Genomic DNA, 57,140 nt, shown 5'->3' with positions numbered 1-57,140 from the left:
AGAGCAAGGTGCTGCCGATGCTGCTCTTCGGGGTGATGTGCCTGCCCGCCGGCATCATGGTCGCGGTGGCGGTGTTCACCAAGGCCGGCAGCCTGCCGATCGGCTACACCCGCTACGCCATCTACCTCCAGGCCGTCATCGGCCTCTATCTCGCCTCCCAGGCGCCGCAGTCGGTCTCGCGTGATCTGCGCTTCAAGACCGTTCCGCTGTATTTCTCCCGGCCCATCGAGCGGGCCGACTACGTCATGGCGAAGTTCGCGGCGATGGCCGGCGCGCTGTTCATCCTCACCGCAGCGCCGCTGGTGATCCTCTACGTCGGGGCACTGCTGGCGAAGCTGGACTTCCTCGACCAGACCAAGGGGTTCGGCCAGGGGCTGGTCTCCAGCGCCCTGCTCTCGCTGTTGTTCGCCGGGATAGGACTGGTGGTCTCGGCGCTCACTCCGCGCCGCGGGTTCGGCGTCGCCGCCGTGATCGCCGTACTCACCATCCCGTACGGAGCCGTCAGCGCCGTCCAGGGGATCGCCTCCTTCCGGGGCAGTGAAGCCGCCGTCGGCTGGCTCGGGCTGTTCTCCCCCATCACGCTGATCGACGGTGTGCAGTCGACGTTCCTGGGTGGCAGCAGTTCGTTCCCCAACGGCCAGACGCCGTCGACCGGCGCCGGAGTCGTCTACGTCCTCGTCACGCTGCTCCTCACAGCCGGCTGCTACGCCCTGCTGATGCGGCGCTACCGGAAGGCCGGCCTGTGACCGCCCGCCTGACGCCCGACCACCACTCTTCAAGGAATGGGCTGCGCCCATGAGCACTCTTCGCATCGACCATGTCTCGCGCTGGTTCGGGAACGTCGTCGCCGTCAACGACATCACGATGACCATCGCCCCCGGCGTCACCGGCCTGCTCGGCCCCAACGGCGCCGGGAAGTCCACCCTCATCAACATGATGGGCGGCTTCCTCGCCCCCTCCAACGGCACCGTCACCCTCGACGGGGCGACGATCTGGCGCAATGCGGGCAGCTACCGCCACATCGGCATCGTGCCGGAGCGGGAGGCGATGTACGACTTCCTCACCGGCCGTGAATTCGTCGTCGCCAACGCCGAGTTGCACGGCCTCGGCCGGGCCGCGGCGGCCCGGGCGCTTGCCACCGTCGAGATGGAGTACGCCCAGGACCGCAAGATCTCGACCTACAGCAAGGGCATGCGGCAGCGCGTGAAGATGGCCTCCGCGCTGGTCCACGACCCGTCCGTGCTGCTGCTCGACGAGCCGTTCAACGGCATGGACCCTCGGCAGCGGATGCAGCTGATGGAGCTGCTGCGGCGGATGGGCGACGAGGGCCGTACGGTCCTGTTCTCCTCGCACATCCTGGAAGAGGTCGAGCAACTGGCCTCGCACATCGAGGTGGTGGTGGCAGGTAGGCATGCCGCCTCCGGCGACTTCCGCAGGATCCGCCGGCTGATGACGGACCGCCCGCACCGCTATCTCGTACGGTCCGACAACGACCGGGCGCTGGCCGGGGCGCTCATAGCCGACCCCTCGACCGCCGGCATCGAGGTGGACTTCGCCGAGGGTGCGCTGCGTATCCAGGCCGTCGACTTCGGCCGGTTCACCGAGCTCCTGCCGCGGGTCGCCCGCGACCACGGCATCCGCCTGCTGACCGTCTCGCCCTCCGACGAGTCGCTGGAATCCGTCTTCTCGTACCTCGTAGCGGCCTGAGGCCAGAAAGGAGCCCTGAGGCAGCATGTCCACGACCTCTCCGACGGCCCCGCCGGCGCCCGCCGCCGCACCCAAGGCCGCGTTCTTCAACCCGACCGTCGCCCGGCTCACCTACCGCGCCCTGCTCGGCCGGCGGCGCGCCCTGATCCTCTTCGCACTGCCCGCCATGCTGGTGGTCATCGCGGTCATCGTCCGCGCGCTGACCGGTGCCGACGACACCACCGCGAGCGGCATCCTCGGCGGCTTCGCGCTGGGCACGATGGTCCCGTTGATCGGGGTCATCGCGGGGACGGGCGCGATCGGGCCGGAGATCGACGACGGCTCGGTGGTCTATCTCCTGGCCAAGCCGGTGCCGCGCTCGACGATCATCTTCACCAAGCTGCTGGTCGCGATCGGTGTGACGGCCGCCTTCTCGGCGATACCGGTCCTGGTGGCCGGATTCGTCCTCAACGGCAACAGCCAGCAGATAGCCGTGGCGTATGCGGTGGCGGCGGCTGTCGCCTCGGTCGCCTACAGCGCCCTGTTCCTCCTCTTCGGCACGATCACCCGGCACGCCGTGGTCTTCGGCCTGGTCTACGCCCTGGTCTGGGAGGCGTTCGTGGGGACCCTCGTCCCCGGTGCGCGGACCCTCAGTGTCCAGCAGTGGGCCCTCGCCGTGGGCCAGAAGATCGGAGCCGAGGGCGCCCTGAGCTCGGACGTCCAACTGCCGCTCGCCGTATGCCTGCTGACCGGCGTCACGGTCGCGGCGACGTGGTACGCGGGACGGCGACTGAAGGCGCTCACGCTGGCGGGCGAGGAGTAGACGGGGAGCAGCGGAGATCGGGAGCGGCCGGGGCGGGGCGGTGCCGGCGGGTGCTGCGCAGCCACCACCGGTGCGGCCTCCGGCGCCGGTCCGTCCGCCGGCCCCGGTCCGTCCGCCGTCCCGGTCGGCCCAACGGTCCCGGTCGGCACACGGTCCGTCCGCCGGCCCCGGTCCGTCCGCCGGTGCCGGTCGGCCCGCTGTCGTACAGCAGCCCTGCAGCCCTGCAGCTCTATAGGTCTGTCGCTCTGCCGTCGGGCTCGGGCTTCGGTCGGGTTGTCCTGGTGTGGGGACCGACGTGAGCGGTGCCGTTTCGTTCGTCGGTGCCGTTTCGTTCAACGGTGCCGTTTCGTCCGGAGGCGGCCTAGCCGGCGTTCGCGGTGGTGTGCTTCTGCCGGTTGTTGAACTCGCGGACGTTCCGCAGGTGTTCCTGGTAGTTGGCGGTGAAGCGGGTGTCGCCCGGTTTGACGGTGACGAAGTAGAGCCAGTCGCCCGCCGGCGGGGCGCTTGCCGCCTTCAGCGCGTCGGCACCCGGATTGTCGATCGGGGTGGGCGGCAGGCCCTCGTTCCGGTAGGTGTTGTACGGGCTTTCGGTCCGGGTGTCGGAGTGGCTGGTGTGGAGGGTGCTGCGGCCCAGCGCGTAGTTGATCGTCGAGTCCATCTGCAGTGGCATGTGCTTCGCGAGCCGGTTCTCTATCACCCGGGCGACCTTGCCCATGTCGGCCGGGCTGTCGGCCTCGGCTTGCACGATGCTGGCGATCACGACGGTGCGGTAGGCGGTGATGCCGTCGTCGGCGAGCCGCTGGTCGGCGGTTTTGACCATGTACGTGAGCAGCGACGTCGGGGTGGTGTCCGAGCGGATCGGGTACGTCGCCGGGAAGAGATAGCCCTCCGCGTTGCCGTTCGCCGCGGCGGGCAGCGGGAGGTGCGATGTCTTGGCGGCCTTCGCGGTGGTGCCGTCCGGCAGGTGCAGGGCCCGGTCGGCGGCGGCGTAGACCTGCGAGGCCCGCTGCCCCTCCGGGACCGTCAGCTCCCCTTGCTGCCGTTCGCGCAGCAACCGCGGCACGATCAGTACGGCGAGGATGGCAACGACACACAGGACGGCGATGAGAAGGAGCCAGCCGGTGCGGGAGAGCCGTGGGCCGGGCCGGCGAACGGTGTGCTGAACATCGCTCATGGGGGCACGGTAGGGCAGGCGGCGGGGGTGTGGGTCGTTCCGGGCGTGCGGAGCGCGGGTGGGGGTTCCGCCATCCCGCCCGTCCCGTGATCGGCGCTCTTGACCGGGGTTCTTGACCAGGACTCGTGACCGGGGCCCTTGACCGGGGCTCTGCTCCGGCCCCCGGAGGCCCTCAAGTCCGGTGGGCTGTATGCCCACCGGAGTCGTGACCGGATGCGGTCGGCGCCACGGTTCAGCGCCGGTCTCCTGGCGCTGAACCGCGAACGCGGCGTCGTTTCGGCGGGGTTCGGGCAGGCGTCCTGTCAGGGGGCGCTAGGCGTCCTCTCCGATGCGGCGGTCGCGGCCCGCGCCCAGGCCCAGGAGGGACAGGCCCACGCACACGGCGAGAAGGAGGAGGAGCGGGACGGTCCAGCCGGAGGTGGCCTGGTGGACGGCGCCCAGGGCCAGGGGGCCGGCGGCGGCGAGGAGGTAACCGCCGGTCTGCGACATGCCGGAGAGGCGGGCGGCGGTGTGGGCGTCGCCGGAGCGGAGGACCATCATGGTCAGGGCCAGGCCGAGGGCACCGCCCTGGCCGATGCCGAGGACCGCCGCCCACAGCCAGGCGCCGGCCACCGGGGCGGCCAGCAGGCCCGTGACGCCGCAGGCCATCAGGGCGGAGACGGCCACGCCCAGCAGCCGCTGACGGCGCATCCGGCCCGCGAGCATCGGCACCACGAACGAACCGGCCATCTGCACCAGCGTGCTGAAGGCGAAGACCAGGCCCGCCTCGCTCTTGCCCATGCCGTGGTCGGTGAAGATCGTCGGCATCCAGGCGATGATCACGTAGGCGATCAGTGACTGCGAGCCCATGAAGAGCGTGACCTGCCAGGCGAGCGGCGAGCGGCTCAGCTTCGGGCCGGATGCGGTGCCGTGGGCGGGAGTTGCCGCCGCCGCGCCGTGGTGTGTACCGCGGCGCGCGATGACGGCCTGGGGGATCCAGACGAGTGCGGCGACGGCGGCGAGCAGCGCCCAGGAAACGAGGGAGCCCTGCCAGTCGCCGAGGGCGTTCTCCAGGGGGACGGCGGAGGCGGCGGAGAGGGTGGCACCCATGATCATCGCGGTGGAGTAGAGCGCCGTCATACCGGCCGCTCGGTCCGGGAAGTCCCGCTTGATCAGGCCCGGCATCAGGACGTTGAGCAGGGCTATGGACGCGCCCACCACCGCGCAGCCCGCGAAGAGCGCGGCCACCGGCGGGGCGATGCGCAGCACGATGCCGCCGCACAGGGCCAGCAGCGCGCTGCACAGCACCGCCTCGGTGCCCCAACGGCGGGCCAGTTTCGGGGCGATGATCGAGCCGAGGCCCATGAAGATCAGCGGGATGGTGGTCACCAGGCTGCTGGCGGTGGCGGCCAGGTGGAAATGGTGCGCTATTTCGCCGACCAGGGGGGAGACGCCGGCGAGGGCGGCCCGCATGTTCACCGCGGCGAGGACGATGCCGGTCAGGAGGAGGGCGGGGTGCGTCCGCAGCCGGTGGCGGGCGCCGGCGACCTGTGGCGTCGGGACCAGGTCCTCCTCGGCGTCGATCATGTCGATCGCGTTCGCCCCGTCGGCCGCCCCGGCCGCCCCGGCCGCCCTGGCCGTGCTGGTCGCGTCGATTGCCCGGATCCCCTCAGGCCGGTGGGGCGGGGTGGTGGAGGCCGTCGGGGGAGCGGTGGGGGGAGCGGCCGAGGAGGCGTTCACGGGGGCTTCGGACCTGGGTCCAGACATGCGTGTGTACCAGCCAATCGTGCGGGAGGTGGGGGTGAAGGCGTGCGGAGGGCGAACGTGGAGGGGAGCGGGTCGGCGAGGGAACGCGCCCTGGACGCCGGCCCGTGAGAGAGGGGTGGGACGGCGGCCTAGTGGGCGGTGGGCTCGGTGGTGGCCAAGAGGGCCTCCACGGCCCGTTTTGGCCTCTCCAGGAGGTTGCGGGTGGCGCGCTCCGCGGCCTCGGGGTCGCCTTGGGCGATCGCGTCCAGGACGGCGCGGTGGTCGCCGTGCAGGATCCTCGGCATCGCCTGGTCGTCGAGCGCGCTGACCAGGGCCTCCCGGACCGAGCTGCTGAACCACGTATAGGTAGCCGTCAGCGCGGAGTTGTGGGCGGCCTCGACGACGGCCCGGTGGAAGGCGACGTCGTGGTCGGCGTAGAGCTCCAGGCTGCCGGAGCGGGGGTGGCCGTCGGCGCCCTCCAGTTCGGCCTGGGCGTCCAGGGCGGCCCGCATGCGCTCCAGGTCGGCGGGCTCGTGCCGGAGTGCGGCCAGGCGGGCGGCCTCGGCCTCCAGGGCGATGCGCAGTTCGAGGACGTCGCGGATCCCGGCCCGCTGGACGCCGCGCATGATCTCGGCGGGATCCGCGGTGGAGACGACGAAGGTGCCCTCGCCCTGACGGGAGCGCAGCATTCCGGCGTGTACGAGGACCCGGATGGCTTCGCGGACGGTGTTGCGGCCGACCTGGAGCTGGTCGGCGAGGGCGTGTTCGGTGGGGATGCGGGTCCCCACCGTCCATTCCCCGGCGGCCAGTTGGGAGCGCAGGGCCTCGACGACGGTGTCGACCAGGGACTGCCGTCCGGCCGCCTGGAGTGCCATGCCGCTGTCCCGCTTCCTGCCGTGCCGTCGTGGTTCTCGGTTGCCGTGATCCGGTATCGCCGGTCCGGGATCACCAGGCCGTGTCGCCGGTCCGGCCGGTTGCTCGGTGGCCCCAGTTGCCCAGTCATCCTACAACTGATGGTTTCACTGTACATGGATGCCTGGGTGGTAGATGGCTGCCCGGGTGCGTACGGACGTCGGCGTGCGCATCGATGCCCGTACGGCGACGCCCCCACTGGAGGCAGCGGGGGCGGACGGAACGCGGAACGCGGAACTCGGAATGCGGAACGCGGGGAGAAGCCGGAGGAAGAGTGGGCGGGGCGAGGCGGGGGGATGGTGAGGGATCCCCCCCCCGCCTCGCCCTCGCCCGGTTCTACAGCCCGATGTCGCGCTCCTGGATGTCCGCCAGCGACTCGCGGCGGACGAGCAGCCGGGCGTGGCCTGCCGTGACGGCGACGACCGGGGGGCGGCCGACGAGGTTGTAGCCGGAGGCCATGGAGAGGTGATAGGCGCCGGCCACGGGGACGGCGATCAGGTCGCCGGGGCGGATGTCGCCGGGGAGGTGGACGTCGGAGGCGAGGACGTCGCCCGCCTCGCAGTGGCGTCCGACGACGGTGACCGGTTCGGTCGCGGCGCCCGAGCGGCGGCCGACCAGCCGGGGCGCGTAGCGCACCCCGTAGAGCGCGGGCCGCGGGTTGTCGCTCATTCCGCCGTCCACCGCCACGAAGGTGGTGGAGCCGGTGCGTTTGACGGAGAGCACGCGGTAGAGGACGATACCGGCCGGGCCGGCGATCGCCCGCCCGGGTTCGACGGCGAGCCGGGGCACCGGCAGGCCGGCCGCCGCGCAGCCGCCGGCCAGTTCGGCGCGGATCTTGGTGGCGAGTCCGGCGACGTCGAGGGCGGCCTCACCGGGGCGGTACGCGACGCCGTGGCCGCCGCCCAGGTCCAGTTCGGGGAGCGTGATGCCGTGCTGCTCCCGGATGCGGGCCAGCAGGCCGACCAGCCGCCGTACGGCCGAGAGGTAGGGCTTGGCGGTGGTGATCTGCGAGCCCAAGTGGCAGTGCAGGCCGACCAGTTCGAGGCGCGGCTGGTTCAGTACGCGGGTGATGGCGTGCTGTGCGGAGCCGTCGGCGATGGACAGTCCGAACTTCTGGTCCTCGGTTCCCGTGCGGATCTTGGCGTGGCCGCCCGCGGCGATCCCCGGGACGACCCGGATCAGCACCTTCTGCCGGGTCCCCGCCGGGACCGCGGCGGCCAGCCGGGCGATCTCCGAGGTGCTGTCGATCACTATCCGGCCGACGCCGAGCCGCAGCGCGGCCCGCAGGTCCGCGGGGCTCTTGGCGTTGCCGTGCAGCACGATCCGCTCGGGCGGGAAGCCGGTGGTGACGGCCAGCTCCAGTTCGCCCGCGGAGCAGACGTCCAGGCCCAGCCCCTCCTCCGCCACCCAGTGCGCCATCGCGCGGCACAGGAACGCCTTGGCCGCGTAGTAGACATCGGTGTCCGGGAAGGCCCGGAGGTAGGCGCGGCAGCGGTTGCGCACCTCGTCCTCGTCCAGGACGTAGGCGGGGGTGCCGAAGCGGTCGGCCAGTTCGGTCAGCGGGACGCCGCCCACCGCGAGGTCGTCCTGGGAGAGGGGGACGACGGACGCGGGCCAGATGGCGAGCGGGTCGGCAAAGGCATCGGTGTCGCGGGCGGCGGTCCGGGTGGCGGTGCGCGGCCCGGGGGCCTGGGGTGCCGCGCCGGACACCGGATCGGTCCGGGGCACCTCGGTCTGGGGCAGTGTGCTGTGGCTCATGGTGGGGGTGCCCCTTCCTCAGACGGCCCGTAGGTGGTGCCTGCGGGAAACTTCGGGGGCGAACCGCGGATCGACGGTCACGATCGTGGCCCCGACGGGCTCGGCCAGCGCGCGCAGCGCGGGCTCGGAGAGCCGTACCCAGGGCTGGCCGCCGCCGAGGGCCTCGGCCAGTCGCTGCGGTGAGGTGAAGCCGACGGCGGTCCGGCCGCCGAGCGGGGTGCGGAACAGGCGGGTCGTGCAGCCCGCGGGTCCCGGCCGGACGGGAACGAACAGAGGTCCGGCCGGGACATGATCAGAAGGCTCGGGATCTTCCGCGTAGAGATGGTGGGACACGGCGTTGCTCCTCGACGGGACGGCCCCGGACCGGTGGAGAACGCGTACGCCGGGGCTCGCCACAGACGCTATGCCCGGCCCTCCGGGCGGAGCGCCGCCTGCTGACGCATCATTGACGGCTTGTCTACGTCACTTGACGCGATGTTGCTGCCGGTGGTCGTTGCACGGATCTGAGGGGCGCGTTCCGGTCGCGGAGAGGTGAGCGGTGGTGGGCGGAACGTCATCGGAGAGGTGGTCCCGGGCCTGTCCCGCGGCCACGGCGGCCCGGCATCGGGCAGGCGGCGGTCGGGCACCGGTCGGGCACCGGCTCGGCCGGCGAGCGGGTCAGCCGATAGTGGTCCACCGCCGCTGGTCTTGACGCCGGTACGGGCCACGGCGACGGTGGCGCTGTTCCCGTGCCAGCGCTCGTCCTTCACGACCTTGGCGCCCCCGCCCTTGACCTTGACCTTGACGCCATGGGAGGCGACGACCGGCCGGCCGGCCCAGGCAGGCCATCAGGGACGGTTCAGGGGCCTGGTCGTACGCGCGAGCAGGATTGACGGGACGTCAGGTATGAACGGAGCCCTCCCCACCCCCCAGACAGCGGTTCACCGTCTCCGCGAACTCCACCGCCGCGGGGCTCAGCGCGGCCCACTGCCGGACCGCCCACCCGGTCGTCAGCGGCGGCAGTGCCGGGATCGGCACCAGCCGCAGGCCGGGGTGGGCGGCGGCGGCCCGGCGGCCGGGGAGTTCGGGGACGACGGCGGAGCCGACGCCGAGTTCGGCGAGCAGCAGCGCGGTGTCCCAGTCGGCGACGCTGGTGGTGCTCGGCGGCGGGACCGGGCCGGAGTCCTGGTGTCCGAGGTGGCCGTCCAGGCGCATCCGGGAGGTGGAGTTCTCCGGGAGCTGTATGAGGCGGAGGGCGGCCAGCTCGTCCGGCTCGATCCGCTGGCGGGTGGCGAGCGGGTCGCCGGCGGGTACCGCGAGCACCCAGGGCAGGCCGATCACCGGGTGCTGCTCGATGCCGCGGACGGGCCGGCCGATGGTGATCCAGGCCAGTTCGGATCCGCCGTCCGCGACCGCCTCGAAGCAGCGGCGGCTGGAACTCTCCGTGTGGAACTCCAGGTTGACGTGCGGGCGCCGGGCGCGGAAGGCGACCACCGCGTCGGACATGAAGTGCCGGACGGTCGTGGCGCCGGTGGTGACCCGGACCGTACCGCCGTCGCCCTCGCGCATGTCGGCCAGCCGGCGCAGCGCCAGGTCCAGTCCGCCGAGGCCGTCGGCGGCGGCGCGGTGCAGGATCCGGCCCGCCCCGGTGGGGGCCACCCCGCGCGGGCGGCGCTCCAACAGGCCGATGCCAGCCTCCCGTTCGAGGCGTTTGATGCGCTGGCTGACGGCGGACTGGGTGCAGCCGAGGTCGCGGGCGACGGCGCTGAGGCTGCCCGCCTCGCAGACGGCCACGAAGGCGCGCAGATCGTCGAGTGTCACAGGGCCACGCTAACCCCAACCCAAGCTGCTTCTAAGGAGTTTGGAAGGAAACCCGAGGATTGACTTGGGGGTGCCGCCCCGGGACGATCGTTGCGGGACCAGGGCGGCAACCCGGAACCGTGTACGGCCGTACGGTTCCGGGTGCCGACCCGCCCCCACCTCTCAGGGGCTCGTCCGGCGTTCACGCCTCCGTGCCGTCCACGTTCACGCCCTCGTCGGCGCCTTCACTGGAACGGGATGACGCGAACGCGCTTGCTCATGTTCGCTGGTTGGGGTGGCGGCTCTGTGGTTGGGCGCGAATGTATGGCGGTCGCACGTACGGTCATTGAATGGATCGGGGTGCTGCGGCAGCCTGGCTGGGAACCGTGAGGGGCGGTGAAGGCATGGCGTCGGTGAGGGCGAGCGGGGAGGCCGGGCATGCCCGCTATACCTACCGGCTGCGGGTGTCGTCCACCGCCCGTGCTGTGCTGGGGGCGGAGTGGGCTCGCTGCCGGTGGATCTGGAACGAGTGCGTCGCTCGCTCCAAGAAGGCTCACCGGGACGGCGAGACGTGCGGCCCGGCCCGCCTGGACAAGATGCTTACCGAGGCCAGGACGATGAACGCGTGGCTGCGGGAGGGACATCAAGGAGCAGCTGCCGACACGGCAGCGAGCCGGGATGCCCGCCTACAAGAAGAAGCACCAGAGCGAAGCGACGCTCAACTACACCCGACGCGGCTTCAGGCTGAAGGACGGCCGACTACACCTGGCAGGCGGCATCGTGCTGAGCGTGGTGTGGTCACGCACGCTGCCTGCCGCACCGTCATCGGCGCGGGTCTATCGCGACAGCCTTGGCCATTGGTATGCCTCCTTCGTCGTCCCCACCCAAGTGCAGCCGTCTCCCGCGACTGGCCGGTGCATCGGCGTCGACTGGGGCGTGCGGGAGATCGCGACGACCACCAGTGACGCCCACGACCTGCCCCACCCCGAGCACGGCAAGCGGGCCGCCGCAAGGCTCGCCCGCCATCAGCGGCAGATGGCCCGACGCAAGCCGCAGTGTGGGCAAGCAGCATCAACGGGCTACCGCAAGGCCAAGCGGCAGGCCGCGAGGCTGCACAAGAAGATCGCCCGGCAGCGGCGGGACACCGCCAGGAAATGGGCCAAGCACGTGGTGGTGGACCATGATGTACTGGCCGTGGAGGACTTCCGGCCCAAGTTCCTCGCACAGTCGAGCATGGCCCGCAAGGCCGCGGACGCGGCGATCTCTGCCACCAAGCGCGAGCTGATCAACATGGCGCGTAAGCATGGGCGCATCGCGCACCTGGTGCATCCCGCGCACACCACCATGGACTGCAGTAGGTGCGGAGCGAGAGCCAAGCACGCCCTGCCGCTGTCGGAACGTACCTACACCTGCACCGTGTGCGGAGCCGTCTCACCCCGGGACAAGAACTCCGCGCGCGTGATGCTCGTCCGGGCTGGCTTCCTCCCGGCTGGTGCCGATCGCAGAAGACTTGACCGTCCGCTGGATGGCTGAGCAGCGTGAGCCAGGAATCCCCTCCCTGTAGGGAGGGGAGGATTCAAGATGGTCACATCGACGAGCAGCAGGATTTGCCGAGGGTGATGGCGACCAGTGGCCACCACTTCCCGCCCCCGCCCGGCGCCCGGCCGCGCCCTACGGGCCCGCTCTCGGGTGGGTACCGCATGACCGTTCCTCCGTCGTTCTCGTTCGTGGTGTTCGTGGTGTTCGTGGTGTTCGTGGTGTTCGTGGTGTGCGGGCCGTTTGCCCGTCGCAAGGCCCCACCTTCCGGTCCGCGCCCCTCGTCCCCCCCAGCCGGCGGGTTCCCGGCGGCGCAATCCGACACGGGTTAGCCTCCAATGGTGAAAACCGACCGAACGGGTCCCGCAGCGGACCGGACAGCGGCCGGCCCCACCGCCGCCGCGGCCTTCGACGAGCTCGACCTGCGGCTGATCCACGCCCTCCAGGTCGACGGCCGGGCCCCCTTCAGCCGGATCGCCGAGGTGCTCGGCGTCTCGGACCAGACCGTCGCCCGGCGCTACGGCCGGCACCGCGGCTCCGGCGCGCTGCGGGTGCTGGGGCTGAGCGAGCCCCGGGCGCTGGGCGCGGTCGAGTGGCTGGTCCGGGTGCAGTGCGCGCCGGACGCCGCGCTGCCGGTGGCACAGGCGCTGGCCCGCCGACCGGACACCTCCTGGGTCAGCCTGATGTCCGGCGGCACCGAGATCTCCGCGATCTGCCGGACGGCGGGCAGCGAGGACGGCGATGCGCTGCTGCTCCAGAAGCTGCCGCGCACCCCGAGCGTCGTGGGCGTCACCGCGCACTGCCTGCTGCACGAGTTCTACGGCGGCCCGCAGAACGTGATCAGCAAGTCCGGGGCGCTGGCAGCCGAGCAGATCGCGGCGCTGAGCCCGCCCCCGGCCCAGGTGCGTGCCACCCCGTGGGTGCTCTCCGACGCCGACCGCCGGCTGTTCGACGTGCTCGCCAGGGACGGCCGTGCGCCACTCGCCGAACTGGCCACCGCGACCGGTTGGTCGCCCACCACCGTCCGCCGCCGCCTCGAAGCGCTGCGCGCGGACGGTGTGCTGTATTACGACGTCGACTACGACCTGCGGCAGTGCGGGTTCGGCGTGGTGGTCGCCCTCTGGCTGTCCGTCGCGCCCGCCGAACTCGCCGCCGCCGGCGAGGCGTTGGCGGCCCATCCCGAGGTCGCCTTCGCCGGCGCCATCACCGGGCCGCACAACCTCTTCGCGTCGCTGCTGTGCCGGGACACCGGCGAGCTCTACCGCTATCTGACGACCCGGGTCGCGGCGCTGCCCGGCGTACGGACGATGGAGAGCGCGCCGCGCATCCGGCACATCAAGGGGGCGGGCCCGTTCCTCGCCGCCGCGCCGACCGCCCTCGCCGCCCGGAGCCGCCGGTGACACCGCCGTCGTTCGGCGTCCTGCTCGGCCGGGCGCGGGACCGGGTGACCGACTGGGTGCGGTCGACGCCCGGCACCCACATCTGGCTGCTGATCATCGGCGTCACCAGCCTGGTCATCGCCTCCGCCTCCGCGGGCCTGGAGCAGTTCCTGCTGCACCGCAACAGCAGCAACATCCACGAGCTGAACGAGCATCCGATCCCCGCGCTCCTGATCAGCGGCTTCTGGATCGAGCGGCCCGGGTCGTTCCTGCTCTACGCGGTGATGTTCGAGCTGGTGCATGCCAACGTCGAGCGCTGGATGGGGAGTTGGCGCTGGCTGCTGACGGTCGGCGCGGCCCATGTCGCCGCCACCCTGGCCAGCCAGGAACTGGTGCTGCTCGCCATCGAGGGCCATAGGCTGCCGCGCTCGATGACCCATGTCGTGGACATCGGCGTCTCCTACGGGCTGGCCGCCGCCGCCGGAGTGCTGACGTACCGGCTGCCGTCACCGTGGCGCTACGGCTACCTCGTCGGCGTGCTGCTCTTCTTCGGCATTCCGCTGCTGACCGGTGCGACCTTCACCGACTTCGGCCACGCCATAGCGCTGACCATGGGGTTCGCCTGCTGGCCGCTGACCCCGGCGGCGCACGGCGAGGCGGCGGCCGAGGAACTGCCGCCGCCCGAAGCCGGTCAGCAGTAGAGCCGCTCCAGCACCACCGCGACCCCGTCGTCCTCGTTGGACGCGGTGATCTCGTCGGCGACGGCTTTCAGTTCGTCATGGGCGTTGGCCATCGCGACGCCGTGTGCGGACCAGGCGAACATCGAGATGTCGTTGGGCATGTCGCCGAAGGCCAGCGTCTCCTTGGCGGTGATGCCCAGCCGGCGGGCGGCCAGCGACAGCCCGGTGGCCTTCGACAGGCCCAGCGGCAGCAGCTCGACGATGCCGGGACCGGCCACCGTCACGCCGATCAGGTCCCCGGCCACCTGGCGCGCGGCCAGCGCCAGCGCGTCGTCGTCCAGCGTCGGGTGCTGGACGTAGAGCTTGTTGAGCGGGGCCGCCCACAGCTCGGCCGGGTCCTTCATCCGGACGCTGGGCAGCGGGCCCTCCTGGACGCGGTAGCCGGGGCCGACCAGCACATCGCCGGCCAGGCCGTCCCGGCTCGCGGCCACGAAGAGCGGGCCCACCTCGGCCTCGATCTTGGACAGCGCGAGACCGGCCAGCTGGCGGTCGAGGGTCACCGACGTCAGCAGCCGCTGCTCGCCGGCGTGGTAGACCTGCGCGCCCTGCCCGCACACCGCGAGGCCCTGGTAGTCGAGGGCGTCCAGGACGTGCCGGGTCCAGGGCACCGCCCGGCCGGTGACGACGATGTGCGCCGCGCCCGCCGCGGTGGCCGCGGCGAGCGCCCGGCGGGTGCGCTCGGAGACGGTCTCGTCGTGGCGCAGCAGCGTCCCGTCGAGGTCCGTCGCGATGAGCTTGTACGGCAGCGGCGAGCCCGCCGGGGCTGAGGAACTCACTTGGCGACGGGCTCCAGCACCTCACGGCCGCCCAGGTACGGGCGGAGCACCTCGGGGACGCGGACCGAACCGTCCGGCAGCTGGTGGTTCTCGAAGATCGCCACGATGGTGCGCGGTACGGCGCAGAGCGTGCCGTTCAGCGTCGCCAGCGGCTTGACCTTCTGCTTGCCGTCGATGGTCTCCCGCATCCGGACGGAGAGGCGGCGCGCCTGGAACTCGTCGCAGTTCGACGCCGAGGTCAGCTCGCGGTACTTGCCCTGGGTCGGGATCCACGCCTCGCAGTCGAACTTGCGGGAGGCCGAGGCGCCCAGGTCACCGGTGGCGACGTCGATCACCTGGAACGGCAGCTCCAGGCCCGTCAGCCACTGCTTCTCCCAGTCCAGCAGCCGCCGGTGCTCGGCCTCGGCGTCCTCCGGCGCGACGTACGAGAACATCTCGACCTTGTCGAACTGGTGGACCCGGAAGATGCCGCGGGTGTCCTTGCCGTACGTGCCGGCCTCGCGGCGGAAGCACGGCGAGAAACCGGCGTAACGCAGCGGCAGCTGCTCCGCGTCGACGATCTCGTCCATGTGGTACGCGGCGAGCGGGACTTCGGAGGTGCCGACCAGATAGAAGTCGTCGCGCTCCAGGTGGTAGACGTTCTCGGCGGCCTGGCCGAGGAAGCCGGTGCCCTCCATGGCGCGCGGGCGCACCAGGGCGGGGGTCAGCATCGGCGTGAAGCCGGCCTCGGTGGCCTGTGCGATGGCGGCGTTGACCAGCGCCAGCTCCAGCAGGGCGCCGACGCCGGTGAGGTAGTAGAAGCGCGAGCCGGAGACCTTGGCGCCGCGCTCGACGTCGATCGCGCCGAGCAGTTCGCCGATCTCCAGGTGGTCCTTGGGCGCGAAGCCCTCGGCGGCGAAGTCGCGGACGCTGCCGTGCGTCTCCAGGACCGTGAAGTCCTCCTCGCCGCCCACCGGGACGTCGGGGTGGACGATGTTGCCGAGCTTCAGCAGCAGCGTCTGCGTCTCTTCTTTGGCCTCGTCCTGCTCGGCGTCGGCGGCCTTCACGGCGGCGGACAGCTCGCCGGCCTTCTTCAGCAGCTCGGCCTTCTCGTCGCCGGCGGCCTTGGGGATGAGCTTGCCGAGCGCCTTCTGCTCGGCGCGCAGCTCGTCGAAGCGGACGCCGGACGACCTGCGCCGCTCGTCGGCGGAGAGGAGTGCGTCGACGAGTGCGACGTCCTCTCCACGGGCGCGCTGGGAGGCGCGCACACGGTCGGGGTCCTCACGAAGCAGGCGAAGGTCAATCACCCCACCAGGCTACCGGGGCCGGGAGCCGGCACTCGACGGGATATTCCCCGGCGTGGCGGTTTGTCCGTTTTGAGGTTATTTATTCCATGGGTGGGAATCGTGCTCCGGAGGCCGCGGCGCGGTGTGTGGGTAACGCATCGTAAGGGCCTGCGGAATTCCCGGGCATTCTCCGAAATGGGGCATTCGCGGCGGGGGTCCGGGTCGTCGTCCACGGCTTGCCCCCTGGGTTGTCCACAGGTTCGGGGGGTTGGGGATTCTTATCCACAGGCTGTGCGTGAGATCTGTGGAAGCCGGAATTGATCATTCTGCGCCCGAAATGCTCGACGGTGGATTCTCGGTCCAAACCTTGTTCACGCACTCTTTCGTGTGGGATTACCTCGCTCTAAAGGATTGATCACGGGAATTGTGCTGACGCGGGCCGGGGTGATCCACTGTGGGTGACTGTGGACGGGTGTGAGGTCACTAGGGAGATATGTCGACTCTGTCCGACTCTCATGTCGACTTACCCACAGGTCGAGAAGCGTGCCTGTGGATAACTTTGTGGACAACCGCGGAGGGCGGCCGGGCCGGAAAACGGAGGCACGCCGCGGCCCCGGGAAAGCCGCAGGTCGCAGCGCGTGACCTGCAGGGGAGGGGCGGCCGGTCAGGCGCGGCCGTCGAGGCAGCGCGCCAGCCAGTCCGACGCCTCGGTGAACGCCGGGTCGGTCATCTGCGGCCGGACGCGCGCGGCCACCTCGTCCGCGCGCGGGTACGAGCCCAGGAACCGTACGTCCCGGCACACCCGCTTGAGGCCCATGAGGACTTCGCTCACCCGGCGGTCGGTGATATGGCCCTCGCAGTCCACGGAGAAGCAGTAGCGGCCGATGCCCTCGCCGGTCGGCCGGGACTCGATCCGCATCATGTTGACCCCGCGGACCGCGTACTCCTGGAGCAGTTCCAGCAGCGCGCCGGGGTGGTCCTCGGCCAGCCACAGCACGACCGAGGTCTTGTCCGCGCCGGTGGGCGCCGCGGGGCGCGCCGGGCGGCCGACCAGCACGAAGCGGGTGGCGGCGTTCTCCGCGTCGTGGATGCCGGTGACCAGCGGCTCCAGCCCGTACGTCGCCGCCGCGAACTCACCGGCGAACGCGCCGTCGTAGCGGCCCTCCTGCACCAGCCGGGCGCCGTCGGCGTTGGAGGCGGCCGACTCCCAGACGGATTCCGGGAGTTGGGCGGCCAGCCACCTGCGGACCTGGGGCTGGGCGACCGGGTGCCCGGTCACCGTCTTCACGTCGGCCAGCGCCGTACCGGGGCGCACGAGGAGGGCGAAGGCGATCGGGAGCAGCACCTCGCGGTAGATCATCAGCGGTTCGCCGGCGGCGAGTTCGTCGAGGGTGGTGGTCACCCCGCCCTCGACGGAGTTCTCGATCGGCACCAGCGCCGCCGCGGCCTCGCCGGCGCGCACCGCGTCCAGGGCGGCCGGCACCGACACCATCGGCACCAGCTCCCGGGTCGCCGCCTCGGGGAGGGTGCGCAGCGCGGCCTCGGTGAAGGTGCCCGCGGGGCCGAGATAGGTGTAGCGACTGGCCGACATGGCTGGAGGACTCCCTCGCGTCACTGCGGGGGCAACCCGCCGATCTTCTCCCTGCCCTGTCACGATACCGACCGCCCCGGTGGCCGGCGTCCCCGTTCCGTCAGCTGGTCCGCTCAGCCCTCCAGCAGCGGCTGCGCCACGTAGGCGCCCGCCTCCGGCGCCGGCGGCACCGCGTACAGGCCGCTCGCCTCGTGCCGCAGGAACGGCGAGAGCGCGTCCCCGCGGTCCAGCTTCCGCTGGATCTGGGTGAAGGAGCGCAGCGGATCGGCCTGCCAGCAGACGAAGAGCAGCCCGGCGTCCGGGGCGCCGTCGTCGCGGAACCCGTCGTGGTACGAGAACGGGCGGCGCAGCATCGCCGCGCCCTGGTTGGAGGCCGGGGCGGCGATCCGGGCGTGGGCGTTGGCGGGGATGACCGGCAGCCCGTCGGCGCCGTTCGCGTCCAGCTTCATCGGGGTGGTCTCGGTGCCGCCGGTCAGCGGGGCGCCGGTGTCCTTGCGGCGCCCGATGACCCGCTCCTGTTCGCCGCGGGAGCGCTTCTCCCAGTCGTCGAGCAGCATCCGGATCCGGCGCACCACGGCGTACGAGCCGCCGCGCATCCACTCCTGCGCGGCGTCCCGCCCCACGAAGATCCGCTCGTCGAAGGTCGCGTCCGACGGCTTGGGGTTGTTGGTGCCGTCTATCTGGCCCATCAGGTTGCGGGCGGTCATGGGGTGCGCGGTGGCGCCCGGGGTGCGGTTGAAGCCGTTCATCTGCCAGCGCAGCCGCGCCGACCCCGCCGCGTCCTTCTGGAGCGCACGCAGCGCGTGGAAGGCGACCAGCGCGTCGTCGGCGCCGATCTGGATCCACAGGTCGCCGTCGCTGCGCTTCGGGTCCAGCGCGTCGGCGGAGAAGTCGGGCAGCGGATCGAGCTGTACGGGGCGCCGGCCGGCCAGGCCCGTACGGTCGAAGAAGCTGTGGCCGAGGCCGAAGGTGACGGTCAGCGAGGACGGGCCGGCGTCCAGCGCCACCCCGGTGTCGGCGTCCGGGGTGCGCCCGGCCATCAGCCCCTCGGCCGTCCGCGACCAGCGGCGCAGCAGCGCGGCGGCCTCCTTCCGGCCGGCCCCCGGTGCCAGGTCGAAGGCGAGCAGGTGCCCGCTGGCCTGGAGGGGGGTGGTGATCCCCGCCTGCTGCTTGGCGCCGTCCGTGCGGAACGCGACCTCGGTCGAGCCGATGGTGGTCAGCGCGGCCGGGGCGTCCCCGGTGGCCGCGGCGACCCCGATGGCGCCGCCGGCCCCGCCGACGACCAGTCCGGCCGCGCCCGCCGCGCCGACCGTCCCCAGGAGGCGGCGGCGCGAGAGCTCCAGGGAGGGCGCGGCGCCGTCCACGGGGGTGGCGGGCCCGGCGGGCCCGGTCTCGTGCCGGCCGTCCCGCTGCTTGCCCACGGCCTTGGTGTCCGCGGGCCGCCCGGCCTTGGTGCCGGCGGGCTGCTTGCCGGGCTTGCGCGGCCCGGCGGCCTTCTTGCCGTTCGTCTGCTTGCTCATCAGTCGATCTTCACGTTCCTGGTCTCGGTCACCTGGTCGATGTCGGAGGTCCGGACGAGCAGCGAGAGCTGCCACTGCCCCGGGACCGGCAACTGGACGCCGCTCGCGGTCCAGTGGCCCGTACTGACGTGGCGGAGGACGACCGGGAGCGGCCCCAGCTTCCTGGCGTCGAGGGTGAAGGAGACCTTCACCTGGGGGACGTCCCTGGCCTTGCCCGACGGGTCGGCGATCCGCAGCCGCAGTTCGTTGCCGCTGCCGCTGCGTCCGGGGTCGAGGTCGAGGCGGGCGCTGCCCTTGCCCTGCGGCCCGCCGGTGTCGAAGGGGACGGTCAGTACGCGCGGCTGGTTGGCGTCGGCGGACTGCCCGGCGGACGCGGCCTTCACCGCCTCCGCCGTACGGCCCGGTTCGGTGGTGGTCAGCACGGTGGTCACGCCGAGCAGGACGACCGCGATCGAGGCTTCGGCGAGCACGGAGCGGCGCAGCCCCAGCCGCACCGGGTCCGCGTCGCGGATGCGCTTCGTCCGGGCGGTGGCCAACGCGGCCTGCTGACGCGCCAGTTGGGCGGCGCGGGCGGGGTCGGCCGGCGTACCGGGCACGGGCGCCGCGGCCGGAGCGGCGACGGCGACGGGCACCGCCTCGGCCTCGGCACCGCTCGCGGCCTCCGCCTCCGCTTCGGTTTCCGCCTCGGCTTCGGGACCGGCGGGCCGTGCCGCCTCCCGGACCTCGCCCAGCCGCGCCGTCCACCGCCGCGACATCGCCGCGACGGCGACGAGCACCGCGACCAGGCCCACCTTGACCAGCAGCAGCTGCCCGTACGAGGTGTCGGTCAGCGCGCGCCAGGAGCCGACCTGGCGCCAGGACTGGTAGACGCCGGTGGCCACCAGCACCACCACGGAGCCGAAGGCGACCCGGGAGAAGCGGATCACCGCGTTCCGTTCTACGGCCGGGCCCCAGTAGAGGGACACGACCAGGGCGGCCAGCCCGCCGAGCCAGGCGGCGACCGCGAGCAGGTGCAGGACGTCGACCGGCATCGCGACGGCGGGCTGGAGACCGGTCGAGGCGTGCTCGGCCATCGCCCAGGTCGTGGCGAGGCCCGCGGCTACCAGCACCCCGCCGAGGGAGAGCCCCAGCGTCAGGTCCCTGCGCCGCTTGGCGAGCTCCTCGGTGCTGTCGGGGTCTTGGGGCGCCTCGGGATCCTCGGCGTCCCCGGAGGGCCCGGCCGCACCCGCACCCTCGCCGTCGCCGTCGTCGCGCTCGCCTCCGTCGTCCCCGCCGTCGCCGTCCGGCGTGTGGGCCCTGGCGTACGAGCCGAAGAGGACGGCCACGAACAGCGCGGCGGCGGCGAGCAGCAGCAGTCGGGAGACCAGCACGGCGCCCGGCTTGGTCAGCAGGACCTGCTGGAGGCCGGCGAAGTCGAAGACGTCGGCCAGCTTGCCGGACCCGGTGTACGGGGTGCGCAGCAGCAGCAGCGCGATCGTGGTGCCGGTCAGCAGCGCCCAGCCCTGGACGACCAGCCGCTGGACGGAGCGCACCCGGGCGGCGGCCGGCCGGCAGGCCACCACGAAGGCCGAGCCGCCGGCCAGCAGCACGAACCCGGCGTAGGCGAGGTAGCGGGCGATGCCGTACAGCGCGCCCACCAGGCCGCCGCCGACCTCCTGTTGGGGCACCGGGGCGCTGGTCTTGGAGGGTGCCCCGATGGAGAAGGTGAAGGCGCCGGAGACCGGGTGGCTGTCCGCCGAGACCGCCTGCCAGGCGACGGTGTACGTCCCGTTGGCGAGTCCCGGCGGCAGCCCCGCCCCGTACTTGACCGTGCTGCCGCTGCACAGGTTGCGCAGCTTGCCGCGGTCCACCCGCTTGCCCTGCGGATCCAGTACGCGGAGGGAGTCGTCGCCCATCGCGACGCCTTCGGAGAAGGTGACCGAGACCTGCTCGGGGGCGCGGTCCAGCACCGACCCCTGAGCGGGGTCGCTGCCGGTCAGCGCGGCATGCGCGGACGCCGGTTCGGCGCCCGCGAACAGCGCGCCGAACAGCGCCGCCACGACGACCAGCAGCCGCAGCGTCCCCGCGGACCGCGGACCGGACCGCGGCCGGTCGGCCGGCCGCGGTCGAGGCCGGAAGCCGGTGAGGGCCATAGCGCTCGTTCCCTTCTCCTGGGTGCTCCTGCGTATCAGTGCTTCGGCGTGTAACTGGTGGCCTTCACCGGGACCTGGACCGTGATCGGGGCGGCGGTGGCGAAGTGCAGCTCGACGGTGACCGTCTGGCCCTCGGCGGGCTTCTTCGTCAGGCCCATGAACATCAGGTGGTTGCCGCCGGGGCCGAGCGTGAGCTCTCCGTTGGCCGGCACCGGCAGGGAGTCGACCTGCTCCATCTTGTTGCCGACCGTCTTGTGGATCGTGATGTCCTTGGACAGGTCGCTGGTGACCGAGGTGAGCTTGTCGGCGGTGCCGCCGCTGTTCTTTATGACGAAGTACGCGCCGGCCATGCTCTGGGTGACCGGCTGCGGCATGTACGGGTCGCTGACCTTGAGCCGGGGTGCTGTGGTCCCGGTGTTCGCGGTGGTCCCGCCGCCGCACGCCGTCAGCGCCAGGCCGGCGGTGAGGGTGAGGGCGGCGGTCAGGGCTATGCGGCGGTTCACGGGGGTGGTGCGGCGGTTCACGGGTTCTGTCCCTTGATGATCTTCGGCAGTGCGGTGGTGTAGTTGTCGGAGGTGGCTTCCTGCATGCCCATCCAGTGGACCTTGTCGTCCTTCGGGGAACTCAGCAGGACCTGCGCGCCGTGTGTGGAGACGACATCGCCGTTCTTCTTCGTGACCGGCTTCTCGATCCCGATGTTCACGCTCCGGGCGGCCTTCTGGATGGTGTCGAACTTCCCGGTCAGGCCGACGAAGTCCTTGTCGATGCCGCCGAGCCACTTCTTGAGCTGGGCCGGGGTGTCGCGCTCCGGGTCGGAGGTCACGAAGACCACCCGCAGATCGCTCTGTTCGGCCTGCGGCAGCTGCTTCACCGCGACCGCGATGTTGGCCATCGTCGTCGGGCAGACGTCCGGGCAGTTGGTGTAGCCGAAGTAGATCAGCGTGGGATGACCCTTGGTCTTCTCCAGCAGGTCGTACGGCTTGCCGTCGGTGTCGGTCAGGGTGAGGTCCGGCTTCTCCATCGGGGAGTCGAGGGTGAGGATCGGCTTCGCCGTCGTGCCGCCGGAGACGACGGCGGCGGGCTTGTCCGCGTCGCCGCCGCCGCAGGCGGTCAGGGTGAGTGCGGCGGTCGCCCCGAGGGCGGACAGCAGCAGGGTCCTTCTGCGCGTCGCAGGTGAGGTACGCATTACAGATATATCCCGTTGGTTCCAGTTGTTCCGTTAAGTCCGTTACTTCTACTGCTTCTGCTACTTCTGTGTTCCCGGTGCTTCTGCCCCGGGTGGCTGTCGGCGGGTGCGCCGGACCGGCGTGGTTCCGCCGCGGGTCCGGCGCCCGGTGGGGCGCGGTGCCCGGGTCAGGCGTTGCGGCGCCGGCCGGCCAGCACGCCGAACGCGACCCCGACGATGCCGACGACGATCCCGGCGACGGCCAGCACCCGCGCCGTGGTGTCACTGGGGGACGCCTCCGCGGCGTTCTTGGCGGGGTCGGTCTTGGCGCCGTCCTTGCCGTCGTCCGCACCCTGTCCGGTGCCGTCGGCGCCGGCCGCGGTGAGCTTGAGCACCGGCGCCGGGTTCTCCGGCTCCGGGCCGCCCGGCTTCGCCGGCTCGATCCAGCGCACGACCTCCTTGTTGTCGTACGTCTGGAGGGCCTTGAAGACCAGCTGGTCGGCGTCGTTCGGCAGCTGTCCCACGGAGAGCGGGAACTGCTGGAACTGGCCGGGCTCGATGCCCTTGCCTTCCGCGGTCCAAGTGATCTTCGAGGGCGCCTCGTTGATCTTCTCGCCCTCCATCTCGATCGGCTTGGCGAGCTTGGACTTGGTGACGTCGACCTTCCAGCCGGGCACCGGCTCCGGCATCACGGACGCCAGCGGGTGGTCGGTCGGCAGGGAGACCTCGACCTTGACGGTCGAGGCGTCGTCCTTCTCGTTGGGCACCTTGATGGCGACGGTGGCGAAGCCGCCCTTGGGGGCGGCGCCCGGCTGCACGGTGACATGCGCGAAGGCCGGGCCGGCGAGGAGCAGGACGGAGCCGGCGGCGATCCCGCCGACGACGGGGAGCCGGCGGACGAACCGCCGCGACGACTGGTTCTCGGACATGACGAAACACTCCACGAAAACAGGAGGGAAAGGGGACGGTCGGTGTCCGGCCGGCGCGCGCCGACGCCGCGCCGGCCCGTCCTCCCCCGGTCCTCCGGGAGCGTGCTGCGCGTGGCGTCAGGCCGCGAGGGCCAGGCAGGCCGGGGCGGGCGGCCCTCGCCTGACGACACTGTGGTGGAGCGCGGCATCGCACGGGCCGGGTTTGTCATCCCCGTACGAAACGGGGGCGCGCGGCACGTCGCCGTGCGCTGCGCCGAGCCCGGCCAGCAGCGCCCGTACGAGGGTGAGCGCCCAGCGCAGCGCGCTGACCAGCGCCTGCGCCGCGGCCTCCCGCGCCGCCGGGGCCGACAGCCGCACCAGCCGCCACAGCGCGGCCTCGCCCCGCCGCAGCAGCCAGCCGAGCGCGAGCGCGGCGAGCAGATGACCCAGCAGCATGGGCAGCGACGGCGCCAGGCAGTGCGACATCGTCCACCCGCCGTCCGCGCCACCGCCCATGGCATGTCCGCCGGAGCCCGTCAGCCCGGCCGACGTGGCCAGGTCCATGCCGCCGGGGCCGAGCAGCCGCCGCGCCTGGCCGCCGTCCAGCCGTACGCCGTCGAGCCCGCACGTCAGGTGCCGGGCCAGCGCGACGGCCGTCTCGTCGGAGACGCCGGGGGGCCGCGCCGCCATGCGGTGCTGCCCCATCGCGAACAGCGAGTGCAGCGCCAGCTGGCCCACCGCGAGTCCGGCCGCGATCCCCGGCAGCGAGCGTTCCCGCCCGGCCAGCGGCGCCGCCACCGCGAACACCGCGGCGCAGGCCAGGCCCAGCGTCCACAGCGGAACGGCGGCGAACGAGGCGGCCATGTGCCCGGCGGCGGACAGCACGACGCAGACCGCGGTGAACACCGCGGCCCTCAGCAGCCGCAGATCGGCGGCAGCGCGCGCGGTGGGGGCGGGCGGGGCAGTCATGGCGGGCGCCATCATCCCACTGCCCTTATCCACCGCCTACGGCAGGGTTTCACCACCTACGGCACGGCACCGCTCACGGGGGCGCCCGCCGGGGCGTCGAGGGCGTCCGCCAGGGCGCGCGACGGCGCGCACGCGGCGCCTCGCCTACACCTATGCGCTCACCTTTCGCATCCGCCGAATGAGCGGTATCACGTCCCGGACATGCTTACGGACCTTGCGGCACGGCAATAGGTATCGGTATGTCGAGCCGTGGCCAGGAGGCTGGAGCGATGAGCATCTGGTGGACCCTCCATCTGCGGCGTGAGGCCGCGAGTGTGCCGCTCGCCCGTCGTCTGCTGCTGGGCACGATGGAGACGGCCGGCGTCGACCCGGACATCTGCTACGACCTGTCGGTCGCCCTCTCCGAAGCCTGTGCGAACGCCGTCGAGCACGGCGGCGACGCCGCCACCGACGACTACCGCGTCACCGCCTACATCGACGGCGACACCTGCCGCATCGAAGTCACCGACTCCGGACCGGGCTTCCGCCGCGCCGCCCCTCCCCATACCGTTCCCCATACCGCGACGGACCGCGCGCTGACGCCGGCTCCCGTCCCCACCCCCGCGCAGGCCCCCGCATTCGCCGAGGACGGCCGGGGGCTTTTTCTGATCGAAGCCCTCACCGACCACGTCCAGTACCGCAACCGCACCGGCCGACGCGGCGCCGTGGTCAGCTTCGACAAGATCCTCAAGTGGCGCGAGGGCGCGGCGCTTCCGATGGCGTCGTAGCCGGTCGAGAAGGAGCCCGTACCCGGGAACCCTGGTCCCGCGATCTTGGATGCCGAACGGGCGCCGAGGGCGAGGGTCCCTGAAAGGGCCCCTGAACTGGCCTCGGAATAAGGGAAGTTCGGGTGGGTGACGTGCGAGGTCGCACCGCTTCTTCCCGGCTTTTTCGGTAGAATTGACGGTGGTTGAGACGACTCGACGGGCGGGGGCCGGTACATGGGTGGTACGTCATCGCCGCATCCGGAAAGCGGAGCGGACGGAGTTCCCGAGTCCAGGGAGCGGGGGCAGGCTCGGCCGAGTCGGCCTCCGGAGGACCGCAGGGCGTCCGGTGCCGAGCGCGGCGCCGCGCCGAAGCGTTCCAAGGTGAAGCGGATAGCCCTCAAGCCGCCCGGCCCCGGACCGCTGCCTGATCCCGACCGCTACGGCGATGGGCAGCCCGACCCGCTCGACTCGTTGCTGGGGAAGGCCCGCCGGGGTGAGGTCATCGCCGCGGCCGGAGGGAAAGAAGAGGGCGGGGACCGGGACCCCTACGACGAAGAGTGGCGCGCCCACGATCGTCACGGTCCGTACGGCCAACGGCGCCGCCGTCGGAACTGATCAACCGGAGCCGTGAGGACGCCGCCCGCGGGTGCTCCGCGGGCGGCGTCCGGTGTGCGGGTGCCCGCGCCCCGACGTGTCTCGCCCCGCCCGGCACGTCCTTGTGGCACCCCCCCCGCCTCCCTCTGGCCCCGTCCGTCCCTTGTCGATACATCCATGCATCGGATACGTTCATGTATCGAACGATCGACGAGGACGGATCCCGATGCCGACCACCCCTGAGCAGGCGAGCGCGCGGCAGGCCGCGCCGCAGCGCGTCACCGCCCGCCGGGGCCGGACCCGGCGGCGGCTGCTGGACGCCGCGCTGGAGGTGTTCGCCGAGACCGGCTTCGGGCGGTCCACCGTCGAGCAGGTCTGCGAGCGGGCGGGCTTCACGCGCGGTGCGTTCTACTCCAACTTCGTCTCGCTGGACGAGCTGTTCCTCGCCATGTGGGAGGAGCGTTCGGCGCGGCTGCTCGACGACCTGCGGGCCGCGCTGGCGGATGCCCCGTCGGCGACGCCGCGGGAAGCGGTGCGGGCGGCGCTGGAGGCGATACCCGTCGAGGACGCCTGGTACCGGGTCTCGGCGGAGTTCACCGCGCATGCGCTGCGGAATCCGTCCCTCCGGCATGTCGTGGTCGCCCGCGAACAGGCTGTCCAGGACACCGTCCTGCCGGTCGTGGTGGCCGCGCTGGAGCGGGCCGGCCGCCGGGTCGCCGATCCGGCCGCGCTCGGCCACGCCCTGGTCGCCGTCCACGACGGGACCGCCGTACAGGTCCTGATGGAGCCGGACGAGGACCGTGTCCGCGAGCGCCGTGCCGCGCTCTTCCTGAACGTGCTGGACGCCTACAGCACCCCCGCACCGACCGACCGACCGCCCACCGCGCAACCGCCGTCACCGTCCTGAGGAGCCGTCATGAGCGACGACGCCGATGTCATCGTCGTAGGAGCCGGGCTCGCCGGCCTGGTCGCGACGTACGAACTGACCCGCGCGGGGCGCCGGGTGATCGTCGTCGACCAGGAGAGCGAGGCCAACCTCGGCGGCCAGGCGTTCTGGTCGCTGGGCGGGCTGTTCCTGGTCGACAGCCCGGAGCAGCGGCGGGTGGGCATCCGCGACTCCCGGGAGCTGGCGCTGGCCGACTGGCTGGACTCGGCGGGCTTCGACCGCGAGCGCGAGGACCACTGGCCGCGCCAATGGGCCCACGCCTACGTGGACTTCGCCGCCGGGGAGAAGCGCGACTACCTCTACCGGCTCGGGCTGCGGGTGACGCCGACCGTCGGCTGGGCCGAGCGCGGGGCCGGCACCGCGACCGGGCACGGCAACTCCGTCCCCCGCTTCCACCTCACCTGGGGGACCGGGCCCGAGGTCGTCCGGGTGTTCGCCGAGCCGGTGCGGGCGGCGGCCGAGCGCGGGCTGGTGGTCTTCCGGCACCGGCACCGGGTCGACGAGCTGATCGTGGAGGACGGGGCCGCCGTCGGGGTGCGCGGGACGACGCTGGTGCCGTCGGCCGAGCCGCGCGGGGTGGCGTCGTCGCGGGAGGCGGCGGGGGAGTTCGCGTTCCGGGCGCAGGCGGTGGTGGTCACCTCCGGCGGCATCGGCGGCAATCACGAACTGGTCCGCAAGAACTGGCCGGTGGACCGGATCGGCCCGGTGCCCCGGTCGATGATCACCGGGGTGCCCGCCTACGTGGACGGGCGGATGCTGGAGATCACCGAGGGCGCCGGCGGCTCGATCGTCAACCGCGACCGGATGTGGCACTACACCGAGGGCATCAAGAACTGGGACCCGGTCTGGCCCGACCACGCCATCCGGATCATCCCCGGGCCGTCGTCCCTGTGGCTGGACGCGACCGGGCGGCGGCTGCCCGCCCCCCTCTTCCCCGGGCACGACACGCTCGCCACCCTGCGCCACATCGTGCACACCGGGCACGACCACACCTGGTTCGTGCTGACCCGGGCGATCGTGGAGAAGGAGTTCGCGCTGTCGGGCTCCGAGCAGAACCCGGACATCACGGGCAAGGACCTCAAGCTCGCGCTGTCGCGGGTGAAGAAGGGGGCGCCGGGCCCCGTCCAGGCGTTCCTCGACCGGGGCGAGGACTTCGTCGTACGGCGGACCCTGCGGGAGCTGGTCGCCGGGATGAACGCGCTGGAGCCCGCAACGCCCCTGGATTTCGCGCGGGTTGAGCGGGAGGTGACGGCCCGGGACCGGGAGGTGGGGCACGCCTTCTCCAAGGACCTCCAGCTGATGGCGGTGCACAACGCGCGGGAGTACTGGCCGGACCGGCTCACCCGGGTCGCCAGACCGCACCGCCTGCTCGATCCGGCGCACGGCCCGCTGATCGCGGTACGGCTGCATCTGCTGACCCGCAAGACGCTGGGCGGGCTGGAGACCACCCTCGACTCGCAGGTGGTGCGCCCGGACGGGTCGGTCTTCGACGGGCTGTACGCGGCGGGCGAGGTCGCCGGATTCGGCGGCGGCGGGGTGCACGGCTACAACGCGCTGGAGGGCACCTTCCTGGGCGGCTGCATCTTCTCCGGCCGGGCGGCGGGGCGCGCGCTGGCCCGGAGCCTGGCGTGACCGGGGCGCCGGCGGCCGGCCGGACCGCCCTGGTGACGGGCGCCTCCTCCGGGATCGGGGCGGCGGTGGCGGCGGCGCTGGTCGCCCGCGGCTACCGCGTGCTGGGCACCAGCCGCGACCCGTCGGCGGTCCGCGCGCCCGTCCCCGGCGTCTCCTACCTCGCGCTGGACCTCACCGACGAGGCCGCCATCGAGGCGTGCGCCGCCGCCGCGGGCCCGGTCGACGTGCTGGTCAACAACGCCGGGGAGAGCCAGAGCGGCCCCTTCGAGGAGCTGCCCATGGACGCGGTGCGGCGGCTCTTCGAGCTGAACGTCTTCGGCGCGGTGCGGCTCAGCCAGCTCGTGCTGCCGGGCATGCGGGAGCGCGGCTTCGGCCGGGTGGTCATGGTCGGCTCGATGCTGGCCAGCTTCCCGCTCGCCTACCGCTCCTCGTACGTGGCGTCGAAGGCCGCCGTCAAGGGTTTCGCGAGCGCCGCCCGCCGCGAGGTCGCCCCGTACGGTGTGGCCGTCACCACGGTCGAACCGGGGTCGATCGCCACCGGCATCAGCGAGCGGCGGACCCAGTACCTCGCCGCCGACTCGCCGTTCGCGGACGGCTACCGGACGATGCTGGCCGCCCTGAACGCCAACGAGGCGAACGGGGTCTCCCCGGCCACGGTCGCCGCGACCGTCGTCAAGGCGATCGAGGCCGCCCGCCCGAAGCCGCACTACGCGGTCGGCAGCAACGCCCCCGTGGTCTTCCTGCTCCGCCGGCTGCTGTCCGACGGGGCGGTGGAGCGGATGGTGGCGCGGCGGCACGGGCTGCGCTGACGGCACCGGGTGCCGCGTCGGTCGCCCTTGCCAGGGCGGGCGGACATCGGCAACTCGGAAGATCACCGGGCGTGGCTGGAAATCGCCCTTGAAAGCCGGTGGGCAGCGCGGTCTCGTGGTGGGAGGACCTCCCCCGCGGCGTCCCCTTGCCCAGCGAGACCAGCGCGCACCAGGATTAACGCGAACTTGCTCGCGTTTATCTTTGTCGGACAATACTTGGCCAGAACCCGCACTGCAATCTGCACTACGGACCGCACTACGCACCGCACAACGGAGCCGCCGTGACGACCGCGCACCACCCCCCGGGCGAGACCCGCCCCGGAGGCCGGACGGCCCGCACCCGCCAGGCCGTACTCGCCGCCGTCTTCGCAGAGTTGGGCGAGGGCGGCTTCGCCGCGCTCACCATGGAGCGGGTCGCCCAGCGCTCGGGGGTCCACCTCGCGACGCTCTACCGCCGGTGGCGTGGCATCGAGGGACTGGTCTGCGAGCTGCTCACCGACCTGAGCGGGAGCGTGCCGCTGCCGGACAGCGGCACCCTCCCCGGCGATCTGCACGCACTGGCCCGCGCGATCGCGGCGTTCTACGGGGATCCCCGGATGCGCAGCCTGATCGAGGCGGTGGTCGCCGCCGGGGCCCGCGACCCGCAGGCGGCCACCGCGCTGCGGACCTTCTTCGACGAGCGGCTGGTGCTGGCCGGCGCGATGGTGGAGCGCGGCATCGCCCGCGGTGAACTGCCCGCGGACACCGACCCGAAGGCCGTGATGGCGGCCCTCGGTGCGCCCTTCTACTACCGGATCCTGATCGAACGCCACCCCGTGGACCCCGACCTCGCCGAGTCCGCGGCCACCGCCGCCTGGGCGGCGGCACAGGCGGGCGCGTTCCGCACGAAGACGAACGGCGCGTAGCGGCGGGCCACCACCGCTACGCGCCGCCAGGCCCTGTCGTCAAACTCCCGCCTGCCTGCCGACGCCCGGCACGCACTCTCGCCGCACCGGACGACGACCCCAGTACTCCAAGTACAGGGGCCATCGCCCGGCACGCGGACAGCACGCACCGGACGCCGCCCGGCCCGCCCTTCGGGCAGGCGACGGGAGTGTGACGACAGGGCCTGGCCGGGCCTACTTGCCGAGCAGCCCGGCCATCCACGCCTCGACCTCGTCCGACCGGCGCGGCAGCGCCGCCGACAGGTTGCGGTTGCCGTCCTCCGTCACCAGGATGTCGTCCTCGATCCGGACGCCGATGCCGCGGTACTCCTCGGGGACGGTCAGGTCGTCCGCCTGGAAGTACAGACCGGGCTCGACGGTCAGCACCATGCCGGGCTCCAGCGTGCCGTTGACGTACGCCTCGGTGCGGGCCGCGGCGCAGTCGTGGACGTCCAGGCCGAGCATGTGGCCGGTGCCGTGCAGGGTCCAGCGGCGCTGCAGGCCCAGCTCCAGGACGCGCTCGACCGGGCCCTCGACCAGGCCCCACTCGACCAGCTTCTCGGTCAGCACCCGCTGCGCCGCGTCGTGGAAGTCGCGGTAGGCGGCGCCCGGCTTGACGGCCGCGATGCCCGCCTCCTGGGCCTCGTACACCGCGTCGTAGATCTTGCGCTGGAGGTCGGTGTACCGGCCGTTGATCGGCAGGGTGCGGGTGACGTCCGCGGTGTAGAGGGTGGTGGTCTCCACGCCCGCGTCCAGCAGCAGCAGCTCGCCGGAGCGGACCGCGCCGTCGTTGCGGACCCAGTGCAGGGTGGTGGCGTGCGGCCCGGCGGCGCAGATGGAGCCGTAGCCGATGTCGTTGCCCTCGACGCGGGCGCGCAGGAAGAAGGTGCCCTCGATGTAGCGCTCGCTGGTCGCCTCGGCCTTGTCCAGGACCTTGACGACGTCCTCGAAGCCGCGCACGGTCGAGTCCACGGCCTTCTGGAGCTCGCCGATCTCGAACTCGTCCTTGATCGCCCGGGCTTCGGAGAGGTACACCCGCAGCTCTTCGTCGCGCTCCGCGGTCACCTTGTCGCGCAGCGCCTCCTGGACCCCGGCGTCATGGCCGCGGACGACCCGGACCGGGCCGGTGGCCTCCTTGAGCGCACCGGTCAGCTCCCGGACGTCCTTGCAGGCGACGCCCAGCAGCGCCGCGGACTCGCTCAGGCTGTGCCGGCGGCCCACCCACAGCTCGCCCATCCCGTTCAGCCAGAACTCGCCGTTCTCGCGGTTCGAGCGGGGAAGGCGGTAGATCGTCGCGTCGTGGCCGTCGGCCCCGTCGCGGGGCTCCAGGACGAGGACGCTGTCGTCGGTCTGGTCGCCGGTGAGGTAGACGTACTCCGTCGAGGCGCGGAAGGAGTACTCGGTGTCGTTGGAGCGGGTCTTGAGGTTGCCCGCCGGGATCACCAGGCGCTCGCCGGGGAAGCGGGCGGACAGCGCCGCGCGGCGGCGGGCGGCGTTCGGCGCCTGCTCGATCGGCTGAAGGTCGCGCAGCTCGGTGTCGGCCCAGCCGCTCTTCATGTTCGCGGTGAGCTCGTCCGATACGCCCGGGTACAGGCCGTTCTTGCGCTGCTTGATCGGCTGCTCTTCCTCGTCCGGGGTCTCCGGTGTGAGCTCGTCGGTCACCATGCCTCCTTTTAAGGCTTTTAAGACTGAACCGCGTTCCATCGTAAGTGCGCACGGAAAACCGTCCAGAGGCATGAAGGTGTGACTTCTCCGGCGCCGCGGCCATGGGATGCCCGGCCGCGGCGCCGCTACTCCTCGAAATGCGCCGCCAGCAGCACCACGTCCTCCTCCGAGGAGGGGTCGTCGAGCCCCTGGGGCAGCATCACCCGCAGCACGTGGTCGACGACCGCCTCCGGGTCGTGCCGGACCGCCCGGGGCACGCCGGCGGCCGCGGAGTGCAGCCGGGCGAAGGCGCGGTCCATGGGCTCGCCGGTGCGGTGCAGCAGCCCGTCGCTGTAGAGGAGCAGCGTCTCGCCGCGGGCCGGTTCGATCTCCACGCTGGGCGCCTCCCAGCAGGCCAGCATGCCCAGCGGCGCGGACAGCGAGGTCTCCACGAACTCGGTCCGCAGATCGCCGAGGATCAGCGGCGGGCAGTGCCCGGCCCCGGCCAGCAGCAGCTTGCGAGGGGCGGGCCCCCCGACACCGTCGCCCCCGGCCGGCAGTGGGGCCGCGGGCGCCGCGCCCGGCGGCTCGCTGAACGCGAACAGCGCGGTGGCGCTGCGGGCGGGCTCGGTCAGCCGCATCAGCAGTTCGAGATCGGAGAGCACCGCGACCGGGTCCTCGCCCTCCATGACGGCGTAGGCGCGCAGCGACGCCCGCAGCCGTCCCATCGCGGCCACCGCGCTCGGCCCGGACCCGGTGACCGAGCCGATGGCCAGGCCCAGCGCGCCGTCCGGCAGCGGCAGCGCGTCGTACCAGTCGCCGCCGCCGCGCGGCCCGGTGCCGTGCCGCACCGCCAGCCGTACGCCGGGGATCCGTGGCAGCCGGCTGGGCAGCAGCTCCTCGCGCAGGGTGCGGGCGGCCCGCCGGCTGCGGTGGAGCTCCAGGAGCCGGGCGAGGTGCTCGGAGGCGTGGGCGCGGTAGAGGCCGACGAGATGGCGCTGGCGGGCGCTGGGTTCGGCGGGTTCGTCGTAGAGCCAGACCGCGGCGCCGGTCCGGCCGACGGGGTCGGCGATGAGCGGTACGGCGTAGCTGGCGGCGTAGCCGAGGCGCGCGGCGACCTCGCGGAGGCGGGGGTCGAGGTCCTTCTCGCCGGGGATGTCCGGTTCGGCGATCTCGGTACGGGCGTCGCTCCCGGTGTCGTCGCCGGGCTCGGGGAGGCCGTCCAGTATCCGCGCGTACGACAGCGCGCGGCGCGGCACGGTCTCGATGTGGCCGATGTCGGCGTGGCCGAGGCCGAGGCCGACGGTGGTTTCGGGGCCGAGCCCGTCGGCCGGTGCCAGCACGACCAGCCCGCGGCGGGCGCCGACGAGCGAGGCGCCGGCCCGCAGGAGTTCGTGGAGGGCGTCCTCCAAGGTGCGGGTGCGGGCGAGCCGTTCGGTGAGGTCGTGCAGGGTGCTGAGGTCGGAGACCCAGCCGGCCAGCCGGTCCTGTACGGCGGCGATCCGGTCGGCGGGGGAGAGGTCGGGGGAGCCGTCCTGGGGGGTGTGCGCGGAGGCGTCGGACGGGCTGTCAGAAGAGCTGTCGGCAGAGGCATCGGCAGGGGACTTCGTCACGCGCGGGCCGTCAGTGTGCGTGGGAGCGGGGAGAGCTGGTTCGATTCCAGCCACTTTCGGTACGTGTGGGGCGCTCATGGCCGACAACCCACGTCGCGCCAGACGAAACCCCAGGTCAGGCCGCAGATTCGTAGGGAGTGCGGCAATTCGTTGAGTGATGTTGTGCGGTACGTTCGGCCGCTCAATTTCCTCAATAGCATCGCAAACCCCCATGTCATGCTGCTCCGCTATCAATGCCTCCACATGTACACGCACCAGCGATGTGATGTCCAGCATTGTCCCGATGGGGTTTGTGGTGTCAACGAGGTCTGTAGATTGGCCTGAAAACAGCCCCCCGGGCGTCAATTTGAGGTCGACTGGCGGCGATCAACAGCGCGTCATATCCACCGTGGCGGGTACGTACTCGGATAGGTGCCGGGCCAGTTGGGGCCGGACCGGAACTCTCCGGCGGGCACCGGCGTCCTATACGGCGACGACCGCGACGCACTCCCCAGTGGCGGGATGGCACTCAGGAAGCGCAAGCGCCATGCGCGCGCCACCCTCCGCCACGTTCCACGCTCGGCGTACGGCGTGATGCGCTGCCTCGTACACGGGGTGACCAGAGATCCACGTGTGGTGATCGATGCGCGAACGACCTCCGGGTCGCACAACCAGGTCGGCCGACCGAACCGCACGACCCAGGCCGCAGCACCACGACGTACCGGCCTGACGCAGCACAACGGCATGTGAACGGCATGCGCGACGGTGTCCAGGCACCGGCATGCAGTGCGATGGACCAGCCCTCGGCGTTTACGGAAAGGAACGAGCGCTCATGCGCGAGATCCTCGGAAGGCGACGCAAGCCCCTGTTCCGGCGCAGCGGCAGGTCGGCGCTGCTCGGCGCGGCGCTCCACTGCGCCACCGAGTGGCAATGGCCCGTACTCCCGGGCGTGGGACTCCGGCCTCCCGCCCGCCCGTCGGGCGGCGCCCGGCTCGGCCTCGGTGAGCGGGCCGCCCGCCGGTGCAGCTGCCCCGACCCGGACTGCGTGGTGCCCGGCGCGCACCCCTTCGACCCCGGCCTGCTGGCGGCCACCACCGACGCCCGGATGGTGCGCTGGTGGTGGGCCAACCGCCCCGATGCCCCGATCGTCCTCTCCACCGGGGGCCGCGCGCCGTGCGCGGTCAGCCTCCCGGCCGTCGCCGGGGCCCGCGCACTGGCCGCCCTGGACCACTTCGGCGTGCGCACCGGCCCCGTGGTGGCCACCCCCACCCGCTGGTCGCTGCTCGTATCGCCGTACGGGCTACCGGAGTTGGGCGAGCTGCTGCACTCCCAGGACTGGGTGCCCAGCTCGCTGCGCTTCCACGGCGAGGGCGGCTATCTGGTGCTCCCGCCCTCCCCGACCGGCGCCGGGAAGGTCCGCTGGGAGCGCCCGCCGGCCGCCACCCCGGCCGCGCCCTGGCTGCCGAAGGTGGCCACGATCGTCGACGCGCTGGTCACGGCGAGCACCGGCACGCCGGACGGCGGCAGTCGGCTCGCGTACTGAGCGGAGGTCGTGCGGGGGGAGGACGGGTGGCCGGGAGGCGCACGGACCCGATTCATCCGTACGGGTGTGAGGGGCCCGTCCGACTACGGAAAATGGGTGTGCGGGCACCCGGTGCCACCCCCGCGGCCCGATAGGTTCGGCGCACCGTCCGGCAGTGCCGACGGCATTTTCTTCACTTTCTTCACCTGCCTCGCCGTCCTGTGCGTTCACCGCATCCCTCGTATCTCTCGCAAGTGGGTCCCATGCAGCGTGCGCGGATTCTCCGCCTCACCGGGCTCGCCGGCACCGCCGTGCTCGCCCTCGTCGTTCCTCTGGCCGCCGCGACGGCGGGTCCGGTGGATACGCTCTTCACCTCGGGCGCGCCGGACGCATCCGCGGAACGGCCCGCCGCGAAGGCCGCGTCGACCGCCGGCGGAGCGGACCATGACAAGGCCGTCCGGCGGGCCGGTGCGCCTCGCAGCGCCGCCGATCCGCTCGCCGAGCTCGGCCTCCCGCTCTTCTCCGGCACCCGCACCACCCACTGCGGCCCGGAACTCACCGCCCCGCAGGGCGTCACGGCCCAGACCTGCGTCCTCGCCGAGAACGGGCGGACCTGGGGGCGCACGTACTACCGGAACACGACGGGTGAACCACTGCGCACCGTGTTGACGCTGCTGCGTCCGGACGGCCGGACGGTCCAGGTGAACTGCGACGTACCGGCGGGCGACGAGCCGGGTGTCTGCGAGACGCCGAGCGACGCGACCGTCCGCAAGGCGGGGCTGCTGTACGGCGCGGTGGCGGAGGTCTCCGACGCGGCGGGGGAGCGGCTGCTGCTGCGCTCCGGCGGCAACTCGGCGCCGGGCGGCGGGGATTCGGGGCCGGGCGGGAAGGGCACGGGGCGCTGACGGCCCCGGCCGGAGCCCGGGAGGAGCGTCCGGCGCCGGGCATGGAAGCGCCCGGTCGCTGGCGACGGGGGATGCACCAGCGACCGGGCTTCTAGAACCGTAACAAGAGATCGGCGGTTCGCAAATTCGATCGTGGAATTCCGGACGCTGATTTACCGGAAGGTACCGGGAGTTGCGCCGGGGGCTGTGACAGGCGTCACTTCCATGATCACTTCGTCGTCATCGCCGCGTCACTGTCAGCTCAGGGTGACCTGACGGTTGGTGAGCCCACCGCGCGAGCGGCGCTCCTCCGGGGTCAGCGGGGTGTCCGTGGCGAGTGCCTTGGCCAGCCGCTCCTCGAAGGCCGCGGCCGGTCCGGCGACGTCCTCGGCGCTCATGGAGGACGGCAGGTCCCAGACCGGCACGACCAGGCCGTGGGCCCGGAACGAGCCGACCAGCCGGGTGCCTTCGCCCAGCGAGGCGGCGCCGGCCGCGTGCAGCCGGGCGAGGGCGTCGAGCAGCTTCTCCTCCGGGTGCGAGGTGACCCAGCGCAGGTGGTTCTTCTCCGGGGCCTCGCACCAGTACGCGCCCTCCAGGCCGGGGATCCGGGAGGTCGGGATGGCCGCGGCGTTGGCTCGTTCCAGAGAGGCGGCGACCTCGCCGGTGGCGTTCTCGGCGTTCTCCACCCAGAACTCGAAGCCGGTGTGGACGGTCGGCTCAAAAGGCGCGTCCAGGTCGAGCAGATCCTGGAGCCGCGGCCCGTCGGCGGCGGGTCGCCCGGCGGCGACCGGATTGCCCGGCTCGGTGGTCAGCGCGCGCTGGAGGGTGTCGGCGAGATCCCGGCTGATGTCCCCCGACGCGGTGTCGTTCTGGAGGCCGAGCAGCACCGCGCCGTTGTCCCGGCGCAGCGCGGGCCAGGCCATCGGGAGCACGGTCGCCAGCGTCACCGAGGGCACGCCCTCCGGGAGCCCGCCCTTCAGCGTCAACTCGGCGGTGGCGGCGGGGACCAGCTCGCGCAGCGCCACCCAGTCGCACTCGCCGGGCAGGCCCTCGAACGGCCGCTGGACGAGTTCGGTGGCGGCATGTGCCGCCAGCCGCCCGTGACATGCCTTGTAGCGGCGGCCGGAACCACACGGGCAGGGTTCCCGGGCGCCGACCACGGGCACCTCGCCGCCCTTGAACTGTGCTGCGGCGGCCTGGGGCTGGGGACGGCGTTTCTTGGCCATGGCGACGGTGTCTCTCCTGGTCGATCCGGACGTACGGACGCGTTTCGGCGCGAGCCTAGAGGATCGCGTACGCAGGTGCGGCACAGGCGCCGACCGGGTGCGGCGTGCCGCGACCGCGGTGCTCCCGCCGCCGCTTCGGCCCCTCGCGGGGGCCCGTCACGCCGTCATGCCGGCCGGGCGGCGGGCCGGATCGCCGTCACGTCAGATCGTCGAGGTCCGGGAACGCCAGGCCCGGAGTGCGGTGCGGGGGCAGGCCGTTGTGGCCGGTCCGGTTCGTCCCGTTCTTCCGGAGCGAGAGCGGGAGATCGGCCGTCAGGTCCACGCGCGTAGCGAAAGCGCCCTGAAGGGACAGTGCGGCCCAGACCGTCACCTCGCCGGGCGCGGTGTCGCGGACGCCCCAGTCCTTGGCGAGCGAGCGGATGATCGCCAGTCCCCGGCCGCCGTGCGCGGTGACCGAAGGAGTGGCCGGAACCGGGCGGGTCGGACCGCCGCCGTCGGTGACCGCGACGATCAGCCGGCCCTGGCCGTCGATGCGCCAGGAGGCGCGGACGCAGGCGGACGGTGCGCCCTGGGACCGTTCCCGCGCGGCGTCCGGAGCGGACTGGGGTGACTGGTCTGCGTATGGCGACCGGTCTTCGTCTATCGGACGCGCATGTCGGCAGGAATTGCTCAGCAGTTCCGAAAGGACCAGCACCGCGTCATCGACGACGGTGTCCTGAACTCCACTTGCCAACAGCTCTTCTCGCATGCGTCGCCTGGCCGTGCCCACACCCGCTGGACCATGAGGTACGGCCATGATCGACGACGTCGGCACCTCTTGTGCCACCACCAACGCCACCCCCGAGACCTCCTTTGCCCCACGCCACGGGATGAATGCCCCAATGGACTGGACCGGAAACCGGCCAATCGGCACGTGGTGACGCACTCGACACCGGTACATACGCGCCGAATGCGCCGGGGCACACCCTGTGACGGGCCCTACCCAAGGCCGAGTTGCCTTCGTACCTCTTTGGGCCGGTTCGTAATGACCGCGTTCACGCCCAACTCCTGGCACAGCTCGACATCGGACGGGTCGTTGACCGTCCAGACGTGGACCTGGTGGCCCGCCCGGTGGGCCCTGGCGACGTATTCGGGGTGCGCGCGCAGGATGCGGACGCCGGGGCCCGCGATGCGCACACCGGGCGGCAGCCGGCCGTCGCGGTGGCGCGGGGTGAGGAACTGCATCAGGTAGACGCCGGGGATGTCCGGCGCCGCGGCCCGTACGCGGTGCAGCGAGCGCGCCGAGAAGCTCATGACCCGGACCTGGGAGGTCCAGTCGGGGCCGGTGGCCGGTTTCGTGTGGCCGAAGCGGGCGAGCAGCTCGACCAGCCGCTCCTCCACCTGCCCGGCCCAGCGCGTCGGGTGCTTGGTCTCGATGGCCAACTCGACCCGCCGGTCCGCGTCCGCGACCAGTTCCAGCAGCCGCTCCAGCGTCAGCACGGACGTCCGCTCGGGGTCGTCGGTCTGCCGGTCCGGCTCCTCCGACGGGTCCACGAGCCGGCCCGCCGCCGCCAGGTCGTCCTTCCAGGATCCGAAGTCGAGCGCCGCGAGATCGGCCAGCTCCAGCGCCGAGACCGCGCCGCGCCCGTTGGACGTGCGGTTCACCCGCCGGTCGTGCACACAGACCAGGTGGCCGTCGGCGGTCAGCCGGACATCGCACTCCAGGGCGTCAGCACCGTCCTCGATCGCCTTGCGGTAGGCGGCCAGGGTGTGCTCCGGCGCGTCTTCGGAGGCGCCGCGATGGGCGATGACGGAAATAGCGGGACGACCCGGACGGGCGTCCTGGGCGGGGCGTGCATAGGTCACCGCGTTATCGTGCCATCCACCGCGCCGGGCCTGACGGCCGCAGGGGTCCTGGCCTGCCGGTACGCGACCGCAGGTACTTTTGCATCGGATGTCGCCGGTATCGCGGTATCGCCGATCCACTGATATCGCCGATGCCACCGATGCCACCGATGCCACCGATGCCACCGATGTCGGCAATGCATGCAATATCAGCTATGTCGCCGATGCGGGCAATGTCGGAGGTTCGGTACGTCTGGCGTAAAGGGTGGGGAGACAAGTCACAGGCTCGGCTTACGGTGCTCTGACGGGCAATGGGAAAGGCTGGGACGGAGACTCGGCTGTGCTGGTCGGAGCGCTGTTCCGGCGCCGCCGTGACGGGGAGCGGGCCGCGATCGGGGCCCGGCCCTGGTCCCGGGTCCCCTTCCGCGTCCGGTGGCCGGGAACGTCGGGGCGAGCCGGCCGAGACGGCCGGGACTCGCCCGGAGCGGCGGGATCCCGGATGCTGGAGTACCGGGCTCCGGTCCCCCCTGGCCGGCAAGACCGTGAAGCGAGCTGACTGAGGAGAGAGCTGTGAGCACCGAGAACGAGGGAGCCGGCGTCCCGTCGGAGGCCAAGCCGCCGACCGGGCCGCAGCCTGACAGCGCCCCCGCGTCCGCCTCCGGCGACCGGACTCAGGACGCCCCGCCCGCCCCCGCCACGCCCCCCGCGGCACCCCCGCCGCCGGACTTCGCCCCGCAGGCCGGCGGGCCCGAGGGCGCCGGTCCGGCCGACCAGGACCGTACGCAGCAGCTGCCGCCGACGCCCGCCGACGGCCCCCCGGCGCAGCCCCACCAGCCGCCGCAGCCGCCCGGCGCCCAGGGCTCTCCGCTGCCGCCGCCCTCCACCCCGTACGCCGCGGCCGGGCACGGTGCGGCGGGCGGCGGCTGGGGAGCGCCCCCGCAGGGCGGCGACCCGTGGGCCGTGCCCGGCGCGTATCCGGCGGCCCCGAAGCGCAACGGCGGCTTCGTCGCCACCCTGCTGGTCGCCGCGCTGGTCGCGGGCGGTGTCGGCGGCGGTGTGGGCTACTGGGCCGCGGGCCGCAACGACAGCTCCTCGACGACGGTCTCCGCGTCCGGCGACCCCGGGGCGCTGAACCGCAAGCCCACCTCCGTCTCCGGGATAGCGCAGCGGGCGCTGCCCAGCGTCGTCACCATCGAAGCGCAGGGCGCCAGCGGCGACGGCGGCACCGGCACCGGCTTCGTCTACGACAAGCAGGGCCACATCCTCACCAACAACCACGTCGTCGCCAGCGCGGCCGACGGCGGCCGGCTGACCGCGACGTTCTCCAACGGCAAGAAGTACGACGCCGAGGTCATCGGCCACGCCCAGGGCTACGACGTCGCCGTCATCAAGCTCAAGAACGCCTCGGGCGCCACGCTCAACCCGCTCCCGCTCGGCAAGTCCGCCAATGTGCAGGTCGGCGACGCCACGATCGCGATCGGCGCACCGTTCGGCCTGTCCGGCACGGTCACCACCGGCATCATCAGCGCCAAGGACCGCCCGGTGGCCTCCAGCGACGGCGGCGGCACCAGCGCCTCGTACATGAGCGCCCTCCAGACCGACGCCTCGATAAACCCCGGCAACTCCGGCGGCCCGCTGCTGGACGCCGGCGGCAACGTCATCGGCATCAACTCCGCCATCCAGTCGGCCGGCAACGGCGGCGGCCTGGGCGGCGACCAGCAGTCCGGCAGCATCGGCCTGGGCTTCGCGATCCCCATCGACCAGGCCAGACGGGTCGCCGAGGACCTGATCAGGACGGGCCAGCCGGTCTATCCGCAGATAGGTGTCCAGGTCGGCATGAAGGAGAGCGGCGACGGCGCGACCATCGCCCAGACCGGCAACAGCGGCTCCGACTCGGTCACCCCGAACGGCCCGGCCGCCAAGGCGGGGCTCCAGCCCGGCGACACCATCACCAAGCTCGACAGCACCATCATCGACAGCGGCCCGACCCTCATCAGCGAGATCTGGCAGCACAAGCCCGGCGACCACGTCACCCTCACCTACAAGCGCGGCGGCAAGGAGCACACCGCCCAGGTCACCCTGGGGCAGCGCACGGGCGACAAGTGACGCGCTAGTCTGAACCCCGCGACACCGCACTCCGGTGCCGCGGGGAGGCTTGCCCGAGCGGCCTAAGGGAACAGTCTTGAAAACTGTCGTGGCGGCAACGTCACCGTGGGTTCAAATCCCACAGCCTCCGCAGCTCAGTGCAGCGAAACGGCCCCTGACCAGGAAGATCGGTCAGGGGCCTTCGTTTTTTGGCGGTCAAACCGCCGGGTGCGCGCCTGGCGGGGTCACCTTTGTGTCGTTTCCTTCGTGCGGTTGTGGGCCTCTCACGCCCTGCGCCGGTCGGGACTGCGGCTCCACGGTTCCGGCCCGTTGTGGAGGGGACCAGCCGTGTTCGAGCCGCGCCAGGGTGGGGATGTCGCGCCGTGACAGCGGTCGGCCGGTTGCGGGCGTCTACCGCTCGCAACTGGCCGACAGGGGTGAGCGGGTGACCGGTTGAGCACGTCGAACGCGAGGAAGTCAGGCAACTGAGGGAAGCAGACTCCGAGTTGAATCGGCGGATGAGATTCGCGGGTCCCTCTGACATCTCAGCGCGGTGAGGCGGTGGGCTTCTTGACGGTCCATCACCCGGACCGGTCATCGGGTGAGTCGGCGCACTGGCGTGTCAGGGCGGTCGGCGGGGCCGGCTGCGGCGCCCCCGGGGCAGACGCGCCGGCCCAGCGACGTGTCCACTGGTTTCGGACCCTGTTCGTGTGTGCTTCGCCCAGTGTTCACGGGGCGTGTCTCGAACGGTTCGGCGCGTGCTGCCAATCTGCCTGCCGACAACGTTCGGCGACTGGAGTGTGGAGCATGCGCAAGACGGCCTTCGGTTGGAAGCAGACCACGGCGGGTGCTGCCGCGGCGGCGCTGGTGATGGGGGGCGCCTTCATGGGGGTGGCCGCCGCGTCGCCCGCTGAGCCGCGGCAGGGTGAGAGCGTGCCACAGCACGTCTTCTACATCATGATGGAGAATCACGGGAAGTCCCAGATCATCGGCAATAACGCCGATGCGCCCTATATCAACCAGCTCGCCAATAAATACAACACTGCGTCGAACTTTCATGGGGTCACCCACCCCAGCCTGCCCAACTACCTGTCCGCCTTCTCCGGGTCGTTCCAGGGCATCTGGGACGACTGCAAGGCGGGAGCGGCGGTGACCTGTTCCCCGGAGGAGTTCGTCCCGGGTTCGGGCGACGCGACCGACACCGCTTCGCTGACGCCCGCCCAGGTGGCCAGCGCGAGCAAGACGCCGCACATGTTCTCCGGCCGCAACCTCGTCGACCAGCTGGAGGCGAAGGGGCGGACGTGGAAGGCGTACATGCAGTCCATGCCGCAGGCGGGCTTCGAGGGCGAGTACGCGCCGGGCAACGTCAACGGCACCACGGTGAAGCTGTACGCGCAGAAGCACAACCCGTTCATGTACTTCTCGGACGTCAACTCTCCGGGCAACCCCCGGCTGAAGCGGGTCGTGCCGTTGGAGAAGAACTTCGACGCGGACCTGGCCTCGGGCACGGTTCCGGACTTCTCCTGGATCAGCCCCGACCAGTGCCACGACATGCACGGGATATCCCCGAGCGCCGCGGCGATCGTCGGCCTCCCTGACTGCGGCACCCCCAGTTCCGGCCTCGACCATGGGGCGATCCGGCTCGGTGACCGGTTCCTCCGCGACACGGTCACCAAGATCATGAACTCCCCCACGTGGAAGTCGAGTAACTCCAGCATCGTCATCAACTGGGACGAGAACGACTACTCCGGCTACTCCGGAGGGCCGGGCAGCCCGGTGGGGGCGAAGGGTGCCGTGCTCGGCGGCGGGGACGCGCCGCTGATCGTGATCAACTCCCACGGCGGCCCGCACAAGGACTCCAACGTTCCCGCCGACCACTACACCGTGCTCGCCACGCTTGAGCACATGTGGCACCTCGGCTGCCTGGAGAACACCTGCTCGCCCCGCACCTCCGGCTCGCTACGGGATCTGTTCGCCCGCTAGATGCGATACCGCCCCGGGGGACCTCCCTCCTCCCGCAACCTCTCGTGGCGGTAACGCCATCGTGGGTTCCCGTCCCACAGGCTCCGCGGTTCAGCGCAGCGAAAAGGCCCCTGACCAGGGAACGGCTGGTCGGGGGCCGTTGCCGTCGTCGCCGTCACCGTCACCGTCGCCGTCGCCGTCGCCGTCAGTGTTGCCGTCAAGTGGGCTGGAACGGCAGGTGCTTCACGGGGCCTCTCGGCGCCGGTACACCAGCCACCCGCACCACGCGACGGCGGCGGCGTACGCCCCGAACACCCCAGGGCGACTCCGGGTGTCAGATCGCTTCCGATCAACGCCATGGTGAAACCGTCGACGCCCGCAGTGCCGCTCATCGCAGCCCGAGCTGCCGCGAACGGGAGCCAACTCGATACGTCGCCGACACCAGGTATCTGGTTTCCGGGACTGCGGGTTCCCGGACGTCGGCTGTACCGGCGGACTCGTCGGTCCTCATTGCGCCTTGAACTCCTGCTCGGCGACGGACAGATAGAAATCCTCCAGCGAGGGCGGATCCGCCACCAGCCAGTGGAGGGGGACGGAGTGTTCAGCCGCGAGATCCCCGACCGGGAACCGGGTCAGTCCGATGACGCTCGCATTCCCCTCCGAGGCGACGTGGAGCACGCCACCCTTTTCTTCCACCAGGGGTCGTAGACGTTCAAGGGCCGGACTTTGGAGCGTGACCCTGTCGTGAACGGTACCGGCAAGATCCCCGATGGCTTTTCTGGCCACCACTTGTCCGCGGGCAAGTACGACGAGGCCGTCGACCAGCTGACCCGGTTCCGCAAGCTGATGACTGGACAGGAGCACAGCCCGCCCCTCGCCGGCGAATGTGCGGAGAAGGTTCCGGAGCCAGTGAACGGAGTGCGGGTCGAGTCCGTTGGCGGGTTCGCCGAGGATCAGCATGCGCGGGTCTCCGAGCAGTGCCTGTGCGATGCCGATGCGCTGTGCCGTTCCCAGCGACAGCCGCCCGAGAAGCAGTGTTCCCGCGTCCCGCATCCCGACCCGCTCCAGCACCTCGTCCACCCGCCCGTCCGGAACGCCGATGCCAGCAGCCACCTGCGAAGATGCGCCCGCACCGCGTGTCTGGGATGTCCGGAAACTCCCCCCAGGGCCGCTCCGACAACCCGCGCGGGGCCGCGCCAAGCGGCCAACGGCCGCCCCATGAAGAGGGTTTCACCGGCCCCGGCGACAACCCGAGCATCATGCGGATGGCCGTGGTCCTACCCGCCCCGTTCGCACCCAGAAAGCCGGTCACCGTGCCCGGGAGCAGTTCCAGGGAGACTCCGGAGAGCACGCGACGGCCCCGGAAGTCCTTGGTCAGATCGCGCGCACGAAGCAACGCGGGCCCGTGGTTCGCCTCATCCATGAGCCAACCAGGACAGCAGCCCGAAGAGCGCGAGGAGGGCGAAGGCGAAGCCCCCTCCGGCACCAGGCGACCTGCGTCGCACCGCGCACCATGCCGCCATGCAGAGCGAGGGCACCCAGCCGACGAAGTACGGAATCCAGCCGACTCGCACTGCGGACTCGGTGCGCAGGATGACGAATGCCACGAAGGGTGCCCTGTTCCTGCTGCCCTACTGCTTCTACTGCTTCTACTGCCCCTGCTGCTCCTGGGGTGCGGGCGCGTCGGCGTCGTGGAGGTGCTTGAGGGCGGCGCGGGCGTTGGGGGCGTCGTCGCAGGTGGTCCAGAAGTCGTGGGTGACCACGCGTTCCGACAGGTCGAGTTGGCGGGCGCGCAGCGCGTCGACCTCGGCCCGCTCCTCGTCGTTCCAGCCGGGGGAATCGGCTCGCTCGGTCTCGTGGAAACGACCGTTGTCCTTGGTGTGGGTCCAGCCGGGCAGCGGTACGACCGACCACGGCAGCCGCTTGTAGAGGGCGGCGAGCGCGGCCTGGACCTGGTGCAGCTCCAACTGGGCTTCCCGCAGGTCCTGGGGGAAGTCATGGGTCTTCTGCTTGTCAGCCACGATCGAAGGATACCGCTCACCCGTTCGAATCTCGGGAGGGTGGCGGGTGGGCGGGTGCGCGTGTGGCGGCGGGGTTCGCTCCGGGGTTCTCTGCCCCTCCCTTCTTCTCCGGGCTCCCTGTCGCTCTTCCTTCTCTGGGTTTCCTGCCTCTCTCCCCTCTCTACGTGGTCGCTGCTCCCCGGGTTCGCTGCCCCCGGGATCTCGGCGTGGTGCGGGAATTGCCGGGCGATACCGTGGGGGAACGGCAGCGCCCGGGGTGAGGTACGGGGCGGGCGGTCGGGCGGCGGAAGGCGCTGCGCCGACGATGTGGTGCACAGGACGGGAAGTGCTGGCAATGGGTACGCGGAGGTCCGGGATACGGGGCGGGGCCCGGGGCGGCGCCGTCGTCATACGGCGGGCCGAGGAGCGGGACGCCGGGCGGCTGACGCGGATGGTGCGTACGTCGGGGGCGTACGAGGGGCCTTATGCGGCAATGGTGGACGGGTATCGGGTGGGGCCCGACTACATCTCCGCGCACCGGGTCTTCGTGGCTGCCGGGGGCGAGCGCGGCGACGGCGAGGTGCTCGGTTTCTATGCGCTGATGGTGGATCCGGTCGGGCCCGCGGAGCTGGATCTGCTGTTCGTGGCGGACCGGGCGCAGGGGCTGGGAATCGGCCGGCTGCTGATCGAGCATCTGCGGGGCGAGGCGCGGCGGGCCGGTGCCGGCCGGGTGCGGATCGTTTCGCATCCGCCGGCCGAGGGCTTCTACCGGAGTGTGGGGGCGCGGCGTATCGGGACGGTGCCGGCGTATCCGCCGGCGGTGGCCTGGGACCGGCCGGAGCTTTCACTCCCGGTGGAACCGGAGTTCTCGGGGGAGCCGGAGTTCCGAGGGGAGCCGGAGCCTTCGGTGGAGTCGGCCTGAGCGGCGGCTGATGTCCCGACCGGAACGCGCGCCGCGCAATTCGCTGGCGGTGGGGTCGTTCTGCGGGGGATCGTACGGGTATGGCGCGATCGTTCGAGGAATTGGTGGCGGAGGCCGACGCGGTCTCGGTGGCGGGCTGGGACTTTTCCTGGCTGGCCGGGCGGGCCACGGAGCAGCGGCCTTCGTGGGGTTATCAGCGGCAGCTCGGGGAGCGGCTGGCGCGGGCGTCCGCCGCGCTCGACATCCAGACCGGGGGCGGGGAGGTGCTCGCCGGGGCGGGCGCGTTCCCGCGGGTGATGGCGGCCACGGAGTCCTGGCCGCCGAATATCGCCAGGGCGACGGCCTTGCTGCATCCGCTGGGCGCGGTGGTGGTGGCCGATGAGGACGAGCCGCCGCTGCCGTTCGGGGACGCGGCGTTCGATCTGGTGGCCAGCCGCCATCCGGTGACCGTGTGGTGGGACGAGATCGCCCGAGTGCTGCGGCCGGGCGGTACGTACTTCTCCCAACAGGTCGGCCCGGCCAGCGTGTTCGAGCTGGTGGAGTACTTCCTGGGGCCGCAGCCGGAAGAGGTGCGCCGGGCCCGTCACCCCGACAGTGCGCGACGGGATGCACGGGCGGCGGGGCTGGACGTGGTCGATGTGCGGGCGGAGTCGCTGCGGACCGAGTTCTTCGACATCGGGGCGGTCGTGTATTTCCTGCGGAAGGTGGTGTGGATGGTGCCGGGCTTCGCGGTCGACCACTACCGCGACCGGCTGCGGGAGTTGGACGCCCTGATCCGGCGCGAGGGCGCCTTCGTGGCGCATACGACGCGGTTTCTGATCGAGGCGCGGAAGCCGGCGGCGTAGGGCCGTAGGGCGGAGAGCGCACGCACATCGCTGACGTCCCCGGACAGCACACCTAGTGCCGTGCCGCCGACGCGAGGGTTGCGCGGGCCTCGTCGTCCGGCAGTCCGGTGTGACGGGCCGCCGCGAGCAGCCGTTCGGCGAGTTCGGGGCCGAGTCCGGACTCCCAGGCGCGGCAGGCGGCCCAGAAGAGGCGGGCGTTGCGCTGCCCCCGGGGGGAGGCGCGGACGAAGCGTACGAGGGCGGCGGCCTGCTGCGGGCCGGAGCCGGGGTCCGCGTACGGGCCGGAGCGCGGGGGTGTGCGGCGGGTGGCGCCGGGCGGGGGCGTGAGCAGGGCGAGCAGCGCCCGCGGTACGGGGGCGGGGCGGCGCGGTGTCCCCGGCGCGAGCACATACCGCCCGCGGGTGGTCAGCGAGCCGGGCCCGACCAGGTAGCCGCCGGTGCCGCGGATGTCGATGCCGGGGGCGAGCCGCCCGGCGGAGTTGCCGACGGGCGGCACCGGCGGGCCGGTGAACCAGAGGTGCCGGCCGCCGCTCGGGGTGAGGACGGTGACGGTCGGCGGGAGCGGGAAGGCGTGCGCCTCGGCGACGAAATGGAGGGCGGTGAGGCCGTCGGCGCCGTTCTTGGTGTCGAGGTCGACGCCGATGAGGTGGTGCGGGGGCCGGCCGCAGGCGATGCCGTAGCCGGTCGCCCAGGGGGCGGCGGCGAACATGCGGCGGACGGTGAGCGGATCAATGCTCGCGTCGTGCACGCCGTGCCCGAGCCGGCCGCAGGCGCCGCGGCAGGGCGGGGTGCCGGGCCGGTCGTGGCCGTCGCGGTGCGGGGACCGGATGGCGGGGAGCTTGGTGCGGGTCAGGGGGATGACGGCGTAGCCGCGCTCGGCGGCCATGAGGGCGTGCGCGAGGGCGGTGTGGTGTGCGTCCGCCGACCCAGGGGCGGGGGTGTCACCAGGGGAGGGGCCGAGGTCGGCGGGGAGGTCTTCCGGGACCTCGGCCGCGGCCGGTGTTCCGGTGCTCGGTGCGGTATGGCGTCGGGGCATGGCCATAGATCCATTTTCGTACGAATGTTCGATGAAGGGAAGGGGGAATCGGAGGGCGTGCGAGGTGATCGGGGAGTGCGCCGGGGGTCGGGGAGCCGGGGGCGTGCTGTTCCCTTGGGGTGGGCGGCCGGTAGTGGGTCGTGGGGGCATCCAGAGGGTGTAAGTGGGGGCGTCGGGGTTTACCCGGGGTTCCTCATGCTTGCGAGGGAATCGCCCGTTGCCGGTGGGTTCGCCGGGGATTCGGTGGGCAATTCTGAGGTCGCGACGTCGAGGCAGGTGCCGCGGTGGTCGGCCAACTACCCGGTGCGCAAACGGAGTTCGGGCTACAGGGGTCGGCCGTGGTTCGTGTTCGGGGCGGGATCCGGGAGGCTGGATCCGGGTTCCGGTGCACGGTCCGGCGGCCGGATCCCGTCACCAGGAGCGGTAGTTCGGACGCAGCAGTGAAGTGGCAGTTCGAAGCAGCAGTTCAGAGCCAGAGATTGCGTTCCTTGGGAGGAAGAGACATGGCAAGCACCCGTACCGCCCGTGTCATCGCTGTCGCCCTCGCGTTGCCTTTCGCTGCCGCGCTCTGCACCGGTGTGGCGCAGGCCGACAACGGTGGCTTTGCGAACAACGGGTCGAGCGCGGCCGTCACGAACCAGGTGGGGACCGGTGTCGGTCACGACAACGACGGCAACTCCACGACCGGTCAGCAGGTGGCCAACGGTCCCGGGGCGTCCAACCGGAACAACACCGCCAGCGTGAACGGTTCCGGCGTCACGGTCATCGACCAGGGTGACAGGGTCGGCAACCGTGACATCGACTTCGACCGGATCTGGTGACCCCGGCCCGCCGCGCCGCGGTGCGGCGGCTGACCGGGGGGTGATGCGGGGTACGGCGTGTGCGGACGGTGGGCTGCTCTGGGGTTCGCCGCGCGTACCTTGACAGCGAGCGGGTTTCTGACGGACAGTCAGAAACCCGCTCGCTCGTTCGTGCGCCCGGACGGTCCCCATGGGCCACCGGGAGGCCCCGAGGGCCGCAGGGGTGTGTCAGCGCCTCTGGCGCACGGCCGCCACCAGAAGGGGAGGCCCGCCGTCGTGCACCTCGTCCCCACCCCGCGCCGGCAGCGGTTGCGCGCCGAACTCCGTGCGCACTTCCGGCGGTTGATGCCGGAGGGGCCGGCAGAGGACCCCGCGGCGCAGGGTGCGGTACTGCGCCGGATCGGCGCCGACCGGCTCCCCCAAGCGCCTATGAGGGTGGCGAGTCGGAGCGGATGAACCGCGCGGTGCAGATCGACACCTTGGGGGGCGGAGTGAGCGAGGTCCAGCGGGAGATCGTGGCCACGATGCGACTGGGGATGCGGAGGGGGCGTCGGTGACGGAGGAGACGCGTACGGTGGACGAGGCGGGTGCGGGGGACGGGGCGGCCCGGGTGGCCGCGCAGGAGCGGGCCGCCTTCGAGAAGCGGCTGAAGTCCTACGAGGGCCGGGGCGCCGCCGCCTCCGGAGCGGGCCGGGACCCCGTCAACGAGCCGATGATCCGCCACTGGTGCGAGGCGATGGGGGACGCCCACCCCGCCTACCGTGGGCCCGGCGCCGTCGCCCCGCCGACCATGCTCCAGGCGTGGACGATGGGCGGGCTCTCCGGGCACCAGGGGCGCAACACGGCGCACGACGAGCTGTTCGCGCTGCTCGACGGTGCCGGCTGCACCTCGATCGTCGCCACCGACTGCGAGCAGGAGTACCTCCGTCCGCTGCGCCCCGGGGACGCGATCACCTTCGACGCGGTGATCGAGTCGGTCTCGGGGCGCAAGACCACGAAGCTGGGCACCGGCTACTTCGTCACGACCCGGATGGACGTGCTCGCGAACGGCGAACCGGCCGGGACGCACCGCTTCCGCATCCTCAAGTACGCCCCGGCGGCGCGGCGTACGCAGCCTGCCGAGGGGTCCGGGGCGGCGCCCGGGGGCGGCCGGGGCGGGCCGTCCAAGGGGAAGCGTCCGCGGCCGGTCGTCAACCGGGACAACGCCGGGTTCTGGGACGGGGTCGCCGCCGGCAGGCTGCTGATCCAGCGCTGCGGCGGCTGCGGGGTGCTGCGGTTCCCCTGGCTGCCCGGGTGCAACGCCTGCGGCGCGGCGGAGTGGGACACGGTCGAGGCGTGCGGCACCGGCACCGTCTACTCGTACGTGGTGATGCACCATCCGCCCTTCCCCGCCTTCGCGGAACCTGATGGTGCCGCTGACGCGGCGGGGCCGTACGCGGTGGGGCTGATCGAGCTGGCGGAGGGCGTGCGGATGGTCAGCAACGTCGTCGGGGTGCCCTGCGACGAGGTGCGCGTCGGGATGCCCGTGCGGCTCGCGTTCCTGACGGTGGACGGGGAGTGGGAGCTGCCGGTGTTCCGGGCGGACCCGCCCGGGGGGAGCGCCGGGGGAGGCGAGGGCTGATGGACGTCACGCCCACGGAGGAGCGGCTGACCGCGTACCTCGGGCCGGGGGCCGAACTCCTCGAAGATCTGGGCGAGTTGCCGACGAAGGAGGAACGGGCGTGAGCCTTCCTGCGAGCGATGACCCGGCCGTGCCCGTCGCCGCCCCGGGCGACGAGCTGCCGCCCCTGACGCTCCCCATCACCCGCACCCTGATCGTCTCCGGGGCCATCGCCTCACGGGACTACCAGGACGTGCACCACGACGCCGAGGCGGCCAGGGAGAAGGGCTCCCCGGACATCTTCATGAACATCCTCACCACCAACGGGCTGGTCGGCCGCTACATCACCGACCACTTCGGCCCCCGGTCCGTCCTGCGCAAGGTCGCCATCCGGCTCGGCGCGCCCAACTACCCGGGAGACACCATGGTGTTGCGCGGTACGGTCACCGCCGTCGACGGCGACACGGCCCACGTGCGGGTCATCGGCGCCAACGGCCTCGGCCACCACGTCACCGGCACCGTCGTCGTCACCGTCCCCGCCGCCGAGGGCCGGGCGGCCACCCGATGACCCTCCACCGCCCCGACGCGCTCGGCGGCCGGGCCGCCATCGCCGGCATCGGCGCGACGGAGTTCTCCAAGGACTCCGGCCGCAGCGAGCTCAAGCTCGCCGTCGAGGCCGTGCACGCCGCCCTCGACGACGCCGGGCTGACCCCGGCCGACGCCGACGGCCTGGTCACCTTCACCATGGACACCAACCCGGAGATCACGGTCGCCCAGGCGGCCGGCATGGGTGAGCTGTCGTTCTTCTCCCGCGTCCACTACGGAGGCGGTGCGGCCTGTGCCACCGTCCTCCAGGCGGCCCTGGCGGTCGCCACCGGGCTCGCCGAGGTCGTGGTCTGCTACCGCGCCTTCAACGAGCGCTCCGGCCGCCGCTTCGGCTCCGGCGTCCAGCAGCGCGAACCGTCCGCCGAGGGCACCGCGCTCGGCTGGAACCTCCCCTTCGGACTGCTCACCCCCGCCTCCTGGGTGGCCATGGCCGCCCGGCGCTATCTGCACACCTACGGCCTGACCCCGGACGCCTTCGGCCATGTCGCGGTTACCGACCGCCGCCACGCCGCCCGCAACCCGGCCGCGTACTTCTACGGGAAGCCCATCACCCTCGCCGACCACGCCGCCTCCCGATGGATCGTCGAGCCGCTGCGCCTGCTGGACTGCTGCCAGGAGACGGACGGCGCGCAGGCGATCGTGGTGACGTCCGTGGAGCGGGCCCGCGACCTCCCGCACCCGCCCGCGCTGATCACGGCGGCGGCGCAGGGGGCCGGCCGCGCCCAGGAGCAGATGACCAGCTTCTACCGCGACGACCTGACCGGCCTGCCCGAGATGAACGTCGTCGCCCGCCAGCTCTGGCGCACGTCCGGGCTCACCCCCGCCGACATCGACGTCGCCGTCCTCTACGACCACTTCACCCCGTTCGTGCTGATGCAGCTGGAGGAGTTCGGCTTCTGCGGCCCCGGGGAGGCGGCCGGTTTCGTGGCCGCCGACAGCCTCCCCCTCAACACCCACGGCGGCCAGCTCGGCGAGGCGTACCTGCACGGGATGAACGGCATCGCCGAGGCGGTGCGCCAGCTCCGCGGCACCAGCGTGAACCAGGCCGGGACCCCCGCCCACGCCCTGGTCACGGCCGGTACGGGTGTCCCCACCTCGGGGCTGGTCCTGGGCCGGGCGTAGTGCGGGCGGCCGCCGTCCCCCGCCGTGGACGATCATGGTGGTCCGGTCGCGGCCTCCCCGCCGGGCCGTCCGTACCCTCGGCGCTCCCCGGGGCCTTTCCGACGGGTCAGGGGCGGACAGGCCCTAGGGGGACGACGCCTCCGCTCCCCCCTGAGGAGGTGAGGCGGGCCCCGCGCGTACGACTTGAGAGGGACGCCGCTTCGGCACCCTGGGCCGATCCATCCGGACCGCCTTCGCTTCTAGCGTTGAGCCCATGACCACGTCTGTGTGCACCAGCGCCTCGACCCCCGCTGTGTTCCCGTCGTTCGCCTCCTACGTACGGGCCCGGGGACCGGTTCTGCTGCGCGCCGCGCGGTCCCTGTCCTCGAACCCGAACGATGCGGAGGACCTGCTCCAGACCGCGCTCACCAAGACCTTCGTGGCCTGGGAGCGCATCGAGGACCACCGCGCGCTGGACGGCTATGTCCGCCGTGCGCTGATCAACACCCGCACCTCCCAGTGGCGCAAGCGCAAGGTGGAGGAGTTCGCCTGCGACGAGCTGCCGGAGCCGGACCCGACGCCGGCGCCCGATCCGGCCGAGCTCCAGGGGCTGCGGGACGCGATGTGGCGTGCGGTGATGCGGCTGCCCGCCCGGCAGCGGGCGATGGTCGTCCTGAGGTATTACGAGGACCTCAGCGAGGCCCAGACCGCCGAGGTCATGGAGGTCTCGGTCGGCACGGTCAAGAGCGCCGTCTCCCGCGCGCTGGCCAAGCTCCGGGAGGACCCGGAGCTGGCCCTCATCGGGTCCTGACCCCGCCGAACCGTTTCGCCGAACTGTTCCTCCGCCGCGGTACCGCCGCGGTACCGGCCCGGTCCGGCGGCCGTGGCGCCGCCGTTACGGGCCGCGGCCCACCAGCAGCCGGCTCACCCCCTGCTCCAGGGCCGTGATGCGGTCGGCCAGGCCGGCCTGCTCGGCGTCCTTCGCGTCGCGCAGCAGGAGTTCGATCTGGGCGAGCTGGCTGGCGATCTCGGCGAGGCGGGCGGATTCGTCCTGGTCGGCGGGAGGGGACGGCAGCGGGGCGGCGTCCGGCGGGGCGGGCTCCTGCGGTGGTGCGGGGGACGCCGTGGGTGGCAGCCCGGACTCGGCCGGCTCTGCGGCGCGTGCCCCGGACGCCGTCAGCAGGCGCTTCAACTGATCGGCCTGGGCGGCGAGTTGGCGGTTCTTGCGGTGCAGTTCGAGGAAGACGTTGACCTTGGTGCGCAGCAGCCAGGGGTCGAAGGGTTTGATGAGGAAATCGGCGGCGCCGACCGTATAGCCGCGGTAGGCGTAGTTGGGGTCCACGGAGGCGCCGGTGAGCAGGATGATGGGGACGTCCTTCGTCTGATCCAGGCCCTTGATGTTGGCCGCCGTCTCGAATCCGTTCATGCCCGGCATCAGCACGTCGATGAGCACGACCGCGAACTCCTCGCGGAGCATGGCCTTGAGCGCTTCCTCGCCGGAGCGGGCGCGGACGACTTTCTGGGCGAGGGAGCCCAGTACGGCTTCGAGGGCGACCAGGTTTTCCTCCATGTCGTCGACGATGAGAATGCTGGCTGTCTCCTGCGGTGGTGTCATTGCTACTGCCCTGCCGTTCCCCCGTCGTCGGGTGCGGCGGCGGTGTCAGAGGAGGGGGAGGGGGAGGGGGATTCCGGTTCGGGGTGGTGCTCGCCGGTCTCCGGCGGGTGCGCGGCGGAGCCGGCCTCGGGGGCGTCCGGCGCGGGGGCGTCCGGCGCGGGGGTCTCGGGGTCGTTCCCCGTCGTCCCGTTCCCCGGTGTCCCGGACGTTGCCGTAACGGCCTTTGCCGTCCCGGACGTTGGCGTACCGGAGACGCCGGAATCCGGCCGGGGAGCCGCGAACGGGCCGTTCGCCGGGTCCAGCAGCCCGCAGATCACCGACAGCAGCCGGTCCACGTCCACCGGTTTCGGGATGTAGTCGTTGGCCCCGCTCTCGATGGCCTTCTCGCGGTCGCCCGGCATGGCCTTGGCGGTGAGCGCGACAATGGGGAGGGCGGCGAACCGGGGTGTCCGGCGAATGGCCCGGATCATTTCGTAGCCGTCCATTTCCGGCATCATGATGTCCATCAGGACCAGCGACACATCCGGTGCCCGGTCGAGGACCTCCAGGCCCTCGCGGCCGTTCTCCGCGTATTTGACGCTGATGCCGACCCGGCCGAGCACGTGCGTCAGCGCGAAGACGTTACGGATGTCGTCGTCGACGATGAGGATGCGGCGATCGGCCAGGACGCGCCCGGCGCGTCCGCTCAGCCAATCCTTGAGCCGGGTGGTCTCGGGCCAGGTGACGTCGCCGCCCTCGGCGGGCCGGACGGTCGTGCGGGGGGCGAGGCTCTCCTGGGTGGGGAAGACGTCGCCGCGCCGCGGGGTGAGGGCGGGTGGCGGGCCGGTGAGCTGCTCGGCCAGCACCGGGCGGCCCAGGGTTCCGTTGCCCGGCCCGGCCGTCCCGCCGGTCACGCCCGCCGCGCCGGCCCCGCCGGCCGCCACGGCACCCGCGCCCGGCTGTGCGCCGCTCTCCGCCGGGCGGGGCGCGGACGCCGGGCCGGGCGCCGGGAACGGCCCGGTGTAGCGCGCGGGCACGTAGAGCGTGAAGGTCGATCCGACGTCCACCTCGCTCTCGGCCTTGATCCGGCCGCCCAGCAGCGCGGCCATGTCCCGGCTGATGGAGAGGCCGAGGCCGGTGCCGCCGTATTTGCGGTTGGTGGTGCCGTCGGACTGCTGGAACGCCTCGAAGATCCCGTCGAGTTTCTCCGGGGGGATACCGATTCCGGTGTCCTTGACGGACATGGCGATCACGGCGTCGGCGGTGCGCAGCGACTCCTCCTCGAAGTCGGTGCCCGGTACCCGTTCCACGATCAGTTCGACGCCGCCGGTGGAGGTGAACTTCACCGCGTTGGAGAGGAGGTTGCGCAGAATCTGCTGGAGGCGCTGCTCGTCGGAGAAGAGTTCTTCGGGGACGTCGTCGCCGACCCTGACGTCGAAGCTGAGGCCGCGGTCGACGGTGAGCGGGCGGAAGGTCGCGCGGACGTAGTCGAGCAGCTTCTTCAGCGGCAGGGCCTTGGGGTGGACGTCCATCCGCCCCGCCTCGATCTTGGACAGGTCGAGGATGTCGTTGATGAGCTGGAGGAGGTCGGAGCCGGCGCGGTGGATGGTGACGGCGAACTCCACCTCCTGCGGGGTGAGATGGCCCTCCGGGTTGTCGGCGAGGAGGCGGGAGAGGACCAGCAGGGAGTTGAGCGGGGTGCGCAGCTCGTGCGACATGTTCGCCAGGAACTCGGACTTGTACTGGGAGGAGGTCGCCAGCAGTGCGGCCTTCTCCTCCAACTCGGCGTTGGTGAGCTGGAGTTCGTCGGAGCGCTGGCGCAGCTCGGCGGTCAGCCGCTGGGACTCCGACAGCAGGGACTCGGTACGGGAGTTGGCGATGATGGTGTTGATGGAGACGCCGATGGTGTTCACGAACTGGTCGATGAAGGCGAGGTGCACCTCGCTGAAGCGGCTGAAGGAGGCCAGCTCGATCACGCCGAGCACCTGGTCCTCGAAGAGGACCGGCAGGATGACGACGCTGGCCGGGGCCGACGCGCCGAGCCCGGAGCTGATGGTGATGTAGTCCGAGGGCACGGCCTCCACGAGGATGCGCTTCTTCTCCATCGCCGCCTGGGTGATCAGGCCCCAGCCGGGGGTGCCCATCCGCAGCCGCGGCAGCGCGCGCCGGCCCTCGGGACGGCCGGTCCCGTACCCGGCGATCAGCTCCAGCCCCTCGCCCGGCTCGGCCCCCGCCTCGGCCAGGAAGAACGCGCCGAACTGGGCGTTCACCAGCGGTGTCAGCTCGCGCAGGATCAGGTCCGCGACCTCGACCAGATCGCGGTGGCCCTGCATCAGACCCGCGATACGGGTCAGGTTGGACTCCAGCCAGTCCTTGGCGCGGGTGGTCTCGCGCAGGTTGGCGACCATCAGGTTGACGTTGTTCTTCAGGGCGGCGACCTCGCCCTGGGCGTCCACGGTGATCGACCCGGACATGTCGCCCTGGGTGACCGCGCTGGCGACCTCGGCGATCGCCCGCACCTGCGTCGTCAGGTTCAGCGCCAGCTCGTTGACGCTGGTGGTCAGCTGCTTCCAGGTCCCGTAGACGCCCTCGACCCGGGCCTGGCCGCCCAGCTGGCCCTCGCTGCCCACCTCGCGCGCCACCCGGGTCACCTCGGAGGCGAACGAGGAGAGGGTGTCGACCATCGTGTTGATGGTGGTCTTCAGCTCCAGGATCTCGCCGCGGGCGTCGACGTCGATCTTCTTGGACAGGTCGCCGCGGGCGACGGCGGTGGCCACCTGGGCGATGTTGCGGACCTGCGACGTCAGGTTGTCCGCCATGGAGTTGACGTTGTCGGTGAGGTTCTTCCAGACCCCGGACACCCCGTGGACCTGGGCGCGCCCGCCCAGCCGGCCCTCGGTGCCGACCTCGCGGGCCACCCTGGTGACCTCGTCCGCGAACGCCCGCAGCTGCTTGACCATGGTGTTCACGGTGTCCTTCAGCTCCAGGATCTCGCCGCGGGCGTCGACGTCGATCTTCTTGGACAGGTCGCCGTTGGCGACCGCGGTGGTCACCTGGGCGATGTTGCGGACCTGGGAGGTCAGGTTCAGCGCCATGGAGTTGACGTTGTCGGTGAGTTCCTTCCAGACCCCGGACACGCCTCGGACCTGAGCCTGGCCGCCCAGGTTGCCCTCGGTGCCGACCTCGCGGGCGACCCGGGTGACCTCGTCGGCGAAGGCGGAGAGCTGGTCGACCATGGTGTTGATCGTCGACTTCAGCTCCAGGATCTCGCCCTTGGCCTCGACGGTGATCGTCTTGCCGAGGTCGCCCTCCGCGACGGCGGTGGCGACCTGGGCGATGTTGCGGACCTGGGAGGTCAGGTTGTCCGCCATGAAGTTGACGCTCTCGGTGAGGTCCTTCCAGACCCCGGACACGCCCCGGACCTGCGCCCGGCCGCCCAGCCGGCCTTCCGTGCCGACCTCGCGGGCGACCCGGGTGACCTCGTCGGCGAAGGCGGAGAGCTGGTCGACCATGGTGTTGATCGTCGACTTCAGCTCCAGGATCTCGCCCTGCGCGTCGACGGTGATCTTCTGGCTGAGGTCGCCGTTGGCCACCGCGGTGGTCACCTGGGCGATGTTGCGGACCTGCCAGGTCAGGTTGGACGCCATGAGGTTGACGTTGTCGGTGAGGTCCTTCCAGACCCCGGACACGCCCCGGACCTGCGCCCGACCGCCGAGCTGCCCCTCGGTGCCGACCTCGCGGGCCACCCTGGTCACCTCGTCGGCGAACGCCCGCAGCTGGTCGACCATGGTGTTCACGGTGAGCTTCAGCTCCAGCAGCTCACCGGTGGCCTCGACCGTCACCTGCTGGGTCAGATCGCCGCGGGCCACCGCCGTCGTCACCACCGCGATGTCCCGCACCTGCGCCGTCAGCCGCGACGCCATGGCGTTGACCGCCTCGGTCACGTGCAGCCAGTCGCCGGACAGCCCCTGGACCTTCGCCCGGCCGCCCAGGCGGCCCTCGGTGCCGACCTCGCGGGCGACCCGGGTGACCTCGCCGGTGAACAGCGAGAGCTGGTCGACCATGCGGTTCACCCCGCTGCCCAGGCGGCGCAGATCGCCGCGGAGCTGGCGGTTGCCGTCGTGCAGGTCGACATGCCGGGTCAGATCGCCGTCCGCGACCGCGTCCAGCACCCGGGTGGCCTTGGCGACCGGGACCACCAGTGCTTCCAGCACGGTGTTGGCCGCCTCGACATTGGTCGTCCAGCCGCCCTGGCCGGGGCTCGCGCTGATCCGTTCGTCCAGCCTGCCCTGCCGGATGACCTCATGGCGTACGCGCTGGAGCTCGGCGGCCAGATGCGCGTTGCGCGCGACGATCTGGGAGAAGACGCCGGTCATGTCGGCGAGCACGCCGTCGGTCGGGGTGCCGTC

At 72.1% G+C, this 57,140-nt stretch carries 49 protein-coding genes, 1 tRNA gene and 2 pseudogenes (2 of these 52 running past the window's edge); 26 read left to right on the top strand and 26 right to left on the bottom strand.

The window, feature by feature from the left end; genetic code table 11:
- The 3 genes in view from GR130_RS39160 to GR130_RS39150 are tightly spaced (at most 49 nt apart) and all read left to right on the top strand, a layout consistent with a single transcriptional unit that may run on beyond the window.
- Positions 1-746 carry the 3' portion of an ABC transporter permease gene (locus GR130_RS39160; protein ID WP_159509423.1) on the top strand. It extends 148 nt beyond the left edge of the window, so the window shows 746 of its 894 coding nt (coding positions 149-894); the start codon falls outside the window, past its left edge; the stop codon is at positions 744-746.
- 49 nt (positions 747-795) lie between these two features.
- A complete protein-coding gene (locus GR130_RS39155; protein ID WP_159509421.1) occupies positions 796-1,707 on the top strand; it encodes an ABC transporter ATP-binding protein in 912 nt (303 codons plus the stop codon).
- Positions 1,708-1,732: 25 nt separating this feature from the next.
- On the top strand, positions 1,733-2,509 hold the full coding sequence (locus GR130_RS39150) for an ABC transporter permease subunit (RefSeq protein ID WP_159509419.1): 777 nt from the start codon (positions 1,733-1,735) through the stop codon (positions 2,507-2,509).
- A 361-nt stretch (positions 2,510-2,870) separates the two neighbouring features.
- Here GR130_RS39150 and mltG read toward each other — a convergent pair whose 3' ends face one another.
- The 6 genes from mltG to GR130_RS39120 form a co-directional block, all read right to left on the bottom strand.
- A complete protein-coding gene (gene mltG / locus GR130_RS39145) occupies positions 2,871-3,683 on the bottom strand; it encodes an endolytic transglycosylase MltG (protein ID WP_159509417.1) in 813 nt (270 codons plus the stop codon).
- 312 nt (positions 3,684-3,995) lie between these two features.
- A complete protein-coding gene (locus GR130_RS39140) occupies positions 3,996-5,249 on the bottom strand; it encodes a CynX/NimT family MFS transporter (RefSeq protein WP_159510525.1) in 1,254 nt (417 codons plus the stop codon).
- 308 nt (positions 5,250-5,557) lie between these two features.
- Positions 5,558-6,283, bottom strand: a complete 726-nt coding sequence (locus GR130_RS39135; RefSeq protein WP_159509415.1) for a FadR/GntR family transcriptional regulator — start codon at positions 6,281-6,283, stop codon at positions 5,558-5,560.
- 373 nt (positions 6,284-6,656) lie between these two features.
- The gene (gene lysA, locus GR130_RS39130) at positions 6,657-8,078 is read right to left on the bottom strand and encodes a diaminopimelate decarboxylase (protein ID WP_236573876.1); all 1,422 of its coding nucleotides are present in this window, start codon (positions 8,076-8,078) and stop codon (positions 6,657-6,659) included.
- Positions 8,079-8,096: 18 nt separating this feature from the next.
- Positions 8,097-8,411 (bottom strand): SAV_915 family protein, encoded by a 315-nt coding sequence (locus GR130_RS39125; RefSeq protein WP_159509413.1) that lies wholly within the window; start codon positions 8,409-8,411, stop codon positions 8,097-8,099.
- A gap of 546 nt (positions 8,412-8,957) precedes the next feature.
- Entirely contained in the window at positions 8,958-9,878 is a 921-nt protein-coding gene (locus GR130_RS39120) for a LysR family transcriptional regulator (RefSeq protein ID WP_159509411.1), read from the bottom strand.
- A gap of 383 nt (positions 9,879-10,261) precedes the next feature.
- On the opposite strand from GR130_RS39120, the pseudogene GR130_RS39115 reads away from it, so the two are divergent.
- The 3 genes and pseudogenes from GR130_RS39115 (at position 10,262) to GR130_RS39105 (ending at position 13,473) form a co-directional block, all read left to right on the top strand.
- A pseudogene (locus GR130_RS39115) lies at positions 10,262-11,421 on the top strand (RNA-guided endonuclease InsQ/TnpB family protein).
- Positions 11,422-11,731: 310 nt separating this feature from the next.
- Positions 11,732-12,793: an Lrp/AsnC family transcriptional regulator gene (locus GR130_RS39110; protein ID WP_159509409.1), complete on the top strand. Its 1,062-nt coding sequence runs from the start codon at positions 11,732-11,734 to the stop codon at positions 12,791-12,793.
- Positions 12,790-13,473, top strand: coding sequence for a rhomboid-like protein (locus tag GR130_RS39105; protein ID WP_236573875.1), 684 nt, complete (start codon positions 12,790-12,792; stop codon positions 13,471-13,473). Before GR130_RS39110 ends, GR130_RS39105 begins: the two co-directional genes overlap by 4 nt.
- Here GR130_RS39105 and GR130_RS39100 read toward each other — a convergent pair.
- The 9 genes from GR130_RS39100 to GR130_RS39060 form a co-directional block, all read right to left on the bottom strand.
- Positions 13,464-14,288 (bottom strand): HAD family hydrolase, encoded by an 825-nt coding sequence (locus GR130_RS39100; protein WP_159509407.1) that lies wholly within the window; start codon positions 14,286-14,288, stop codon positions 13,464-13,466. The two genes, GR130_RS39105 and GR130_RS39100, sit on opposite strands and share 10 nt — an antisense overlap.
- Complete coding sequence (serS, locus tag GR130_RS39095) at positions 14,285-15,574, bottom strand: serine--tRNA ligase (RefSeq protein WP_159509405.1); 1,290 nt, start codon at positions 15,572-15,574, stop codon at positions 14,285-14,287. The genes GR130_RS39100 and serS overlap by 4 nt, the downstream gene beginning before the upstream one ends.
- 643 nt (positions 15,575-16,217) lie before the next feature.
- A complete protein-coding gene (gene pheA / locus GR130_RS39090) occupies positions 16,218-17,144 on the bottom strand; it encodes a prephenate dehydratase (RefSeq protein ID WP_159509403.1) in 927 nt (308 codons plus the stop codon).
- Between the two features lie 113 nt (positions 17,145-17,257).
- The gene (gene efeB, locus GR130_RS39085; protein ID WP_443043794.1) at positions 17,258-18,565 is read right to left on the bottom strand and encodes an iron uptake transporter deferrochelatase/peroxidase subunit; all 1,308 of its coding nucleotides are present in this window, start codon (positions 18,563-18,565) and stop codon (positions 17,258-17,260) included.
- Between the two features lie 98 nt (positions 18,566-18,663).
- Positions 18,664-20,796 carry a copper resistance CopC/CopD family protein gene (locus GR130_RS39080; protein WP_159509401.1) on the bottom strand — a complete coding sequence of 711 codons (2,133 nt, stop codon included), beginning with the start codon at positions 20,794-20,796 and terminating at the stop codon, positions 18,664-18,666.
- Positions 20,797-20,831: 35 nt separating this feature from the next.
- Positions 20,832-21,299 (bottom strand): copper chaperone PCu(A)C, encoded by a 468-nt coding sequence (locus GR130_RS39075; protein ID WP_159510521.1) that lies wholly within the window; start codon positions 21,297-21,299, stop codon positions 20,832-20,834.
- Between the two features lie 17 nt (positions 21,300-21,316).
- Positions 21,317-21,982 carry an SCO family protein gene (locus GR130_RS39070; protein ID WP_159509399.1) on the bottom strand — a complete coding sequence of 222 codons (666 nt, stop codon included), beginning with the start codon at positions 21,980-21,982 and terminating at the stop codon, positions 21,317-21,319.
- Positions 21,983-22,149: 167 nt separating this feature from the next.
- A complete protein-coding gene (locus GR130_RS39065; protein ID WP_159509397.1) occupies positions 22,150-22,890 on the bottom strand; it encodes a YcnI family copper-binding membrane protein in 741 nt (246 codons plus the stop codon).
- Between the two features lie 117 nt (positions 22,891-23,007).
- Positions 23,008-23,838: a hypothetical protein gene (locus GR130_RS39060; RefSeq protein ID WP_159509395.1), complete on the bottom strand. Its 831-nt coding sequence runs from the start codon at positions 23,836-23,838 to the stop codon at positions 23,008-23,010.
- Positions 23,839-24,107: 269 nt separating this feature from the next.
- Between GR130_RS39060 and GR130_RS39055 the strand changes: the two genes are divergently transcribed.
- From GR130_RS39055 to GR130_RS39030, 6 genes are all read left to right on the top strand, one after another.
- Entirely contained in the window at positions 24,108-24,605 is a 498-nt protein-coding gene (locus GR130_RS39055; RefSeq protein WP_159509393.1) for an ATP-binding protein, read from the top strand.
- A gap of 360 nt (positions 24,606-24,965) precedes the next feature.
- Positions 24,966-25,199, top strand: coding sequence for a hypothetical protein (locus GR130_RS39050; RefSeq protein WP_159509391.1), 234 nt, complete (start codon positions 24,966-24,968; stop codon positions 25,197-25,199).
- Positions 25,200-25,404: 205 nt separating this feature from the next.
- Entirely contained in the window at positions 25,405-26,085 is a 681-nt protein-coding gene (locus GR130_RS39045) for a TetR/AcrR family transcriptional regulator (RefSeq protein ID WP_159509389.1), read from the top strand.
- 9 nt (positions 26,086-26,094) lie between these two features.
- Positions 26,095-27,756 (top strand): FAD-binding dehydrogenase, encoded by a 1,662-nt coding sequence (locus GR130_RS39040; RefSeq protein ID WP_159509387.1) that lies wholly within the window; start codon positions 26,095-26,097, stop codon positions 27,754-27,756.
- Positions 27,753-28,565: an SDR family oxidoreductase gene (locus GR130_RS39035; protein ID WP_159509385.1), complete on the top strand. Its 813-nt coding sequence runs from the start codon at positions 27,753-27,755 to the stop codon at positions 28,563-28,565. Before GR130_RS39040 ends, GR130_RS39035 begins: the two co-directional genes overlap by 4 nt.
- Before the next feature lie 281 nt (positions 28,566-28,846).
- The gene (locus GR130_RS39030) at positions 28,847-29,470 is read left to right on the top strand and encodes a TetR/AcrR family transcriptional regulator (RefSeq protein ID WP_159509374.1); all 624 of its coding nucleotides are present in this window, start codon (positions 28,847-28,849) and stop codon (positions 29,468-29,470) included.
- A gap of 213 nt (positions 29,471-29,683) precedes the next feature.
- Here GR130_RS39030 and GR130_RS39025 read toward each other — a convergent pair whose 3' ends face one another.
- Together GR130_RS39025 and GR130_RS39020 are read right to left on the bottom strand one after the other, a co-directional pair.
- Positions 29,684-31,150, bottom strand: coding sequence for an aminopeptidase P family protein (locus GR130_RS39025; protein WP_159510520.1), 1,467 nt, complete (start codon positions 31,148-31,150; stop codon positions 29,684-29,686).
- 128 nt (positions 31,151-31,278) lie between these two features.
- Positions 31,279-33,021: a PP2C family protein-serine/threonine phosphatase gene (locus tag GR130_RS39020; RefSeq protein ID WP_443043744.1), complete on the bottom strand. Its 1,743-nt coding sequence runs from the start codon at positions 33,019-33,021 to the stop codon at positions 31,279-31,281.
- 535 nt (positions 33,022-33,556) lie between these two features.
- Between GR130_RS39020 and GR130_RS39015 the strand changes: the two genes are divergently transcribed.
- Both GR130_RS39015 and GR130_RS39010 read left to right on the top strand, forming a co-directional pair.
- On the top strand, positions 33,557-34,267 hold the full coding sequence (locus tag GR130_RS39015; protein ID WP_159509370.1) for a bifunctional DNA primase/polymerase: 711 nt from the start codon (positions 33,557-33,559) through the stop codon (positions 34,265-34,267).
- Between the two features lie 242 nt (positions 34,268-34,509).
- A complete protein-coding gene (locus GR130_RS39010; protein ID WP_159509368.1) occupies positions 34,510-35,151 on the top strand; it encodes a hypothetical protein in 642 nt (213 codons plus the stop codon).
- A 236-nt stretch (positions 35,152-35,387) separates the two neighbouring features.
- On the opposite strand, the gene GR130_RS39005 is transcribed toward GR130_RS39010, so the two are convergent.
- The 3 genes from GR130_RS39005 to GR130_RS38995 all read right to left on the bottom strand — a co-directional run bounded on the left by GR130_RS39005 (position 35,388) and on the right by GR130_RS38995 (position 38,201).
- Positions 35,388-36,356 (bottom strand): DUF5926 family protein, encoded by a 969-nt coding sequence (locus GR130_RS39005; protein ID WP_159509366.1) that lies wholly within the window; start codon positions 36,354-36,356, stop codon positions 35,388-35,390.
- Positions 36,357-36,552: 196 nt separating this feature from the next.
- Complete coding sequence (locus GR130_RS39000; protein ID WP_236573873.1) at positions 36,553-37,281, bottom strand: ATP-binding protein; 729 nt, start codon at positions 37,279-37,281, stop codon at positions 36,553-36,555.
- A gap of 53 nt (positions 37,282-37,334) precedes the next feature.
- Positions 37,335-38,201 carry a glycerophosphodiester phosphodiesterase family protein gene (locus GR130_RS38995; RefSeq protein WP_159509364.1) on the bottom strand — a complete coding sequence of 289 codons (867 nt, stop codon included), beginning with the start codon at positions 38,199-38,201 and terminating at the stop codon, positions 37,335-37,337.
- 88 nt (positions 38,202-38,289) lie between these two features.
- Here GR130_RS38995 and GR130_RS38990 point away from each other — a divergent pair, with 88 nt between their 5' ends.
- From GR130_RS38990 to GR130_RS38975, 4 genes are all read left to right on the top strand, one after another.
- Positions 38,290-38,442, top strand: coding sequence for a hypothetical protein (locus GR130_RS38990; RefSeq protein WP_159509362.1), 153 nt, complete (start codon positions 38,290-38,292; stop codon positions 38,440-38,442).
- 308 nt (positions 38,443-38,750) lie between these two features.
- Positions 38,751-40,286, top strand: coding sequence for a S1C family serine protease (locus GR130_RS38985; RefSeq protein WP_159509360.1), 1,536 nt, complete (start codon positions 38,751-38,753; stop codon positions 40,284-40,286).
- A gap of 43 nt (positions 40,287-40,329) precedes the next feature.
- Positions 40,330-40,416: transfer RNA gene (locus GR130_RS38980), tRNA-Ser, on the top strand.
- A 656-nt stretch (positions 40,417-41,072) separates the two neighbouring features.
- Entirely contained in the window at positions 41,073-42,248 is a 1,176-nt protein-coding gene (locus tag GR130_RS38975; RefSeq protein WP_159509358.1) for an alkaline phosphatase family protein, read from the top strand.
- A 486-nt stretch (positions 42,249-42,734) separates the two neighbouring features.
- On the opposite strand, the gene GR130_RS38970 is transcribed toward GR130_RS38975, so the two are convergent.
- The 3 genes from GR130_RS38970 to GR130_RS38960 all read right to left on the bottom strand — a co-directional run bounded on the left by GR130_RS38970 (position 42,735) and on the right by GR130_RS38960 (position 44,248).
- Complete coding sequence (locus GR130_RS38970) at positions 42,735-43,340, bottom strand: ATP-binding cassette domain-containing protein (protein WP_159509356.1); 606 nt, start codon at positions 43,338-43,340, stop codon at positions 42,735-42,737.
- 302 nt (positions 43,341-43,642) lie between these two features.
- The gene (locus GR130_RS38965; RefSeq protein WP_159509354.1) at positions 43,643-43,834 is read right to left on the bottom strand and encodes a hypothetical protein; all 192 of its coding nucleotides are present in this window, start codon (positions 43,832-43,834) and stop codon (positions 43,643-43,645) included.
- A gap of 42 nt (positions 43,835-43,876) precedes the next feature.
- Positions 43,877-44,248, bottom strand: coding sequence for a hypothetical protein (locus GR130_RS38960; RefSeq protein WP_159509352.1), 372 nt, complete (start codon positions 44,246-44,248; stop codon positions 43,877-43,879).
- A 334-nt stretch (positions 44,249-44,582) separates the two neighbouring features.
- Between GR130_RS38960 and GR130_RS38955 the strand changes: the two genes are divergently transcribed.
- Together GR130_RS38955 and GR130_RS38950 are read left to right on the top strand one after the other, a co-directional pair.
- Entirely contained in the window at positions 44,583-45,149 is a 567-nt protein-coding gene (locus GR130_RS38955) for a GNAT family N-acetyltransferase (RefSeq protein WP_159509350.1), read from the top strand.
- A gap of 80 nt (positions 45,150-45,229) precedes the next feature.
- Positions 45,230-45,994 carry a methyltransferase domain-containing protein gene (locus GR130_RS38950; protein ID WP_159509348.1) on the top strand — a complete coding sequence of 255 codons (765 nt, stop codon included), beginning with the start codon at positions 45,230-45,232 and terminating at the stop codon, positions 45,992-45,994.
- A 52-nt stretch (positions 45,995-46,046) separates the two neighbouring features.
- Here the strand turns inward: GR130_RS38950 and GR130_RS38945 are convergent, their stop codons facing one another.
- The gene (locus GR130_RS38945; RefSeq protein WP_236574084.1) at positions 46,047-46,880 is read right to left on the bottom strand and encodes a bifunctional DNA primase/polymerase; all 834 of its coding nucleotides are present in this window, start codon (positions 46,878-46,880) and stop codon (positions 46,047-46,049) included.
- Positions 46,881-47,533: 653 nt separating this feature from the next.
- On the opposite strand from GR130_RS38945, the gene GR130_RS38940 reads away from it, so the two are divergent.
- From GR130_RS38940 to GR130_RS38920, 6 genes and pseudogenes are all read left to right on the top strand, one after another.
- Complete coding sequence (locus GR130_RS38940) at positions 47,534-47,851, top strand: hypothetical protein (RefSeq protein ID WP_159509344.1); 318 nt, start codon at positions 47,534-47,536, stop codon at positions 47,849-47,851.
- Between the two features lie 404 nt (positions 47,852-48,255).
- A pseudogene (locus tag GR130_RS41225) lies at positions 48,256-48,387 on the top strand (acyl-CoA dehydrogenase); the annotation flags it as partial.
- 53 nt (positions 48,388-48,440) lie between these two features.
- The gene (locus GR130_RS38935) at positions 48,441-49,451 is read left to right on the top strand and encodes a bifunctional MaoC family dehydratase N-terminal/OB-fold nucleic acid binding domain-containing protein (protein WP_159510518.1); all 1,011 of its coding nucleotides are present in this window, start codon (positions 48,441-48,443) and stop codon (positions 49,449-49,451) included.
- Positions 49,452-49,551: 100 nt separating this feature from the next.
- Positions 49,552-49,998, top strand: coding sequence for a MaoC family dehydratase (locus GR130_RS38930; protein ID WP_328707586.1), 447 nt, complete (start codon positions 49,552-49,554; stop codon positions 49,996-49,998).
- Positions 49,995-51,158: a lipid-transfer protein gene (locus GR130_RS38925; RefSeq protein ID WP_159509342.1), complete on the top strand. Its 1,164-nt coding sequence runs from the start codon at positions 49,995-49,997 to the stop codon at positions 51,156-51,158. Before GR130_RS38930 ends, GR130_RS38925 begins: the two co-directional genes overlap by 4 nt.
- A gap of 253 nt (positions 51,159-51,411) precedes the next feature.
- Positions 51,412-51,948: a SigE family RNA polymerase sigma factor gene (locus GR130_RS38920; RefSeq protein ID WP_159509340.1), complete on the top strand. Its 537-nt coding sequence runs from the start codon at positions 51,412-51,414 to the stop codon at positions 51,946-51,948.
- Positions 51,949-52,032: 84 nt separating this feature from the next.
- Here GR130_RS38920 and GR130_RS38915 read toward each other — a convergent pair whose 3' ends face one another.
- Complete coding sequence (locus GR130_RS38915; protein WP_159509338.1) at positions 52,033-52,752, bottom strand: response regulator; 720 nt, start codon at positions 52,750-52,752, stop codon at positions 52,033-52,035.
- A gap of 2 nt (positions 52,753-52,754) precedes the next feature.
- On the bottom strand, positions 52,755-57,140 hold the 3' portion of the coding sequence (locus GR130_RS38910) for a HAMP domain-containing protein (protein ID WP_236573872.1). 153 nt of this gene lie beyond the right edge of the window; only the last 4,386 of its 4,539 coding nucleotides appear in the window; the start codon falls outside the window, past its right edge; it ends in the stop codon at positions 52,755-52,757.

Source organism: Streptomyces sp. GS7 (assembly GCF_009834125.1).
GTDB lineage: Bacteria > Actinomycetota > Actinomycetes > Streptomycetales > Streptomycetaceae > Streptomyces.
Note: the sequence above shows the minus strand (reverse complement) of the source record. Positions and strands in the feature narration are given on the sequence as shown.

Excerpts from the sequence above, each read along its gene's own strand:
- GR130_RS39155 (WP_159509421.1), top strand. The coding sequence starts at position 796 with ATGAGCACTCTTCGCATCGACCATGTCTCGCGCTGGTTCGGGAACGTC.
- GR130_RS39150 (WP_159509419.1), top strand. The coding sequence starts at position 1,733 with ATGTCCACGACCTCTCCGACGGCCCCGCCGGCGCCCGCCGCCGCACCC.
- mltG (WP_159509417.1), bottom strand. The coding sequence starts at position 3,683 with ATGAGCGATGTTCAGCACACCGTTCGCCGGCCCGGCCCACGGCTCTCC.
- GR130_RS39140 (WP_159510525.1), bottom strand. The coding sequence starts at position 5,249 with ATGATCGACGCCGAGGAGGACCTGGTCCCGACGCCACAGGTCGCCGGC.
- GR130_RS39135 (WP_159509415.1), bottom strand. The coding sequence starts at position 6,283 with ATGGCACTCCAGGCGGCCGGACGGCAGTCCCTGGTCGACACCGTCGTC.
- lysA (WP_236573876.1), bottom strand. The coding sequence starts at position 8,078 with ATGAGCCACAGCACACTGCCCCAGACCGAGGTGCCCCGGACCGATCCG.
- GR130_RS39110 (WP_159509409.1), top strand. The coding sequence starts at position 11,732 with ATGGTGAAAACCGACCGAACGGGTCCCGCAGCGGACCGGACAGCGGCC.
- pheA (WP_159509403.1), bottom strand. The coding sequence starts at position 17,144 with ATGTCGGCCAGTCGCTACACCTATCTCGGCCCCGCGGGCACCTTCACC.
- GR130_RS39080 (WP_159509401.1), bottom strand. The coding sequence starts at position 20,796 with ATGGCCCTCACCGGCTTCCGGCCTCGACCGCGGCCGGCCGACCGGCCG.
- GR130_RS39070 (WP_159509399.1), bottom strand. The coding sequence starts at position 21,982 with ATGCGTACCTCACCTGCGACGCGCAGAAGGACCCTGCTGCTGTCCGCC.
- GR130_RS39065 (WP_159509397.1), bottom strand. The coding sequence starts at position 22,890 with ATGTCCGAGAACCAGTCGTCGCGGCGGTTCGTCCGCCGGCTCCCCGTC.
- GR130_RS39060 (WP_159509395.1), bottom strand. The coding sequence starts at position 23,838 with ATGACTGCCCCGCCCGCCCCCACCGCGCGCGCTGCCGCCGATCTGCGG.
- GR130_RS39055 (WP_159509393.1), top strand. The coding sequence starts at position 24,108 with ATGAGCATCTGGTGGACCCTCCATCTGCGGCGTGAGGCCGCGAGTGTG.
- GR130_RS39045 (WP_159509389.1), top strand. The coding sequence starts at position 25,405 with ATGCCGACCACCCCTGAGCAGGCGAGCGCGCGGCAGGCCGCGCCGCAG.
- GR130_RS39040 (WP_159509387.1), top strand. The coding sequence starts at position 26,095 with ATGAGCGACGACGCCGATGTCATCGTCGTAGGAGCCGGGCTCGCCGGC.
- GR130_RS39020 (WP_443043744.1), bottom strand. The coding sequence starts at position 33,021 with ATGCTGGACATCACATCGCTGGTGCGTGTACATGTGGAGGCATTGATA.
- GR130_RS39015 (WP_159509370.1), top strand. The coding sequence starts at position 33,557 with ATGCGCGAGATCCTCGGAAGGCGACGCAAGCCCCTGTTCCGGCGCAGC.
- GR130_RS39010 (WP_159509368.1), top strand. The coding sequence starts at position 34,510 with ATGCAGCGTGCGCGGATTCTCCGCCTCACCGGGCTCGCCGGCACCGCC.
- GR130_RS39005 (WP_159509366.1), bottom strand. The coding sequence starts at position 36,356 with ATGGCCAAGAAACGCCGTCCCCAGCCCCAGGCCGCCGCAGCACAGTTC.
- GR130_RS38990 (WP_159509362.1), top strand. The coding sequence starts at position 38,290 with ATGTCGCCGGTATCGCGGTATCGCCGATCCACTGATATCGCCGATGCC.
- GR130_RS38975 (WP_159509358.1), top strand. The coding sequence starts at position 41,073 with ATGCGCAAGACGGCCTTCGGTTGGAAGCAGACCACGGCGGGTGCTGCC.
- GR130_RS38955 (WP_159509350.1), top strand. The coding sequence starts at position 44,583 with ATGGGTACGCGGAGGTCCGGGATACGGGGCGGGGCCCGGGGCGGCGCC.
- GR130_RS38950 (WP_159509348.1), top strand. The coding sequence starts at position 45,230 with ATGGCGCGATCGTTCGAGGAATTGGTGGCGGAGGCCGACGCGGTCTCG.
- GR130_RS38945 (WP_236574084.1), bottom strand. The coding sequence starts at position 46,880 with ATGGCCGCCGAGCGCGGCTACGCCGTCATCCCCCTGACCCGCACCAAG.
- GR130_RS38940 (WP_159509344.1), top strand. The coding sequence starts at position 47,534 with ATGGCAAGCACCCGTACCGCCCGTGTCATCGCTGTCGCCCTCGCGTTG.
- GR130_RS38925 (WP_159509342.1), top strand. The coding sequence starts at position 49,995 with ATGACCCTCCACCGCCCCGACGCGCTCGGCGGCCGGGCCGCCATCGCC.
- GR130_RS38920 (WP_159509340.1), top strand. The coding sequence starts at position 51,412 with ATGACCACGTCTGTGTGCACCAGCGCCTCGACCCCCGCTGTGTTCCCG.
- GR130_RS38915 (WP_159509338.1), bottom strand. The coding sequence starts at position 52,752 with ATGACACCACCGCAGGAGACAGCCAGCATTCTCATCGTCGACGACATG.